At 66.3% G+C, this 57,130-nt stretch carries 50 protein-coding genes (1 of these 50 only partly in view); 19 read left to right on the top strand and 31 right to left on the bottom strand.

The features are described 5' to 3' along the window. Positions 1-670: 670 nt before the first annotated feature. The 9 genes from brxL to E0H75_RS37780 all read right to left on the bottom strand — a co-directional run bounded on the left by brxL (position 671) and on the right by E0H75_RS37780 (position 17,052). Positions 671-2,803 carry a BREX system Lon protease-like protein BrxL gene (brxL, locus tag E0H75_RS37820; RefSeq protein ID WP_131518516.1) on the bottom strand — a complete coding sequence of 711 codons (2,133 nt, stop codon included), beginning with the start codon at positions 2,801-2,803 and terminating at the stop codon, positions 671-673. A gap of 17 nt (positions 2,804-2,820) precedes the next feature. Continuing rightward, entirely contained in the window at positions 2,821-5,316 is a 2,496-nt protein-coding gene (pglZ, locus tag E0H75_RS37815) for a BREX-1 system phosphatase PglZ type A (protein ID WP_131518515.1), read from the bottom strand. Beyond that, positions 5,309-8,767 (bottom strand): BREX-1 system adenine-specific DNA-methyltransferase PglX, encoded by a 3,459-nt coding sequence (pglX, locus tag E0H75_RS37810; RefSeq protein ID WP_131518514.1) that lies wholly within the window; start codon positions 8,765-8,767, stop codon positions 5,309-5,311. The genes pglZ and pglX overlap by 8 nt, the downstream gene beginning before the upstream one ends. Further along, positions 8,767-12,255, bottom strand: coding sequence for a BREX system P-loop protein BrxC (brxC, locus tag E0H75_RS37805; protein WP_238163516.1), 3,489 nt, complete (start codon positions 12,253-12,255; stop codon positions 8,767-8,769). Before brxC ends, pglX begins: the two co-directional genes overlap by 1 nt. Beyond that, positions 12,252-12,854 carry a DUF1788 domain-containing protein gene (locus E0H75_RS37800; protein WP_131518513.1) on the bottom strand — a complete coding sequence of 201 codons (603 nt, stop codon included), beginning with the start codon at positions 12,852-12,854 and terminating at the stop codon, positions 12,252-12,254. Before E0H75_RS37800 ends, brxC begins: the two co-directional genes overlap by 4 nt. Further along, complete coding sequence (locus E0H75_RS37795; RefSeq protein WP_131518512.1) at positions 12,848-13,480, bottom strand: DUF1819 family protein; 633 nt, start codon at positions 13,478-13,480, stop codon at positions 12,848-12,850. The genes E0H75_RS37800 and E0H75_RS37795 overlap by 7 nt, the downstream gene beginning before the upstream one ends. A 68-nt stretch (positions 13,481-13,548) precedes the next feature. Beyond that, positions 13,549-13,758: a helix-turn-helix domain-containing protein gene (locus tag E0H75_RS37790; protein ID WP_131518511.1), complete on the bottom strand. Its 210-nt coding sequence runs from the start codon at positions 13,756-13,758 to the stop codon at positions 13,549-13,551. 1,440 nt (positions 13,759-15,198) lie between these two features. Further along, the gene (locus E0H75_RS37785) at positions 15,199-15,822 is read right to left on the bottom strand and encodes a GNAT family N-acetyltransferase (protein ID WP_131518510.1); all 624 of its coding nucleotides are present in this window, start codon (positions 15,820-15,822) and stop codon (positions 15,199-15,201) included. Positions 15,823-16,215: 393 nt separating this feature from the next. Then, positions 16,216-17,052 carry an alpha/beta fold hydrolase gene (locus E0H75_RS37780; protein WP_131518509.1) on the bottom strand — a complete coding sequence of 279 codons (837 nt, stop codon included), beginning with the start codon at positions 17,050-17,052 and terminating at the stop codon, positions 16,216-16,218. Between the two features lie 576 nt (positions 17,053-17,628). Here E0H75_RS37780 and E0H75_RS45150 point away from each other — a divergent pair. Both E0H75_RS45150 and E0H75_RS37770 read left to right on the top strand, forming a co-directional pair. Beyond that, positions 17,629-18,264: a cyclase family protein gene (locus tag E0H75_RS45150; RefSeq protein WP_238163515.1), complete on the top strand. Its 636-nt coding sequence runs from the start codon at positions 17,629-17,631 to the stop codon at positions 18,262-18,264. Positions 18,265-18,349: 85 nt separating this feature from the next. Beyond that, positions 18,350-19,543 carry an aminotransferase-like domain-containing protein gene (locus E0H75_RS37770; protein ID WP_238163514.1) on the top strand — a complete coding sequence of 398 codons (1,194 nt, stop codon included), beginning with the start codon at positions 18,350-18,352 and terminating at the stop codon, positions 19,541-19,543. Here E0H75_RS37770 and E0H75_RS37765 read toward each other — a convergent pair. Together E0H75_RS37765 and E0H75_RS37760 are read right to left on the bottom strand one after the other, a co-directional pair. Then, on the bottom strand, positions 19,540-19,944 hold the full coding sequence (locus tag E0H75_RS37765) for an arsenate reductase ArsC (RefSeq protein ID WP_420323315.1): 405 nt from the start codon (positions 19,942-19,944) through the stop codon (positions 19,540-19,542). The two genes, E0H75_RS37770 and E0H75_RS37765, sit on opposite strands and share 4 nt — an antisense overlap. 8 nt (positions 19,945-19,952) lie before the next feature. After that, the gene (locus E0H75_RS37760) at positions 19,953-20,321 is read right to left on the bottom strand and encodes an ArsR/SmtB family transcription factor (RefSeq protein WP_131518508.1); all 369 of its coding nucleotides are present in this window, start codon (positions 20,319-20,321) and stop codon (positions 19,953-19,955) included. A gap of 81 nt (positions 20,322-20,402) precedes the next feature. Between E0H75_RS37760 and E0H75_RS37755 the strand changes: the two genes are divergently transcribed. Next, positions 20,403-21,803 (top strand): FAD-dependent oxidoreductase, encoded by a 1,401-nt coding sequence (locus E0H75_RS37755; protein WP_131518507.1) that lies wholly within the window; start codon positions 20,403-20,405, stop codon positions 21,801-21,803. 27 nt (positions 21,804-21,830) lie between these two features. Here the strand turns inward: E0H75_RS37755 and E0H75_RS37750 are convergent, their stop codons facing one another. Genes E0H75_RS37750 through E0H75_RS37725 form a run of 6 tightly spaced genes read right to left on the bottom strand, consistent with a single transcriptional unit; the run spans position 21,831 to position 28,475 of the window. Further along, positions 21,831-22,583 carry an SDR family NAD(P)-dependent oxidoreductase gene (locus tag E0H75_RS37750; RefSeq protein WP_131518506.1) on the bottom strand — a complete coding sequence of 251 codons (753 nt, stop codon included), beginning with the start codon at positions 22,581-22,583 and terminating at the stop codon, positions 21,831-21,833. Continuing rightward, positions 22,580-24,025 (bottom strand): ABC transporter substrate-binding protein, encoded by a 1,446-nt coding sequence (locus E0H75_RS37745; RefSeq protein ID WP_131518505.1) that lies wholly within the window; start codon positions 24,023-24,025, stop codon positions 22,580-22,582. The genes E0H75_RS37750 and E0H75_RS37745 overlap by 4 nt, the downstream gene beginning before the upstream one ends. A gap of 25 nt (positions 24,026-24,050) precedes the next feature. Further along, positions 24,051-24,923, bottom strand: coding sequence for a carbohydrate ABC transporter permease (locus tag E0H75_RS37740; RefSeq protein ID WP_131518504.1), 873 nt, complete (start codon positions 24,921-24,923; stop codon positions 24,051-24,053). Beyond that, a complete protein-coding gene (locus tag E0H75_RS37735) occupies positions 24,920-25,894 on the bottom strand; it encodes a carbohydrate ABC transporter permease (RefSeq protein ID WP_131518503.1) in 975 nt (324 codons plus the stop codon). The genes E0H75_RS37740 and E0H75_RS37735 overlap by 4 nt, the downstream gene beginning before the upstream one ends. 7 nt (positions 25,895-25,901) lie before the next feature. Beyond that, positions 25,902-26,738, bottom strand: a complete 837-nt coding sequence (locus E0H75_RS37730) for an aldo/keto reductase (protein ID WP_131518502.1) — start codon at positions 26,736-26,738, stop codon at positions 25,902-25,904. Between the two features lie 18 nt (positions 26,739-26,756). Continuing rightward, positions 26,757-28,475: a GH39 family glycosyl hydrolase gene (locus tag E0H75_RS37725; RefSeq protein WP_131518501.1), complete on the bottom strand. Its 1,719-nt coding sequence runs from the start codon at positions 28,473-28,475 to the stop codon at positions 26,757-26,759. Positions 28,476-28,688: 213 nt separating this feature from the next. On the opposite strand from E0H75_RS37725, the gene E0H75_RS37720 reads away from it, so the two are divergent. Continuing rightward, entirely contained in the window at positions 28,689-29,369 is a 681-nt protein-coding gene (locus tag E0H75_RS37720; protein ID WP_202873371.1) for a GntR family transcriptional regulator, read from the top strand. 345 nt (positions 29,370-29,714) lie between these two features. Next, a complete protein-coding gene (locus E0H75_RS37715; RefSeq protein WP_131518500.1) occupies positions 29,715-30,635 on the top strand; it encodes a DUF4394 domain-containing protein in 921 nt (306 codons plus the stop codon). Between the two features lie 189 nt (positions 30,636-30,824). Here the strand turns inward: E0H75_RS37715 and E0H75_RS37710 are convergent, their stop codons facing one another. The 3 genes from E0H75_RS37710 to E0H75_RS37700 all read right to left on the bottom strand — a co-directional run bounded on the left by E0H75_RS37710 (position 30,825) and on the right by E0H75_RS37700 (position 34,142). Then, the gene (locus tag E0H75_RS37710; protein WP_131518499.1) at positions 30,825-31,502 is read right to left on the bottom strand and encodes a cytidylate kinase family protein; all 678 of its coding nucleotides are present in this window, start codon (positions 31,500-31,502) and stop codon (positions 30,825-30,827) included. A 465-nt stretch (positions 31,503-31,967) separates the two neighbouring features. Then, entirely contained in the window at positions 31,968-32,333 is a 366-nt protein-coding gene (locus tag E0H75_RS37705; RefSeq protein WP_131518498.1) for a hypothetical protein, read from the bottom strand. A 120-nt stretch (positions 32,334-32,453) separates the two neighbouring features. Beyond that, entirely contained in the window at positions 32,454-34,142 is a 1,689-nt protein-coding gene (locus E0H75_RS37700) for a lytic transglycosylase domain-containing protein (RefSeq protein ID WP_131518497.1), read from the bottom strand. Positions 34,143-34,294: 152 nt separating this feature from the next. Between E0H75_RS37700 and E0H75_RS37695 the strand changes: the two genes are divergently transcribed. From E0H75_RS37695 to E0H75_RS37670, 6 genes are all read left to right on the top strand, one after another. After that, positions 34,295-35,725, top strand: a complete 1,431-nt coding sequence (locus E0H75_RS37695) for an alpha-amylase (RefSeq protein WP_131518496.1) — start codon at positions 34,295-34,297, stop codon at positions 35,723-35,725. 50 nt (positions 35,726-35,775) lie between these two features. Continuing rightward, positions 35,776-36,606, top strand: a complete 831-nt coding sequence (locus E0H75_RS37690; RefSeq protein ID WP_131518495.1) for a DUF1028 domain-containing protein — start codon at positions 35,776-35,778, stop codon at positions 36,604-36,606. Next, entirely contained in the window at positions 36,603-36,980 is a 378-nt protein-coding gene (locus E0H75_RS37685; RefSeq protein WP_131518494.1) for a serine hydrolase, read from the top strand. Before E0H75_RS37690 ends, E0H75_RS37685 begins: the two co-directional genes overlap by 4 nt. Positions 36,981-36,990: 10 nt before the next feature. Beyond that, positions 36,991-37,185, top strand: coding sequence for a hypothetical protein (locus E0H75_RS37680; RefSeq protein WP_131518493.1), 195 nt, complete (start codon positions 36,991-36,993; stop codon positions 37,183-37,185). Between the two features lie 135 nt (positions 37,186-37,320). Then, positions 37,321-38,619, top strand: coding sequence for a serine/threonine-protein kinase (locus E0H75_RS37675; protein ID WP_131518492.1), 1,299 nt, complete (start codon positions 37,321-37,323; stop codon positions 38,617-38,619). A gap of 62 nt (positions 38,620-38,681) precedes the next feature. After that, positions 38,682-38,984 (top strand): hypothetical protein, encoded by a 303-nt coding sequence (locus tag E0H75_RS37670; protein WP_131518491.1) that lies wholly within the window; start codon positions 38,682-38,684, stop codon positions 38,982-38,984. Between the two features lie 6 nt (positions 38,985-38,990). On the opposite strand, the gene E0H75_RS37665 is transcribed toward E0H75_RS37670, so the two are convergent. The 4 genes from E0H75_RS37665 to E0H75_RS37650 all read right to left on the bottom strand — a co-directional run bounded on the left by E0H75_RS37665 (position 38,991) and on the right by E0H75_RS37650 (position 43,120). Further along, entirely contained in the window at positions 38,991-39,821 is an 831-nt protein-coding gene (locus E0H75_RS37665; protein ID WP_238163513.1) for a sigma-70 family RNA polymerase sigma factor, read from the bottom strand. A gap of 209 nt (positions 39,822-40,030) precedes the next feature. Then, positions 40,031-41,188, bottom strand: coding sequence for a serine/threonine-protein kinase (locus E0H75_RS37660; RefSeq protein ID WP_238163512.1), 1,158 nt, complete (start codon positions 41,186-41,188; stop codon positions 40,031-40,033). A gap of 209 nt (positions 41,189-41,397) precedes the next feature. Then, positions 41,398-42,063, bottom strand: coding sequence for a GAF and ANTAR domain-containing protein (locus E0H75_RS37655; protein WP_131518490.1), 666 nt, complete (start codon positions 42,061-42,063; stop codon positions 41,398-41,400). A 40-nt stretch (positions 42,064-42,103) separates the two neighbouring features. Continuing rightward, entirely contained in the window at positions 42,104-43,120 is a 1,017-nt protein-coding gene (locus tag E0H75_RS37650) for a DNA topoisomerase IB (protein ID WP_131518489.1), read from the bottom strand. Positions 43,121-43,329: 209 nt separating this feature from the next. Here E0H75_RS37650 and E0H75_RS37645 point away from each other — a divergent pair, with 209 nt between their 5' ends. From E0H75_RS37645 to E0H75_RS37630, 4 genes are all read left to right on the top strand, one after another. Beyond that, positions 43,330-46,350, top strand: a complete 3,021-nt coding sequence (locus E0H75_RS37645; RefSeq protein ID WP_131518488.1) for a ricin-type beta-trefoil lectin domain protein — start codon at positions 43,330-43,332, stop codon at positions 46,348-46,350. 41 nt (positions 46,351-46,391) lie between these two features. Continuing rightward, positions 46,392-47,519, top strand: coding sequence for a serine hydrolase domain-containing protein (locus E0H75_RS37640; protein ID WP_131518487.1), 1,128 nt, complete (start codon positions 46,392-46,394; stop codon positions 47,517-47,519). Positions 47,520-47,608: 89 nt separating this feature from the next. Beyond that, on the top strand, positions 47,609-48,004 hold the full coding sequence (locus E0H75_RS37635) for an esterase-like activity of phytase family protein (protein ID WP_202873370.1): 396 nt from the start codon (positions 47,609-47,611) through the stop codon (positions 48,002-48,004). Between the two features lie 49 nt (positions 48,005-48,053). Beyond that, positions 48,054-49,016 carry an alpha/beta fold hydrolase gene (locus E0H75_RS37630; RefSeq protein WP_131518485.1) on the top strand — a complete coding sequence of 321 codons (963 nt, stop codon included), beginning with the start codon at positions 48,054-48,056 and terminating at the stop codon, positions 49,014-49,016. Here the strand turns inward: E0H75_RS37630 and E0H75_RS37625 are convergent. Continuing rightward, entirely contained in the window at positions 49,010-49,672 is a 663-nt protein-coding gene (locus tag E0H75_RS37625; protein ID WP_131518484.1) for a DUF998 domain-containing protein, read from the bottom strand. The two genes, E0H75_RS37630 and E0H75_RS37625, sit on opposite strands and share 7 nt — an antisense overlap. A 103-nt stretch (positions 49,673-49,775) precedes the next feature. Between E0H75_RS37625 and E0H75_RS43365 the strand changes: the two genes are divergently transcribed. Together E0H75_RS43365 and E0H75_RS37615 are read left to right on the top strand one after the other, a co-directional pair. Continuing rightward, positions 49,776-50,144, top strand: coding sequence for a nuclear transport factor 2 family protein (locus E0H75_RS43365; RefSeq protein ID WP_165554325.1), 369 nt, complete (start codon positions 49,776-49,778; stop codon positions 50,142-50,144). A gap of 93 nt (positions 50,145-50,237) precedes the next feature. Continuing rightward, entirely contained in the window at positions 50,238-50,837 is a 600-nt protein-coding gene (locus E0H75_RS37615) for a dihydrofolate reductase family protein (RefSeq protein WP_131518482.1), read from the top strand. A gap of 279 nt (positions 50,838-51,116) precedes the next feature. Here the strand turns inward: E0H75_RS37615 and E0H75_RS37610 are convergent, their stop codons facing one another. After that, a complete protein-coding gene (locus E0H75_RS37610; RefSeq protein ID WP_131518481.1) occupies positions 51,117-51,587 on the bottom strand; it encodes a GNAT family N-acetyltransferase in 471 nt (156 codons plus the stop codon). Then, complete coding sequence (locus E0H75_RS37605; protein WP_131518480.1) at positions 51,574-52,965, bottom strand: MFS transporter; 1,392 nt, start codon at positions 52,963-52,965, stop codon at positions 51,574-51,576. The genes E0H75_RS37610 and E0H75_RS37605 overlap by 14 nt, the downstream gene beginning before the upstream one ends. A 92-nt stretch (positions 52,966-53,057) precedes the next feature. On the opposite strand from E0H75_RS37605, the gene E0H75_RS37600 reads away from it, so the two are divergent. After that, entirely contained in the window at positions 53,058-53,660 is a 603-nt protein-coding gene (locus tag E0H75_RS37600) for a TetR/AcrR family transcriptional regulator (protein WP_131518479.1), read from the top strand. A 21-nt stretch (positions 53,661-53,681) separates the two neighbouring features. Further along, complete coding sequence (locus E0H75_RS37595; protein ID WP_131518478.1) at positions 53,682-54,800, top strand: MalY/PatB family protein; 1,119 nt, start codon at positions 53,682-53,684, stop codon at positions 54,798-54,800. Here the strand turns inward: E0H75_RS37595 and E0H75_RS37590 are convergent, their stop codons facing one another. The 4 genes from E0H75_RS37590 to E0H75_RS37575 all read right to left on the bottom strand — a co-directional run. Next, positions 54,801-55,163 (bottom strand): cupin domain-containing protein, encoded by a 363-nt coding sequence (locus tag E0H75_RS37590; RefSeq protein ID WP_131518477.1) that lies wholly within the window; start codon positions 55,161-55,163, stop codon positions 54,801-54,803. 120 nt (positions 55,164-55,283) lie between these two features. After that, complete coding sequence (locus E0H75_RS37585; RefSeq protein WP_238163511.1) at positions 55,284-55,769, bottom strand: gamma carbonic anhydrase family protein; 486 nt, start codon at positions 55,767-55,769, stop codon at positions 55,284-55,286. 46 nt (positions 55,770-55,815) lie between these two features. Then, on the bottom strand, positions 55,816-56,481 hold the full coding sequence (locus E0H75_RS37580) for a response regulator (RefSeq protein WP_131518475.1): 666 nt from the start codon (positions 56,479-56,481) through the stop codon (positions 55,816-55,818). Next, on the bottom strand, positions 56,478-57,130 hold the final stretch of the coding sequence (locus E0H75_RS37575; RefSeq protein ID WP_131518474.1) for a sensor histidine kinase. The gene runs 1,009 nt beyond the window's last position; only the last 653 of its 1,662 coding nucleotides appear in the window; its start codon lies beyond the right edge, outside the window — the gene reads right to left on this strand; the stop codon is at positions 56,478-56,480. Before E0H75_RS37575 ends, E0H75_RS37580 begins: the two co-directional genes overlap by 4 nt.

Genomic DNA, 57,130 nt, shown 5'->3' with positions numbered 1-57,130 from the left:
CGACGCCCCCACGGAGAACGTCAAACCCAGACTGGCCGAACCAGCCACTGTCGCAGATCACCTGGCGGACGGGTGTCGCACATCAGTCGACGGAGGACATTGTCCTGGTTGAGCTGCCCTGACAAGTTTCCCTACGTCTTCAAGACGGCCCCCCGGAGGGGCCGAATGCGCGCCGCCACCAGAGGGCGGGACGCCTGCCCGCCACTCCGCTTCGCTGCGTTCTGGGCGCGTCCCTTGGCTTGGCGCGCAGCTGCCAACAGGGTGCCGGGTCGAAGACAGTAGAACTCACCGTCAACGATCGACACCCTGTCGATGCACCACCTACCGAAACGGCCGACTAGCCGCCTCACCTCGTTGCCCGCACTGACCGTCTGCCTGTGGGATCCCGCATCGCCCCGCTAGCAATCATGGAAGGGACGGTCCGGCACGGCACGCGTCAAGGGCGCCTACGGCGTCCCTCCGGGATCTTCGACCCTTGACCCGCACCGCACCGAACCTAAGGTCGGCAGCTATCGGGGCAATGCGGGAGGACTGCCCGCGCGCTTGACACGTAGCCGTCAAGTCGCCTCAAACGGATCTAGAATGTCGCGCTCTTACCGCGATGTTATCCAGCAGGCTTTGTTTGCGCCGCTCCAAATCACTGCGACTTTCGTCGCTCAAAAACCTGGCCCTACTCGTCAAAGTCGCGCAGATACGTGATACCGAAGGCCTTGAGCTCGCGGTACTTCTGGTACTTCGTGGCGAGGTCGAACGGGCTGTCGGACATGCGCTGGAAGATGTCGAGGCCGCGACCGAGCAGGATCCTCCAGCCGGTGTCTGTCGTTATCGACCGATCGTGGATCGTATGGGGCTCGGCGAACTCGACATCGAAGACGATACCGAGCACGGCCGCGCTCTTCTTGATCTGGAGGAGGTACTCGTACTGCTTCTGCAGCTTCTCCGGGCCGTCCTGGTTCTCGACCGTGACGAGCTTCAGCGCCACCTCGTCGGCGGGGTCCTTGCGACGAGCTATCCCCTCGATGAGCTCCATCAGGTTCCTGGCCTGGTGGAACATGCGCACGTAGGGGTCGACGATCGTGATCTGCGAGGCGCCACGCAAGTATGGAACGAGCAGAGCGTCGTACGAGACACCGCGTTGGCCGCCTTGGTACTCCAGGTGTCCGTGGAGCAGCTCGGGCTCAGGCTCCGGCCCTGCGACCTCGTCGGAACCTGCCGCGTCCCCCGACGGTGCACGGCCACCAAGCGGATCGGCATCTGCCGGCGCCTCCTCTGGTTCGGCATCCTCGTGCACGCGGTGGTAGTACGCGGGGTACTCGTCCTCTTCGAGCGTGGCGACGGGGTGCCAGGTGCCTTCGTTGTCGAGGTAGCCGAACTTGACCTCGGCCATAGTCGAGTCGATGCGCAGGATCTGGTCCTTGACGCGCTTCCGGCCCTCGATCGCGAACCGCAGGATCTCCTCAAGCTCCTCGCGGGTGGCCTCGCCGCCTGGGTAGAGAATCTTCATCAGACCGGAGAAGGTCTTGTGGACTCCGTCGCGATCGCGCGTTGAGATGTCGGGCGACAGTGTGAAGTACTGCAGGTAGCGGTCAGAATAGTCCTTCGATCGCATCGACTTGAGGACTTCGGCGATGTAGTCGACGACGAAGCCGTAGCCAGCGGAGAACATCTCGCCACGGATGATGTCGACTTCCCAACCGGGGATGTAGTGATGCAGACGGTCGAGGTAGGCCGGGTCGTGGTAAGCCTCTGGAAGCTCGTCGAACAGGTCTGAGTTCTTGAGCATGTACGGCACGGTGTGTGAGGTGTTGCCGACGAAGACCATCGAGGCTTCGGCGCCGATCGTCTCAACGCCGCGGGAGAACGACTTGTTCGCCATGTAGTTCTTCATGATGTCCACGAGCGCCTTGTCGGTGCGCTTCTTCTTGCCGGCAAACTCGTCAAACGCGACGACGTCCCAGTAGCCGACCAGACCAAGGCGGCCGTTGGAGTTGTTGACGAAAAGCTTGGGAACGGTGACCTCGCCACCGGAGATCAGCATCCCGTGGGGCGAGAACTCCGAGAAGATGTGGGACTTGCCGGTGCCCTTCGGGCCGAGCTCGACCAGGTTGTAGTTGCGCTCGACGAACGGGATGAGGCGCACGAGCTGGAACAACTTGCCTCGCCTACTGAACATCTCCGGGTTGAACCCGATCGACTGCATAAGCAGGTCAATCCACTCCTCGGTGTTGAACCCGCGCCGGGCTTCGAGGTACTGGTCGGCGTCGAACTTGGACAGCTGGATGGGCTTGATCGAGCCGAGGATCCAGGGCACAAGGCGCTGGTCGTCGGTATGGAAGTACTCGATGTCGCAGATGCACCACACTCCGCCGACCAGCAGCTTGGGGTGGGCCTTGATGACCGGCGAGTCCACGATCACGCCCTTGATGCCGAGGTTGGCGAACTCGGCCTCGTAGACGTCGGCCTTCTCGTTCAGGGTGACGGTGACCTTGTCGATGATCCGGTGCCGACCGCGCTCCTTGATGGTCGACTTGACCAGCTCGGATTCGCTGCGGTGGACGTAGTGCTCGGCCAGGATTTTGCGGACGGTGTCGATACCGGCCTGGATGGTGGCCTCGTCGTCCGAGGCGGCGTACTGCCCGAGCAAGTACTCCAGGACGTATGACGGCACGATGGCGTTGCCCTTGACGGCCTTGACCAGGTCCTTGCGGACGACGACTCCAGGGAACAGCAGGTTGATCTTGAAGTCGAGATCGCTCTGCTGCGGTGCGCCGGCGTCGGCTTCCTCGTTCTCGGTCTCGCTCATCTCAGCTCCCTTCCCTGCTAGAAGTCGAAGTCCGACGCGAACGAACGCTTCAGCGTGTAAACGGCCTTGGCGAAGACCCGCCACTGGTTGGTGTTGGGGATGCGCTCCTCCAGGCGGAACTCCACCGCCCGGTTGTTGTAATCGCTCGACTCCTGGCTGAGCAGCATCCGGGCCCCCTGGTAGCGGTCGCGCTTGTCACTCGAGGTCTGGTCGAAGGTCAGGTCGACGAGGTTCGAGATCAGGGTCTCGCCGACGTACAGCCCGGCGCGCAGTGTGCGGGGCTGGACCTTGTCGTTGACCGGATCGGTCTGGAACAGCCGGACGACGACCTGCCCGGTCGTGATCTTGTCCGACTCCGGCCAGACCTCGACGTTGACCAGCCGGATGTCGCTCTTGCGCTTCTTGTTGACCGCCAGCACCGGCACGACGATCTCCTGAAGCGTTGCCCCGCCATGGACGAAGCGTGAGCCGCCGCCGGCCAGCCGCAGGCGGTGGATCGACTTGGGGATCTGGACTTCCAGCTCGCTGTCCAGCCCGAGCTGGGCTGCCTCGAAGGTGGCGAAGGCGGGATCGATCTTGAGGCCGTTGCCGAGCACGAAGCGTCGGTTGACGACCTTGATGTCGTCGCCCTGAGGCTGGGTCGACAGGAAGAAGGTGTCGGCCAGAGCCTCGTCCTGAAACAGGAAGCCGTGGTCGGCGGTGATGAAGATGTTGGTGGCGTTGGCGCTGGCCAGCTTCTTCACCAGGTCGACGATGTCGCGCAGCGTGTCGTCCACGGCCTCGAGCACCTGGCGTTCGGTGCCGGGCTTGTCGCCTGTGGCGTCGATCCGGTTGTGGTAGACGTACAAGACCCGGTTGGCCTTGTACAGCTCGCGCCGCTCGTCGGCGTTGAGGGCCTTGAAGTCCTCGGCCTGGATCGCCGAGCCACCGACCGCCTCCAGGATCATGCCCCGGAAGGTGGTGTTGTTGGTCGGCTGGTTGTCGGCCAGCACGGTCTTGGCATCCGCCGAGTGCTTGAGGGTCGAGTGCGGCAGCAGCGCCGCCATGCCGAGCTGGGTGTAGCTCGGCAGCACACCTAGGACGGCCTCCAGGTTGGCGTCGAAGCGGTCCTCCTGCCGGATGAGCGAGCCGAGCTCGTCGGCCACCTCGTAGCGCATGGCGTCGGAGATGATGACCACGGCCTTCTTATCTCCGTCGCGCACCAGCGGTTCGACGTAGCGGGCGTAGAAGGCGGTCTGCGCGCGAAGTGCGGTCGAGCGCCACTTCTCGGCCTGGTCGACCTGCTGCTGCCAGGCATTGCCGAGTTCGTAGACGAACTTGTTCGTGTAGCGCTTCTCGACCTGGTCGCGCAGTGCTTCGAGGGGCCTGGGGTACTCGGCGGTGCGCGCGGCGTAGACGAACTGGCGGTAGAGCTGGTCGATGTGGAACCACTCGCGCCGGTAGCGCTCCAGGCCGTCGTCGAACGACTGCATGGTCAGGTTAAGCGAGGCCAGCTCGCCCAGCAGCTCCGAGGCGCTGGCGACGGCCGAATAGAGCCGCCTGTAGTTGTCGATCCACACGCTGCTCTGCCGTGCCCGCACCACCTCGGCCACCTCGCGCGGGGTGACGGTCTGCTCGGCCACCGCCCGTGCCAGGTCGCTGATGATCTTCTGGTCGGTCTCCTCGAACAGATCGACACCGACTAGGTCACGGAAGCTGGCGTCCTCGATCTTCGACTTGTAGTCCAGGTCGCCGGCCACGCGCTTGGCGAGAGTGGCCATGGCGTCCTGGCTGCGCCGGTCGTTGCGCAGGCTGGCGAAGTCGAGCTGGATGTTCTGCAGCCCACCTGGGCGGTCCGACTTGAAGCCCTCGATGGCCCGCTGGAAGATCCACAGCACTAGGTCATCGATGCTCGGCGTAGACGACTCGTAGCCGTAGATGCGGGCCACGCCCTGCCAGTAGAAGCCGTCGAGACCGTAGTCGATCAGAGCGTCGTACTTGGCGTGAGACCCCTTCGCGTTCTCGGTCAGGAGCGCGCGCGTGATCTCCAGCAGGCTGTGTTCCCGCTGACCGAGGACCACGGCACTGATCTTGGCTCGCAGCCGGGCAGCGTCGTCCTCCGGACTCAGCACTGCCTTGAGGCTCTGCACGCGCTTCGCCGCGTTGAAGAACTTCTCGTGCGCCTGGACGACCTCGTCGATGCCCTTACCCGCGAGGCCAAGATCCTGAGCCACCAGTGCGGCGCGGTCGGCCGTAAAGACCCCATAGGCCAGCTCCAGATCGAGCAGCCAGTCCCCGATGCCACTCGGCACCTGACCGGAGCGGTAGACGAGGAACTTGCCCTCCGGCTCATCGTGCAACAGCCGGTTCTTGACCGCGAACTCGTCGTTGGCAACACAGATGGCCTGGATACCAGGCAGATCGAGGCTGTCGAGATCCGCGGCGTACTGACCCTCCGGGTCGTGCCAGAAGACGACTCGACGGCTATCGAACCAGCGCAGCAGGTGCGGGCGAACAGCGGTGGCGTCACTCATCGCTGGCCTCAAGCCCGGGGATCTTCTTCAGGGCCGCACCGAACTTCGGGTAGTTCGCCTTCACTCCGTCGTCCAGGTCGATCGCGAGCTGACGAGACGCCAGCGGGTACAGCACATCGTGTTCGTACTCCTCGAGCTCCAGCAGCACCTTGCGCAGCCGGTCGGCCTCCTTCTGGGCGGCTGCCTGCTGGCGCGGCGTACCTCCGCCGGCGGCCAGGCGGTCCTGCTGCTGCAGGCTCGACGAGAGCTTGGCGCGGAACTCGCGCAGATACTCATTGAGCACCGTCGAGACCGTGGACGGCGTGTAACGGTGCATGTAGATCAGGGCGTTGAACGATCCCTTGGGGCTGGAGAACAACCAGTAGATCGGACGCTTCTTGTAACGCTGGACGTGGTCCTTGTAGAACGACTTCACGAAGTAGTCGCGGATGTCCTTCACCCCGAGCGACTCCGTGACGAAGCGCAGGTTCTCCTCGAAGTGCTGCTCACCGAAGGACACGCGGAGGAACTGACGGAATCGCGCAACGATGTCGTCCTCGAACCAGTCACCATCCACGATGGGGACGACGTTGTCCTTGTCCGGAGCGAACGTCGGGCTCGGCGCCTTGGCACGGTAGTCCTGCACCGTGGCGCCCTGGTCGGCCAAGATGAGTCCCGGCTCATCCAAGCTGTACCGCCCGAACATGCAGCCGACGGCGTAGGAGACGAGATCGTTCGCCAGGTCCGCCGTCGGTCGCACTCGGGATTCTGCAGACACTTCGTGCTTGGGGATCTGACCGGCAGCACCGGCCAGACCGAAAGCCTCGGCAACCTGCCGATCGATCCGACACTCAATGTCGTCGAGGTCGGCCACATTACGTCGTTGGCCTTCCTGGATCTCGCTAGCCCGCGCCCTCAACTCAACGGGACTCCTGCCCTTCGATACGAACGGGCTGGCAGCGAACTCCCACGAGGTCTCTGTCGCTACCCACTCGTCGCGCGCAATCGATACGGCTCTACGAGCGAGTTCCACAATCTCACTTCTCGCCGGCATGGGGATCGGCAGATCGGCGACTGTCCCGGCATTCAGGTTCAGTGTGGGCGCAAGCGCAGCGACGATCTCACTTATTACGCTTGAGTTGAGGCACCCTAAGAGGTACATCGCCTCGTCATCGGAGGGCGTGATCACCGACATTCCAGCGTTGTCGAAGATGAAGCCCCGCGGGTAATAACGAAATGCATCACTGGCACCGACTGCCGACCACGAAACGGACGGCTTGAAGTAGTGTTGAGGATTCCGGATCACCGACTTCGGGCGCAGGGCGAACAATTCGGCTCCGTCGTTCAGCCAGTCGATCACATGCCATTGGTTGCCATACCAACGGCGTGATGGCCCGCCCTTGTTCTCGGGGAACCACCGTCGGCCAGTCGCCTGGGCCTCCTCCCTGCTGGACATGCTGAAGCCGATGGAGGATGCGGCGACCTCGACCCAGGCCCTGACGAAACGCGAACTGTCAGCGGTCGCCAGACCCTGGCACACGGGCGCGATGTCGCCGAGCGCCTTGTTTGAGCTGAAGGCCTCGATCAATGGCGCGCCGAGCCAATAGCAGATCGGTGCGCCCGGGATGCCCTCGATCGACTGAAGATCGACGTCGTATCTTGTCGACGAATTCGCCTGGAGGCTATCGAGGAAAAGCTGCCGCTTGGTTGCCTCGTCCACGCCGCCGGTGAGCCGAATGAACGTTGCGCGACCGCGACGCGCGGCGGACAACACGAAGGCACAAGTTGAGACCACGTCTCCGCCTATTGTGTCGAAGGCCCCAGATCCCAAGTGAGCGAGATTGCAGATTTCCCGGTGGTGGACGATCTCCTTGCGCAGGTTCTTGAAGCTTTGCAGGAACATCCACGATTGCATCGTGATCATCCCGACGAGCCCGTGATTTCCCGCAAGGGTTCGACATCGCGTGATGAACATGGCAAAGAGATCCGCCTTGGAATCCCGGTACTGCTCCATTGCGAAGTTGGCAAGGAGAGCCCCCATGTTCTTGCTTCCCATGTACGGCGGGTTCGCGACCACCACCGAGTAATCTCCCGAGAGGTACCCGGCTTGCTGCACGACACGTTTCGCCCAACTGAGCACGTCAGCGAGCAGCATGTCTCCGCCGTCGTCGAGCTGCGCAACGTGCAGCTCGAGGCGAGCGACCAACTCAGGGTTGGGCTGGATTAGCGAGCCGAGCGTGTCGGCGTGCTCGAATTGGTTCCAGAACTCGGACTCAGCGTGCTTGTCGCCGCCGCGCGTCAGCAGCAAGTCGATCTCGCCCGGAGCGAAGCGGATCGGGTCGAGGATGCAAACGTTGGGCTCGACCTTCTTGTTGAAGAAGGTCCTCTGCCTGGCGCGAGCCTTCATGGTCAGGGCGAAGGCAGCGAGCGCTCCGGCTCGCGGATCGATCTCGACGCCGTAGAGGTTGTTGGTGAGGATGAGACTGGGGATCTCGGCCGGGGTGTAGCCCTCTTCCTCGTAGATGGCGTACAGCAGGTCGAAGGCGTAGGTCAGCATATGCCCCGAACCGCAGGCCGGGTCGACGACTTTGAGCTCCTCAGGGCTGCCGATCTTGAGGAAGTCTGTCTCCTCATCGACCGGTGCGATGTAGTACTGCATCTGGTCGACCAGGCGCGAGGACGGGCGGTTGAGCATCCACAGCCGACCGAGGGAGTTCTCGATGAGGTAGCAGACGATCCAGTGCGGCGTGAAGAGCTGGGTGGCTGCGGGGATCTCGTCGGCGCCGGCCTTCTTGTTCTTCTTGAAGCCCGCGAAGATCTCATCCTTCCGCTCCGAGATGTAGAACTGGTACAGCCAGCCGATCACCTCGATGTCCTGGCAGGCGTCGCTGGTCAGCACGTTGACCGCACGGCTCGGCACCGAGTCGTCTGCCAGGAGGTTGGCCGGGATGAGCAGCTCGGTGAAGTCGCCTTCCCGCTCGAACATGAACGGCATGGCGCGGTTCCAGTAGCGGCAGTAGTCCGCGAGCAGGAGTGCGTAGGCCTCGCCTTGGGCGTCGTCGCTGCGTCGGGTGCCGTTGAGCAGTGCCGTCACGGTCTCGCGGGTCTTGCCGCCGACTACCGCAGTGTCGATGGTGCCGCGCTTGGCCGCGGCCAGGATCTCGGGCTGACCGGTCTCGATGCCGGCCTGTGGCGAGACGACGCCGAAGCCGGTGTAGCCGTTGGCGTCCATGAAGCGCAGGGCGATGATCCGGTTGAACCAGGTGTAGGCGACCCGGTCAGCGACCGCCGCCTTACCCATGTCGCCCCCACCGGCCGCGCGGACGGCCTTCTCCAGGGCTTCGACGGCCTTGCGCTGCTCCACCCGCTCCGGCGACGCCGGAGCCAGCACAACGGCAATCCGGGCGGTCACCTCGCGGATGAGCGAGGTGCGCGCCCAGGTGGCGAACGACTTCAGCGGTGCAGTTTCCATCAGAGAGAGATTCGCTTTCCGTCGTTCAGGGTCTTCACGAGGGCAGAGCGCAGGGCGTCGAGGTAGCGGTCGACGTCTGCCTCCGTCTCCAGAACTCCGGAGACGCCGGTAGCGGAGATGGTCTTGACCGACACGGTCTGCTTCGGCGGCGGTGGCGCACCACCATCTCCATCGCCGTCTCCCTGCTGCGAGGCTGCCAGCTGGTCAAGCAGACCCGGGTAGACGGTCTCCTCGAAGCTCGAGCCGGTCTCACGGATGAGGGCGATCTGGTTCTGAGTGCGGACGCGGGAGATCGTCTGGTCGACCCGGCGCAGCACACTCTCCTGGGCGTCTGGGGTTGCCTTGGCGTAGAAGGCGCTCTGCTCGATCTCGGCCTTGCGTCCCTCGATTGCCTCGACGACGCCGGCGCGGTTGGTGGCGACGACCTGGTCAATCTGGGCACGCAGCTGGTCGGTGGCCTGCTTGAGCTGGGCCATCTTGTTGCCGCGGAAGGCGTTCGGGTCGTCCAGAGCAGCACGCACCGTGGCGTCACTGCCGGACGGCACGTAGCCGAGGTTGCTGCTGTGGGCGGTCAGCAGAGCGACGGCGTCGTCGTAGATGACCTTCTGCCCACCGCTGAGGAACGCCTGGATCGGGTCGATCGTGGACTCCTTGGCGTCGAGCAGATCGTCGCCCAGGTTGAAGTCGGACAGATACCAGTCGTCGGGCTTGCCAACCACCTGGTCGAGCAGATCGACCGGAGCGGAGAGCTGGGCCACGAACGGGTACTTCGAGCCGGTGATCGTGGCCTTAAGCTCGTCGCGCTTGGCCTTCAGCTTGTCGGCGCCGTGCCGAGCCAGCTCCAGCGGGTCCTTAGGGGTGTTGCCCTCGTCGAAGAAGTCGGTGCAGAACTTGCGGAAGGCCGCGACCTTGCGCTCGTCGAAGGTCTTCTGCGGCGACACCACAACGTGGGCGTGCTTCTGGGTGTTGCGTAGCGCCGTGGCGACCTCGGAGCGCTTGAGGAGGTTGCCGTCGACGGTGAGCGTGACCTTGGAGGTGCCGATCAGGTAGGCGATCAGGACTTCGATCGAGGCCAGGTCCCAGCCGTACGGCTTGGCCGTGAAGCTGTCGACGATGGTCTTCACAGCGACCTGCTCACCGAGAGCCTCTTTGCGCAGGACGAACGACAGCACCTCCTCCGACGGCGCGAAGAGCTTGCTGGCGTCAGCAGCGTCGAACAGGCCACTGTCGGGGTTGGCTGCTCCAGCGACCTGCTGCTCGCTGTACGTTCTGCCATCGAGCAGCTTGAGCTGGGTGTAGGTGCGGCTGATCAGGTCCTGGAAGCCATCGGTCACCCGAACCAGGGCGTCCTGTGAGCTGGAGGTGATGTCGGCGGCGTTGATGACCAGGGTGGACTTGCCTACCGAGGCCTTGACCCGCTCGATCAGCTCCTTCTCGCGGTCGATGTTCTGCGCACCCTTGGTCTGCAGGATCTGGCCCTCGATAGCCGAGAGCGAGGTGCCCTGCTTGCGCTTGATGTACTTCTCGGTCTTGATCAGCAGCCGCAGGTCCGACGGTACCCGGGCGTCCGCCTCGAGGATGACGCGCAGCTCGTCCTTGCCCGCGCTGTGCATGCGGATCTCTTCGGGCGAATACGGGTACTCCGGGGAGATGAAGTGGACCGCCAGCTCCTTCTGGGAGCCGTGGGCCTGGTCGTCGAGCTTGAAGCCGAACGGGAAGTCCTGCCCGTTCTTGGCGTAGCGGATCTTGCTGGTCTTGATGACGTCGCCGGACAGGATCTTGAACAGCCGACCGCTCACCTCGGAGGCATCGATGTCGACGTTCTTGATCTCCTCCTCGATGACCTGCTCTTCGTTGGTCAGGTACTCGTAGGCGTTGCCGTTTCGCTGGACGTAGGTCTGGGTCTCCAGGACGGTCAGCGCCTCCTTGACCTGCTCCGACAGCGCCGGAAGGTCGAGGCCGAAGCGGTCGTAGACCAGCACCGTGAGGTTGCGTGGCGTGGCCTGGAAGCTCTCGATGTACTTGACCAGGAACAGTACTTTAAGCAGCCGGATCGCCAGGTCGTTGTCGAGGTTGCGCTCGGCGACGTCGATCGAGCGCTGGGCGGCCGACTTCAGCGAGGCGCGGATGCCGGCGAACATGCTATCGAAGGTGGCGAGCTGGCCGACCTGGACGTTGCCGATGTCCTTGGCGACCTGCTGGACGACGCCGAGCATTGAGCGTTCGCCGACTGAGCTGTTGCGCCCCTCGAAGACGTTGTGGTCCGAGATGCCCTCGATCGCGGCCTGGAAGAGCGGGAACTGGTAGCTGACGAACGGATAGGTCCCGACGAAGTGGGTCTCGTCAGTGTAGTTGCGGTAGGTCTTGGCGCCGTCGACGAAGTCGAACAGGGTCTTGAAGTTGGCGTGCTGCTCGGCGTAGATCACCGACAGTGCACCGACACCGGCGTCGTTCTTCTCCAGCAGGCGCTTGCGGATGACTTCCTCGACGTCGGCGCTGGTCAGCTTGAGGCGAGTCTTGAAGCGGGCCTGGATCTTGGAGAAGTCGTTGCCTTGCTGGCGGGTGCGGTCACCGATGACCTTCTCCATGTCCTCCTGGCTCGTGACGAACACCCACGCCCGTCCACCGCACTTGGTGTTGAGCGACTCGGCGATGGTCTGAAGGTTGAGCATCAGCTTGGTGTCGCTGCCGATGAACTGGCCGACCTCGTCAACGAAGAAGTTGAGCCGGAAGGCCGGGTCGCCCTGCCTATCCAGCCAGGCCTTGACCTCGTCGGCGAAGTCCTCGATCGAGACTGAGTACGAGGCGCTGTACTGCCGGATGATGCCGTCGGCACTCCCGCCGTTGACCTCGGCGAAAGCCCGGTCGATGCTCGGTCCTTCCAGGGCGCTCTGCTCGCGTCCCTGGGTCCATGGGATGCCAGCAGTGCGTTCGAACGCCTCCTGGAATGCCTGGTACTGGCCACGGTTGTCGAGGTCGCGCTCGAAGCGGGCGACGTGTCCCTGGTTGCCGTAGTATCCGCGGGACTCGTCGAGAACCTTGACGAACACCTTCAGCAAGGCGTCTGTCTGGTCCTTGGAGATCAGGGTTGCCTTCTGGTCGATGTTGAACAGCAAACTCTTGGCCGGAATAAGGTCCGCCTTGTTCAGCAGGCCGGGCAGGAAGGCGTCGGGGGTCTTGGCTCGGAAGCTGTCCGAGACGTTCTGGCGTGGGTAATCCTGGCCTTCGACGTCGCCCAGCAGGTGGGCGAGCATCTTGAGCATGTGCGATTTACCGGAGCCGAAGAAGCCGGAGATCCACACGCCGTTGGCGTTGGTGTAGGAGGTGTACTCCTCCAGCAGGATCTCGAGCCCCTTGGCGGCCTCGTTGGTTAGGACGTACTCCTCGACCTCGGTACCCAGATGCGTAGTGTCATCGGCTTTGATGACGCCCTCGATCGGACGCTGGATGTCTTTGGCGAAGATCTGGTCGAGCTGCATCGAGGTCATGCCTCCTGTTCGAGGATGTTCTTGGCTCGGTAGTACTGGTCGTCCTTGAGCCGGCCGAACAGCACGAGCGAGGAGCCCAACGTGTCGGACTGCTCGTAGCGGCCCGGGAAGAACATGAGCATCGGCTTGCCCTTGACGACCGACTGCAGGTTGTTCAGCACGTTGTGTGAGCGGATGTACGGGAAGACCTCACCGATGCCGGTGAGGAAGAAGATGTCGAGGTCCGCCTGCGCAAGCCGGTCGCGGATCGCCGGGGCGATGTGCAGCTGGGGGTCGAGCATCCCCTGGAGCATCTCGCGGAAGTCGCCCTTGTCCTGGTCCGGCTCGATTGCCATCACCCGGTCCCAGACGTTCCGTTCTTTGAGCAGCTCGACCGACAGGTCGTAGAGGTCGATCTCGAAGACCGTCACCCCGGCGCCGGCCAGCCGGTTCTTTACCCGCTTCTTGGCCGCGGCGACAGTGAGAGCGTCCTCCGGCGGGTACGGATAGATGAAGAACGGAACCTCGTTGCTCAGGCCCTCCATCTGCAGGAAGCGCCGGCCACTGAGCACCGCGAACAGGTGCTCCTCCTGCTCGGGTAGGGTCTTCGGGATCACCATGCAGCCCCCTGCTCCGTATCGGTCTGGGTAGGGAAGAAGCGCAGGTCACTCGGCGTGCGGGCGCTCAGCCGCGCCGCTACTCGCTCGGACAGCACAGCAGGCATGATGTAGCCCGCATCCGACAGGAGCTCGGCCTGCTGCAGCATCTTGAACACGTTTGACCTCAGCTTCTGCAGCGTCGACTCCTTGATGGCCGCCAGCTCCTCGTGCCAGAACGCCTTGGTCCGGACGAAGCTGTCGAAGTCCTCATAGGCCAGCGTCGAGGCGAGAGTGAGGTACCGCTCGCGCAGCACCTCCTCGGCGAACTCCCCGATGAGCTCGTAGCGGCGGCAGGCGGCAGCCCACATGAGGTGTGCCCGCTCCGACGCCGTGGCCTCGATCAGCATCCCAACCTCGTCGTCGGTCAGAGCTGACAGCCGCTTGACCGTCTCGCGCACCAGCCGGACACCAGTGCTGTGGGTCCGGGCCTGCAAGAGGTTGTCCTCAACCGCATCGTCGCGGACCTGCTCCCAGTCGCGTCGCCCGACGTAGACAGGAGCCAGCAGCGCGCCCTCACGTGCCAGGAGGGCGCCCGTCGTGAACGACAGGGCGTAGCGCCGAGGTGATGTTGCCAGTGCGTCGTTCACGTGGTCCCTCCCCTCTGGTCTCAGCAAAGTCGTTCAGGCTATCGGCAGCTACCGACAGTTTCGGCTGGTCACATGGTGGCACCCGGGCTTTTGTCCTCGGCCGAGGCGGCAGGGCTACCACTCCGAACCCACTCGTCGACCTCGCTGGCTTGGAACTTCCACAGCCGACCAACCTTGTGGGCAGGCATCGCCTTCTCGGCGATCCAGGCGTAGACCGTGTCCTTCGTGACGCCAAGGTGGGTCGCGATGTCGTCAGCAGACAGCCAGGGGTCAGACACCAGATGAACCTCCAGCCGACTAGTGGTACCGAGCGAAGGCGCCCCCAACACTACCGAATGAGACCGCGATTCACCTGGTTTCACCGAGTATTGCAGGTAACAACCGTGTCCCAGGCGGTCTGGTCCGCTCGCCGCCAAGAACGGGAATGTCGACGGGTCGAAGTGAAGAGATCGTCGGGGGCCACAGCCAAGGTGGGGCTCACAGCTGGGAGTTGCGCAACGCGCGAGATTTCAAGCCGACGGATTTGATAGTCGTGGACCGCGTCGAGTGGAATCTCGGCGGCGGACGGGTCGGTTGAAGACATACGGTGGGGAAGTTCGCCGCTGGCTGACTGGACACCCGAGGCAGCCGCCCGTGAAAGAAACCAGGTTTCACTATGAGCTGCCAGCAGGCGGACTCGGAACAGTTGTACGGGCGCCGAGGGGCCCCATGGTTTAGCCCATGGTTTTCAAGGCGAGACGATGCCCAACGACGCCAGCCTGCCCGATGCTCAATATGCCAGAACCCCAAGCCAGTAAGAGATCTGAGCATCAACGAACACCAACGGCGGGTGAGTGCGTAGAAAGCGGTGGTTAGGGGTTCGAGTCCCCTCACCGGCTCTTTAGGCCTGCTTCGTAGCACGTACTGGGGGTCTACCCCACGCGTGCTACGCAGCCCCTCCTCGTCGCTCCGCTCCTCGTCGAGCCCGCTACGCCGCTCCCACCCACCCATACCTCCCTTGCGCGCTGCCGCGCGCGACCGACTACCCCGCCGACGCCCCCTTGAAGACACCTGTCCGCCGCGCGCCGGCGCCGATCCTCTGGACAAGCTGTCCACATGACGACCGCCTGACGCTGCCCAGCGACCATCTCGTCGGGTTCCAGCCTCACTGACGCGCCGCCGAGTCCACCCGTCGACGTCCTCCAGAATGAGCTCCGATCCCAGACAGGCGGAGGCAAGCTCACGTCCGAGATCAAGCACAACCGCACCCGCAACCGCCGACGACGGATGAAGGGAACCGCATCGTCAGCCACCGGTACGCGAAGATGTGCGCGGACCTAGGCATCAGGAGCCATCTCCAAAGACTGCGCCACTACTCAGCACGGAGCTGATCAGCTCTGGCGTAGACATTCGTACTGTGGCCGGCCGACTCGGTCACGGCGGCACAATCACACTTCGGATGTACGCCTCATGGTTGGCGGAGTCAGACAAGCAGGCAGCCAACGCGCCTGGAAGCCGAATGCCGCGGCCTGATGGCAGTCGGCGAGGAAGCCGGCGGCCGGACGAAGGTGGCGCAAGCCGCCTATGTCTGCGCTCCGGAGGTCGTCGACCAGGTGCTCATCGTCGCTCGCCGGTGCAGGTCGCCGGGGTCAGGCAGTGCCTTCGGGCCATGGCGTACATCACCGACTCGTTGCCCTCGCCCGAAGGACTCGACAGACCGGCTGCGATCGCGTTGCACATCACGCTGGTTCGTCCGGCTCGCGCATCGGCCATTCGAGCGGCAGCGCCGCGAACCACATCACGTCGATGCGCTCGCCCTGCCACACGCTGTGTGCGCGCATCGTTCCCTCGTGCACGAACCCCGCTCGGCGGGCCACCGCAGCGGACGCTTCATTGTCAGCCTCGACCGTCAGGAAGGCGCGAGCTGCGCCGAGTTCGAACAACCACCGTGTGAGCAGAACCACCGCCCGAGTGGCGTACCCGCGTCCTCGCGCGCTCGGCCCGATCCAGTAGCCGAACTGCGCTACGTCTGCATTCGACCAGTCATCGACGCCGCAGCAGCCGACCAGGCCACCAGAGGCCGCGTCCGTGATCGCGAATGCAACACCAGTTGGTGGCTCCGCCGCGACGAGCGCCCGCCAGCTCGACGCGAACTCGTCGATGATCGCTGCAGCGTCCTCGATCGACATTGGCGGAGCCGGTCGTCCGAGTCGGTCATGGGCCCCGTTGTAGCGCCGGATCGCTGGATCGGCGAATGCTTCCGCCATGAACCCGGCGTCATCTCTCGACCAAGGTCGAAGAGTGACCACGCCATCCGAGAGCGATATGAACGGAATGTCGACATCCGCTGCACGCACGTCCATCGGATCCTTTCGCTCCAGTCTGCCGGCTGGTCACACGTCGAGCTTGAACTGACGACCTTGTCTTTACGAGGAGGAACGACAGCACCTCATCTCGCCTCTACCGCGACTTTAGTTGCGGTAGCACTCGCACCACACCTCGCGAACCACGCTGAGTTGACACCACTTCGCACCACGACCCGCACCACGAGCCCGCCCACGATGCCGTCCGGCCGTCGCGGGATGCGTCCGCCCGGGCTGACGCGTTCGCACTCGGAGACTTCCTCCCCCGCCGGCCGCGTGGCAGTCCTCGCCGCAGCCACGCGCTTCCTTCGCTTGACCGACACCGGCGAACCGACCGAGCTAGCCCCTTCCAGCCCGCCGCTCACCCTCGAGACCACCGCCGAATGTGAGCGATCAAGAACGTGCGCCCGCAAGCCAACCGATCAAGCGCTCTTCGGCCCCCGAGTGGTCCGCGATGTGGCCGCCTGGCGACCAGATCGGCTCGGCGTCAGGAATCCCCGCGACGAGCCATTCGGTGTGCTGGCGGGGAATGCCTTCGTCTTCGGTTCCGGCCATCACTCTGGTCGGAGCTTTCACCTCGTCGAGCGTGAAGCCCCAGGGGGCCGACAGCGAGATGAGGTCGTCGATGTAGCCACCCGGCCCGTTGACGACGCCCTCTCGAAGCGCCTGCAGGAGCATGTCGTGCAGCTCCCCGGACAGCTCGGGCACCGGGTCAGGCCCGTCGAGCCACGCAGCCAGATCGCGAAAGTCATGTTCGGCGAGCCAGGCCGCGTCGTGGGCTGCGGGCCGCTCCCATTCGCCCACCTCGGCGTCGGGCATACCGGCGAAGAAATCCAGGTCGGACGCGGCGTACTCGGCGGGGCTGAGTTCGGTTACACATCGCGTGACTCGCTCAGGCAGCCGGGCGGCCACGGCGAGCGCCCGCGGGCCGCCCGCCGAGATTCCGAGTACGGCGAACTCGTCGATCCCGAGCTCGTCCGCGATCAGCGCGACGTCCTCGGCGGCGTCTACGACCCGATGGCCCGGACGACGCGTCGATAGTCCGTATCCGGGCAGGTCATAGGTGATCACGCGAACTCGATGCCGCTCGTAGACACCGCCGATGTGCCGCAAGTACCGACTGCCGGGGCAGCCGTGCAACACGAACAATGGCCACCCATCACGCACACCCCATTCCGCGTACGCAATGCTTCTTCCGTCCGGTGCTGTCACAAAGGCCGTGTCCACCATCTGCCCTACCCCCAAGTCTCACAATACGACGAGATCGTCGCTCAGAGTTCTCGAGATCCAATGCCGTCAGGACTGTCAGCGGTTGGATCGCGTGTGGGGGGATCGCCAGCGGCGGCGCGGCATTGCCGGATCCGCGGGTGTTGGTGGTGCAGGTGCGCCCTCGCGTGCCGGCTGGGGTGGTGGGGCGGTGGGCTGGTGTTGTGGCAGGTTGGGTGGGGTTGGTGCGTTGGAGTGTGTGGTGGAGGAGGCGGTGGTGTGGTGATGGCGGGGCGTGGGGTGCCTGGGCAGGATGAGGTGTTGGGGTATTTCAGGGGGTTGTCTAATTGGGGGCGGTGGGGGGAGAACGACGAGCTTGGGACTTTGAACTTCGTCACTGATGCGGTTCGGCTGGCGGGTGTGAGGGCGGTGCGGCATGGGCGGAGTGTGTCGTGTGGGTGGGAGGTTGGCGTTCCGGAGGAGATGGAGCGGGCGACTACGGCTTGTCCGTGTGCGGCGGAGATGCCGGGGGCGGAGCATATGCCGGCCGCGTTTCACAAGGATCGGCGGTGGGGGTTTTCGAACGAGCGGCTCGGGATCATGTTTCACGGGAACACGATCACTCACCTGGATTCGCCGTGCCATATTTTCTGGGACGGCATGATGTACAACGGGCGGTCGCATTCGCTGGTCGATGCCGCGGCGGGATCGGGGTGGGCGGCCGTCACGGCGGCGGCGAACGGGATTGTCACGCGGGGAGTCCTGCTGGACGTTGCGGCGGTCCGCGATGTGCCGTGGCTGGAGCCGGGTGAGGGTGTGTTTCCCGACGATCTCGAGGAGGCCGAGCGTCGCCAGGGTGTGCAGGTGCAATCCGGCGACGCGGTGCTGCTGCGGACCGGCTATGGCCGCGCTCGCCACGAGGCCGGTGCGGCCGGCGGTATCACGCAGGCCGGCTGGCATGCGTCCTGCCTACCGTGGCTGCATGAACGGGAGGTCGCGCTGATCGGCGCTGACACGCCCCAGGACGTTCAGCCGTCGGGGTACGACGACGTACTGATGCCGGTGCACGCCGTGAGCCTCGTCGCGATGGGTCTGTGGATGCTCGACAACTGCGACCTGGAGGAGTGTGCGACGACGGCTGCCGAGCTCGGCCAGTGGGACTTCCAGCTCGCGGTCGCGCCGGTCCGCTTCGCCGGTACGTCGGGCAGCCCCGTCAACCCGATCGCCACCTTCTGAACGCGGCCTCCGTTCAACGCCCGGACGGTCTCGACACTGACGCCATCCTGTCCGCGATACTCGACATGACTGACAGGAGGCGATCGTGGCCATCCCCTACGCGAACCGGATGAGCGGCATCCGGCCGTCCGCCATCCGCGAACTCCTGCGGCTCGGTGACGACCCGGACCTCATCTCCTTCGGCGGCGGGTACCCCGACCCAGCGTTGTTCCCGATGAACGAATTGAGCGAGATCTTCCACGAGCTCCTCACCACCGCGAACGCCAGGACCCTGCAGTACACGGAGTCCCGCGGGCTGCCGGAACTGCGCGCACGCATCGCTGACCGGCTCACCCGTGGCGGCACCACCTGCGGCGCCGACGACGTACTCGTCATCCAAGGCGGCCAGCAAGGCCTCGACCTCACGGCCAAACTCGTCCTCAACGCCGGCGACACCGTCGTCACCGAGAATCCCACGTTCCTCGGCGCACTCATCGCCTTCGCGCCGTACGAACCGCGCTACGCGCCCGTACGCATCGACGAGGACGGGATGGACATGGACCATCTCGAGGAAACACTCGCTCGCCACCCGGGAGCAAGGCTCCTCTACACCGTGCCCGACTTTCAGAACCCGACCGGTGTCACGCTCAGCCTGGACCGTCGCCGGCGCCTGATCGAGCTGGCCAACCGCCATGAACTCCTGGTGCTGGAAGACACTCCGTACCGCGACCTCCGCTACGAGGGCACCCACATCCCGACGCTGAAGAGCCTGGACACCGAGGGCCGCGTCGTTCATGTCGGAAGCTTCTCCAAGATCCTTGCTCCCGGAGTACGACTCGGCTGGGCGGTGGCAGCACCCGACGTACTCGAGAAGCTCGGCCTGCTCAAGCTCGCCGCCGATACCCAGAGCAGCACACTCAACATGGCGGCGACGGCGACGTACCTCGGCCAGTACGACATCGACAGCCACATCGCCGACGCCTGCGCGGTCTACCGGCACAAGCGCGATCTTGCCCTGAAGACACTCGACGAGGTCATGCCGCCGGAGGTCCGCTTCACCCGACCCGACGGCGGTCTGTTCACCTGGCTCACGTTCCCCGACACCTTCGACACCGCGGACTTCATGCGACAAACGCTGCTCCCTCACGCCAAGGTCGCCTATGTCCCCGGCACCACCTTCTTCCCGACCCAGCAGGAACCCAACCACGCTCGCCTCAGCTTCTCCGGCATCGCCGACGAGCGCCTCGTCGACGGCCTCCATCGCATGGGCGACCTGGTACGCCGCGAACTCGCCCACTAACTGGGTCGCGTGATCAGCGTGATGAGGTTCTCGACACGGCCGCGGATGTCATCGCGGACCTGGCGTACGACGTCGACGGGTTGGCCGGCGGGGTCGGTGAGGTCCCAGTCTTCGTAGCGTTTTCCCGGATAGATCGGGCAGGTGTCGCCGCAGCCCATCGTGATGACGACATCGCTGGCTCGGACGTCTTCGGTATCGAGGAGTTGGGGTGTGTTGCCGGTGATGTCGATGCCGACTTCACGCATCGCTTCGACGGCGACGGGGTTGATCTGGTCGGCGGGTTCGGATCCAGCGGAGCGGATGTCGACGCTGTCTCCGGCAAGGTGACGTAGCCACCCGGCGGCCATCTGGGAGCGGCCGGCGTTGTGGACGCAGACGAACAGTACGGCGGGTTTGCTCACGAGGATGCTCAGCGGGCCGGGATGGGCTCGGGGACGGCGAGGAGGGACGAGATCCACTGCAGTCGTTCAGGCACCGGCCAGTAGTAGACCCAGGTTCCGCGGCGCTCGCAGTCGACCAGACCGGCCTCGCGGAGCACCTTCAGGTGATGCGAGATCGTCGGGCCGCTGACGTCGAACTGGGGCGTCAGGTCACAGACGCAGATCTCGTCTCCCGCCGACGTGATCATCGACAGCAGTCGCAGCCGGATCGGGTCGGCCAGCGCCTTGAACACCGTCGCCCCCTCGGCCGCACCGGCCGCATCGAGTGCGGCGTCGGAGATCGGCGCACAGCAACCACTGCTCGACACCGGCATCAGCACGATCTCCTGTTTCGACATATATCTATCTTGACTCTTGTCTAATCACGAGGCAAGGTGGGCATGGCTGATTAGATGATCTTCTAGACAGGGAGTGGGATCGTGAGCGAGCAGACAGCGGCGCCGGTCGTCGTCATCGGGGCAGGTCCGATCGGGCTGGCCGCGGCCGCGCATCTGGCCGAGCGCGGGCTGGACTTCGTCGTACTGGAAGCGGGATCGAGTGCCGCAGCGGCGATCGAGGAATGGCGGCACGTCAAGCTGTTCAGCCCGTGGCGCTACGACATCGACTCCGCGGCCCGGCGGCTGCTCGAACAGGCGGGCTGGACCGAACCGGACCTCGGCATCCTGCCGACCGGCGGCGACCTCATTGACGCCTACCTGGAGCCGTTGACCAAGACCCCGGAGATCAACGACCGCATCCGCTACAACTCCCGGGTTGCCGCGGTGACCCGGGTCGGCTTCGACCGGATTCGGACCGCGGGTCGCGAGGCTGCGCCGTTCCTGATCCGTCTGTCCGACGGCAGCGAGCTGCTCGCCTCAGCGGTGATCGACGCAGCCGGTACTTGGAGCAGGCCGAACGTGCTCGGTGGTTCCGGCATTCCGGCGCGGGGCGAGACCGACAGCGCGGACGGCATCGCCCACGCGTTGCCCGATGTGCTCGGCGTCGAGCGGGACCGCTACGCGGGACGCCGTACCGCCGTCGTCGGCGCAGGTCACTCGGCCTCGACGACTCTCCTCGACCTCGGGCAGCTCGCGCAGGAGGTCCCCGGCACCGAGGTCGTGTGGGTCGTGCGCGGAACCGACCAAGCCCGCACCTATGGCGGCGGCGAAGCCGACGAACTCCCCGCCCGCGGCGCGCTCGGGACCCGGCTGAGGAAGCTGGTGCAGTCCGGCCACGTCCAACTCGTCAGCGCGTTCCGCACCGAGACGATCGCCAGTACGCCGGATGGCCGGGTCGAACTGACCTCCGGCGATCGTCACGTGGTCGCAGACACGGTGGTGAACTCCACCGGATTCCGTCCCGACCACGAGTTCGTCTCCGAACTGCGGCTCGACCTCGACCCGATCATGGGATCGACCCGTGCGCTCGCACCGCTCATCGACCCGAACAGGCACTCCTGTGGCACCGTCCCGCCGCACGGCGTCGACGAGCTCGCGCATCCCGAACCCGGGTACTACGCGATCGGCGCGAAGTCCTACGGCCGCGCACCGACGTTCCTCCTCGCGACCGGCTACGAACAGGCCCGCTCCGTAGTCGCCGCGCTCGCCGGAGACTGGGAGGCCGCCCGCAACGTCCAGCTCGACCTCCCCGAAACCGGCGTGTGCTCCTCCAACCTCGCCTACGGCGGCACCGACAACGAGGCCGGCGGCTGCTGCGGCCCCGCACCCCAAGCAGTCGAGCTCTCCGCACCGACGGGTCGCGGTCTGGCCACCGGCATCAGCGGCGGCCTCCTCACCGTCATCGACGACACCCCAACCCAACAGTCCAGCTGCTGCGGCTGACGACAGTCACCAGGTCAGACGCCGACGTCAGTGCATGTAGAGGCCTCCGTCTACGTTGAGGGTGTGGCCGGAGATGTAGCCGGAGGCTTCGGAGGTCAGGAAGGCTATGGCCGTGGCTACGTCGTTCGGGGTGCCTACTCGGTTGACCAGGAGGTCGTTGATCATGGCTTCTCGGCGGTCGGGGGTCAGGGGGCCGCCCATGATGTCGGTGTCGATGGGGCCGGGGGCGATGGCGTTGACGGTGATGTTGTGGGGGCCTAGCTCCCGGGCGAGGGCTCGAGTGAGGCCGATGACGCCGGCTTTGGCTACGGAGTACGGCGTTTTGCTGTACGTGCCGCCGCCTCGTTGGGCCGACGTCGAGGAGACGCTGACGATTCGGCCGTAGTTGTGGCGGACCATGGATTCGGCGACTCTCCGGGTGACGTAGTGGACGCCGTTCAGGTTGATGTTGATGACGCGGTGCCACTCGTCGGACGTCAGTTCGAGGTACGGGACGGGTGAGCTGACGCCGGCGATGTTGGCCAGCGCTGCCAGTGGTGGCAGCGCGGCTTCCAGTTCGTCGATCGCCGTACGGACCTGGGTTTCGTCGGACACGTCGGCTGCTACGGCGTGGGTCGTGACGTTGTGCTTCTCGGTGATCTCATCGGCCAGAGCGCGGCTGCCCTCCACGTCGATGTCGAGGATGCCGATGTTCCAGCCTTGTTCGGCGAGGACCATGGCCGTCGCGCGTCCGATGCCCCGCGGTGATGCTGCCCCGGTGACGACTGCAGTAAGACTCATTTGGCTCCCTCGTAGTCCTGTCCGGGCTTCCAGTCGGTGAAGACGTAGTCGTCCTCCGAGACCTTGGCTCCGGCGGCCTTCGCCTTCTGCAGCGCCTGGGCCCGGTCGGCGGTCGTGGCGTCGCTCAGCTTCTTCAGCTCGGCCTTGAGGTCGCTGATCGATCCGCCCAGGTAGCCCTGGACGATGTTGCCGACGTGCGGGGTGACCGGCTTGCGGTACGCATCCACCTTCGCCTGAGCCGGGTTCTTCACGATCGCCTGCGGCATCAGGAACACGTTGGCCTTGCAGAAATCGACGCCCTTCTTGTACGCGTCGATCGCCTTCGACGACGCGACCAGGTCGAGATTGAGCGGCGGCTGGTCCATCGCCTCGATCATCCCGTTCTGGTACTCGTCGGACATGAACGACGCGAGCAGCTTCCCGGCCGCGTCCGGATTCTTGCTGTCCGCGGAAACGAAGTACCCCGAGGACGGCCGGCCGCGGTAGCAGAAGGGCTGCACGTCGGCCGTCGGCGCCAGCACCCACCCGGAGGCGAGTTTGTCGACGATCGGCGGGGCGAGCGCCTTCGATCCACCAGCACACCAGATGCCGTCGATGAAGGTCCCGACCGCACCGGAGGCGAAGCGGGTACGGGCGTCGACGACTCCGAAGTTGTTCGACCCCGGCATGATCAGCTTGGCGTCGTTCAGTTCCTTGAGGAACTCGATCACCGTGACGTAGGCGTCGTGGTGGTAGGCGTACTCACCGGTGGTGAACTGCAGACCCTGGTAGCCGGGGAAGCCGGCCGTCTGCGCCATGTCGTCGATCTGGTCGCGGATGCGCCCGCCGTCGGCACCGATCGCCAGCGTCAGCGGCTGGAGCCCGGCCCCCTTCAGCTTCCCCAGGGCGTCCTTGAAGCCCGGGTAGTCCTTGGGCACGTTGTTCGGGTCGAGCCCGGCCTTGCCCCAGTGATCCTTGTTCACCCACACCAGCGTCGAGCTCTGCCGGAGGCTGAACATCGGGAACCCGTAGAGCTTGCCGTCCAACTGGGTGATGCCCTCGGTGAACGCGTCCTTGGGCAGCTTCGACTTGACGTCGGCCGGCAGCGTGATCTCGTGCACCCACTTGCCACTGACCAGGGCCGACAACGGCAACCCGACCACGTTGGAGTAGATGTCGGGCATCTTGTTCGCCTGATGCGCCAACTGGAACGCCTGCGGTGCTTTGGACGCGTCGTAATAGGTGTGCGCGACGTTGGCCTTCAGCGCCGACGACTGGTTCTTCGCCCAGTCGTCGTTGAGACGTTTGAACGAACTGAAGTGATCCCACCAGGCCAGCGTTCCGGTGGCGCCGCCGCCACTCGTACTGCCGGACTCGTCGGTCGAGCTGCTGCATCCCACCGCGGCGCCGGCGACGGCAAGTACCGATGCGCCGAGCAGACTGCGACGTGTCATTCCGGTCATGATCGTTCCACTCCTTCGGGTGTTGCTAAGACTTGACTGCGCCGGAGATTCCCTCGACGAAGTAGCGCTGCAGGAAGATGAAGAGCACCACGACCGGGACGATCGAGATCACGCCGGCCGCGGCCATTCCGGACCAGTCGGTCGCGGTCTCCCCGACGAACGCCTGCATGCCCACGCTCACCGTCCGCAGATCGGGCCGGCTGAAGGTGAACACCAAGGGCAGGAAGAAGGCGTTCCAGGTGGCGATGAAGGTGAGTACTGCGACAGTCGCCGTGACCGGCATCGCCAGCGGCAGCATCACCGAGAAGAACGTCCGGACGAAGCCGGCCCCGTCGACGAGCGCGGCCTCCTCCAGCTCCCGGGGGATCTGCCGGAAATAGCCGTAGTACAGCAAGATCGCGGACACGTACGCCCCACCGCTGAGCGCCAGGATCATGCCGCTCAGTGAGTCGATCAGGTGCAACTGCATCGAGATCTTGACCACCGGGATGATCGTGTAGCCGGTGGGTACGAAGAGCGTCGCGACCAGGATCCCCAGGAAGAGCTTCGATCCGCGGAATCGGTAGCGGGCCAGGACGTAGCCGGCCAGGGCGCAGCGGACGGTGACGATCACGACCGTGATCACGGTGACCAGGATTGTGTTGATCAGGTACCGGCCGAAGTGCGCGTCGTTCCAGGCCCGCGCGTAGTTGTCCCAGACGAACTTGTCCGGCCACAGCCGCAGGCCGCCGGAGAACATCTCCATGCTGTCCTTCAGCGATGCCGACAGCATCCACAGGAACGGGAAGATCCAGACCAGCGCGATGCCGACCAGGACCAGCGCGGCGATCCACCACGGCAGTCGAGACAGAATGCGTCGTTGCCGGTCCGAGCGTTCGACGGTCAGTTCAGCGGTCATCGCTGTTCACCTCTCAGCCGACGGCCGGTGTACAGGGCCCACAGCTGGAGGGCGCCGACGATCGCGACCAGCAGCCCGAAGACCACGGCGGCCGCGGACGCGTGCCCCAGTTGCGGGATCGGGGCGGCGAACGCCCACCGGTAGATGTAGATCTCGATGATCTCGGTGTGGAAGTACGGCCCACCCGCGGTCAGCGTGTACATCAGATCGAAGTTGTGGAACGTCTCCTCGATCGTCAGCACGGTGATGATGATCAGGAACGGCTTAAGCATCGGCAGCGTGATGTGCCGGAAGAGCTGCCAGGTGCCTGCGCCGTCGATCCGCGCCGCCTCGTACAACTCGTACGGGATCGTCTGCAGCGCCGCAAGCCAGTAGATCATCGTCACGCCGAAGAACTTCCAGATGTACAGGACAGCCGCGGCCGGCAGCGCCAGGTGCTGGTCGCCCAGGAAGTCGACGCCGCCGAAGCCGAGCTTGGCCAGTACGGAACTGACCGGGCCACTGGCCGGGTCCAGGACGAAGCGCATCACCACGCCGATGATCGCCGTCGTGGTCACCACCGGAATGAAGAACGCCGATCGCAGTACGCCGATCAGCGGCAGCTTCGGCGAGTTGAGGATCATTGCCATCAGCAACGTGAGCAGAACCCGGGCCGGCACCACCAGCAGCATGAAGAGCAGCGTGACCTTGAACGAGTTCCAGAACAGCGGATCGGCGAAGACCTCGCGGTAGTTGCTCAGACCAACGAACTTCTGGCCGGAGTCGAATCCGTTCCACTCGACCAGCGAGTACCAGTAGCTCGCGATGATCGGGTAGATCGTGTAGAGGCCGTACAGGACCACGGTCGGCAGCAGGAAGACCCAGATCCAGGTGGTCTTCTGCCAGCCGTGACGCGGTCGGTCGACGGCCGCCGTGGCGGACCTCGATCGGCGGTCCTGCCGCCGGCTGAGTTGCACAGATCTGCTCGTCATCGTCGGGCTACCTGATCTGGCTGATCGCGAACGTGCGCGGGTCGTTGCCGAGCCGGTTGCCGTTCTCCAGCGCGGTGACGGACGCGACCTCGGCGTCGGTCAGCTCGAAGCCGCCGAGTTCGAAGTTGGCGCGGATCCGCTCGGGAGTGACGGACTTCGGGATGACGATGTGCCCGAGGTGCAGATGCCAACGCAGTACGACCTGGGCCGGCGTCACATCGTGATTGCTCGCGATCGACGCCAGGACAGGATCATCGAGGTCGCCACCTTGGCCGAGCGGCGAGTACGCCTCGACCGCGATCGACCGCTCGCGGCACAACTCGGTCAGTTCGCCCTGCTGGTACGTGGGGTGGAGCTCGATCTGGTTGACCGCCGGAACGACCTCGCCCTCCTTGGCCAATCGGTCCAGGTGCTCGGCAAGGAAGTTCGACGTACCAATTGCCCGTACGCGCCCCTCGGTGTGGATCCGCTCCAGGGCACGCCAGCTGTCGACATAGAGATCGGCCGTCGGATTGGGCCAATGCAGGAGATACAGGTCGGCGTAGTCCAGTCCGAGGCGCTGCAGCGTTTCGTCGTACGCCGTCAACGCCGATTCGTACCCGTGCTCGCCGTTGCGGAGCTTGGTGGTGACGAACAGCTCCTCGCGAGGCAGCCCGCTCGCCCGCATGGCCGCGCCGACACCGGCCTCGTTGTTGTACGCCGCCGCCGTGTCGATGTGCCGGTAGCCGATCTCGATCGCCTGCTCGACCGCGCGTTGTGTGTCGCTCAGCGGGACCTGGAAGACGCCGAAGCCGCGCTGGGGAATCCGTACGCCGTTGTTCAGCGTGATCACATTCTGGTCCATCGTCAGCCCTCTCGCCCGTCAGCTGCTCGGCTCGAGGATCAGCAACGATGCCGAGGGCAACGGAAGTGTGACGTCCAGAGACACGTCGCCGTCCACCCTGAGGCTGCGTTCGGCTTCGAACTCCTCGAGACCCTGCCGGCCGGTGATCGTGGCCAGCTGTTCGGCGGTTGGGTCCTGGGGCGAGCCGAGCTGCTGCCAGACGGTGAAGGAATTGCTGTGGTCGGCGTCGATGCGCAGATGCCGCAACCGGTAGGACCCAGCCGGCAGGTTGCGTACGGTCACGCTCACCGGTGTCAGGTCCTCGCTGGTCTGATACTGGTCATCGATGTGCCGCCAGAGCAGTACGGCGACGCTCCCGTCCTCCGCCCGCGAGGCGAGGGCGTCGACCTCCTCGGGCATGCTGCTGCCGTCGGTGTGCTCGAGTTCGCCGACCTGCCAGGCCGCGTCCGAGGTTGTGCGCAGCCGGTTGGGACCGAGCAGCGACAACATCCGATAGGCGTTGAGGAACGGCTTTTCGACACCGCCCGCGGTGAGGAAGGACCGGGTGCCTTCGAAGTAGCGTTCGGCCTCGAAGTAGAAGCTCCACGAGGTGGCGTAGGCGACCTTGGCCGGCTCGGTGGCGTTCAGGTCCAGGATCTTCTTCATCAGCTTCGCCTGGAAGACCGGGTAGTACTCGGTGTTCTGGAAGCTGTAGTTGCGGTTGTCGTAGCGTCCGAAGTGCGCCGGCACCGCCGCGTCGCACTCGTCGACGATCACCGGCAGGTCGGCGTACGCCTCGTACGAACCGATCAGCCGGTTGAACTCGCGCAGGTCGTACAACATCTTGGTCGACGACGGGCTGAGCTGCTCGGCCGCGGGCTCGGCGAACGGCCGGTAGTCGCGGGTCGGGAAGCGGGAGCCCTTGGTGTGATAGGCGATGAAGTCCAGCGGTTCGTCACGGCGCGACGTGTAGTCGAGGAAGCCCCGCAGGAACTCCAGTCCGCCGCTGGTGACGGCCGGACCGCCGACCTTCGCCTCGGGCAGCACGGTCCGGATCGCTTCGACGGTTGCGGTGTACAGCTCGTTGTACTGCTCGAGAGTGCCGCGCCAATAGCTGATGTCCGGCTCGTTCCACAGCTCCCAGAGCCAGGTCTTCACCTCCGCCTCGCCATACCGATCGATGCAGTGACGAACCGTGGCGCTGATCAGACCCGCCCACTTGGCGTAGTCCTTGGGCGGATACCCCCAAGCCCCCGCCTCGTAGTTGGTGTACGCCGTGGGGCTCGGTACGACGGTCAGCTCAGCGGCCTCGGGTGGCAGCAGATCGCGCGGGGTGAAGCCGAGTTCCACCAGCAGGTGGTGTCCGGCACCGACGATCGCGTCGTACGCCTGGTCCAGCAGGGTGAAGTCGTAGTACGGATTGCCGTCGGCGTCTTCGTGGTACACGTTGCCGTTGCTCCAGTGCGGGATCCCGAAGCCGCTGCCGGAGCAGTACATGTAGTGCGGCCGGACGAAGTACCCGCCGCCGGAGAAGTCGGTGAAGGTCTTCAGCAGCCGCTTGCCGGTCGGCGTGTACGTCCAGTTGAACTCGTCGTAGCCGAAGCTCTCCCAGATGCGCGTCAGCGGACCCTCGATCTCCGCGGCGTCGACGTCGACCGTCGCCGTGGTGACGTGCGGCGCATCGGGATTCCGGGGAGCGGCCGGCGGAAACGGGCCGAGTGACTTGCGTCCGGTGTGAACCGCTGTGTCGGTGGTCATCGTCGTCGTGACCTCTCTGCCCTGGGGGTCGGGCTGCCTCACGGTCGGCCGGCTGCGGCGCCGGCCCTGTGCCTGAGTGGAGGTTCCGAGTCTGCTCTTGCGATTGATTTACTGTCAATGACTTACTGTTTACAATCTACAGATAGCCCTGACAGGGGTTAGAGTCGTCCTACTTCGGATACTGGCGGTAACTGCTTCGAGGAGGTGGTCGGCATGATGTCCGACGACGTCGTGCCCTCGCTGCCTTCGCAGCGCGCTCTTGGTGACCTGGTCACCGACGTACTCCGGGAGATGATCACCGGCGCCAGGTTCCAGCCGGGGCAGCACCTCAAGGAGACCGAGCTGGCCGAGGCGCTGAAGGTCAGCCGCGGGCCGATTCGGCAGGCGCTGGCACGGCTCGAGGAAGAGGGCCACGTCGAGCTGCGGCGGCACCGCGGCGCGTTCGTCAGCACCTTGACGAAGACCGACGTCGAGGAAGTGCACACCCTCCGCGGCGCCATCGAGAGACTGGCCGTCAGCCGCGCGTGTACACGGATGCAGGGTCGGGGATTCGCCGAGATGGACGCGGTCCTGGAGCAGATGAAGAGCGTCGACACCAAGATCGTCCCGGAGGACGCCGTACGACTGGACCTCCAGTTCCACGACATCATCTACGCCTACTGCGACCACGCCCGCGTGCAACGCGTTTGGGAGTCGATCCGCGGCCAAGTGACGGTCTTCCTCCGCGCCCGCAACGCGAGCTTCCCCGACTTCCTCGACGTCGGCTACAGCGAACACAAAGAACTACGAGACGCTCTCGCCCTAGGCGATCCCCAAGCCGCCCAAGACGGCATAGACAAACACATCCTCGGCGCCTACGAACGCCTGAAACGCCTCAACCTCCCCGACCGCTGACACCCACCGATCCCACCACGGATGGGTTGAGTCGACCCGCCTGTATAGCAGGGGGCCGCTCCCCCGTCGAGGTCGCTTCGCGCTCCCGACCTGCCCTTCACCTGCGCCTTCTCATCCCCTGCACGGCCGGGGTGCGCACTCCTTGAACGGTTGAGCTAGGCGGAGAACTGCGGTGGGGTCAGGCGGCTGGGGCGGGCGTTTGTCGGACGTGGTTGGGGTTGCGCACATCCGGTTCGTTGGCGGCGGCGAAGTGGGGATGACACTTCCGGAGTTGGGCCCGCCGGTGGTGTTGCCGGCGACCGGACGCGTGGGGTGGACGGCGCCGCTACTGAGAGGTGAATCGGCATGTATCAACCACGACGACGTGTTCGTATCGTCGCCGCGACGCTGGCGGCGATCGCGTTGCCTGCTACGGCTTTGGCGCTCAGCGGTGCGACGCAGGCGACGGCCGGCGACAGCGTGGCCACGACTGTGGCGGGTCCGGCAGCCAAGAGTCCGTCCCAGAGTTCTGATGTGGTCGGGCTGACTGACAAGGGGCGGCTGGTGAAGTTTCGGTCGGCTGACAGGATTCGTAGCGCGGCGCGGGTGCTGGGGTTGAAGGATGATCGGCGGCTGGTGGGGATCGACTTCCGGGTTCAGGACGGGAAGTTGTACGGCGTTGGCGATCGCGGAGGGATCTACACGATCAACACTGGGGCGTACTTCGGGCGTGCCTCGAAGGTGTCGCAGCTCAGCGTGGCGCTGGCCGGGCAGAACTTCGGCGTCGACTTCAACCCGGCGGCGAACCGGCTGCGCGTGATCAGTGATACCGGCCAGAACCTACGCCACAACATCGACGATCCCGCTGGTGCGCCGGCGGCGGGCGTGACTGCTGTCGACGGCACGCTGGCGTACCCGGGCGTACCGCCTGCTCCGGCGACGACGGCGACCGGGGTAACGGCGGCGGCGTACACGAACAACGACCTCGATCCGAACACCGCGACGACCCTGTTCGACATCGACACCATGCTCGACCAGGTCGTGATTCAGTCGCCCGCGAACGCCGGACTGCTCGCGCCGACCGGCAAGCTGACGGTCGATGCCGGTCCGTGGGCCGGGTTCGACATCTCCACGCAGAACGGCGGCAACCGCGGGCTCGCAGTACTGAGCACCGGCGACCGGATGCGGCTGTACGACATCGAGCTGACCACCGGTAAGGCGACACGGCTCGGATCGTTCCCGCGTGACTTCCAGGTTGTCGACCTGGCCATTCCGCTCGGTCGATAGCTCGCACGCGAAGGGCTCCGGTGGTGCTCTACCGGAGCCCTTCATTGACCTCGGTCGACGTTCGCGCCGAGGTGCTCGAGGGTGCCGTAGCCGCCGATGCGGATCATGACCAGATTCACGGTGCTCCAGCAGAGCGCTTCGCAGATCTGCGCTTCGGGCCGGCCGAGCTGTCGGAAGGTGCAAGAAGGGTCAGTGTGGTTGAGCTTCCCAGGCTGGGTGGTGGGGGTCGTCGTTGTGGACGACGATGTCGGCCTGGTCGGTCGGGCGGACCGTGTCGAAGTAGAACTGCTGGGACGGGATGTAGCGGCTGCGATAGCGGCGTTCGACCTCTGTCGCGGATCTGGACGGGGTCTGGTCTCGGGTCCGGGCACGGTCCAGCGTGTTCTCGAACGGGGCGGAGACGAAGATGCGCAGGTCCCACCGGTCGATCAGTTCCGGGCGCATCAGGAAGACGCCGTCGAAGAGCAGTACGGCGTCAGCGGGTGCTGTCACGATCGGCTCGGACCGCGGAGTGTCCGTGACCTTGTCGTACACAGCCTGCCGAAACCTTCGGTCTCCACCTGGGCCGAGCGGATCGAGCAGTGCCTTGTGCATCGCATCGAAGTCGAAGCTGTCGTGATAGCAGCCCTCGGCGGAGTCCTCGCCGCGCCGATACCGTTGTGACCGCGGCGTCAGGAAGTCCTCGATCGTCGCGCGGATGACGTCCCGGCCCTGCGCGCGCAGTACGAGGGCAAGCTCATCAGCCAACGTGGTCTTGCCCGCAGCCGGCGGCCCATCCACGGCAACCCGCGTCGGATGCGCGTTCGCAACGGATCCGACCGCCGCAGCCAGACGGCCAAGGAGCTCACTTCGAGTTCCGTTCTCCATGTACTGCCGCCGATCCTCCGTCGTGATTCCCGCGTCGCGCTCACCCTATGTGGGTCGCGGCACGCAGCTTCGCGGACCGGCTGTCACCCGCGGCGGATGAGGCGCGTATCGGTCAGGCCGTAGAGAATCGGCCGGGATCGGGAGGGGTCGGGATGTGGTACTTGTTCATGTTTGCTGGGCTGGCGATTCTTTGTGTGGTTGTGGTTCTGATTCGGAATGCCCGGGTCAAGGCTCGGGAGGGGACCGCGGCAGCGGCCGGCAACGCTCCTAGTCATGCTGAGGAGGATCGGGCTCGGCGCGAGCGGAAGCGGCGGCGTCAGCAGTCGAAGGCGGACCGCCGGAAGCGTCACTGACCGGCTTGCCAGGCCCCCGTCCTGACCGACGAGTACGGCGCCAAGACCGCCGCGGAACTGTGAGGCCCGGGCTTCGGCGGAGTCGTCGGTCAGGGGCGGGGCTCTCGGCGTACTAGACGCGGATCCAGTCGGTGCAGGTGTCTGGGCCGGTGCCGTGGTTGGTGTTCTCGCACAGCATCATGTAGATGGCGCCGACCGGGAACTGCGCTGTGTCGCACCCACGGTCGCCGCCGTCCCACTCGACTACCGGCTTGCGGTTGGGACCCTGCGTCCAGATGGCGTACACGGCATTGCCGTCGACCTCTCGGTCGCAGACGCTGCCACTGGTGTGCGTCTCGCTCACGGAGATGAAGTCCTTGCCCTGATACGCGTAGTTGTAGTGGGCAGACGCCATCGGAGCCGTTGCCGTGAGCAACGCCGGTACGGCGAGCAGTGCGGTGGCACCGATGGTCAGCCGGCGGATGTTTCCCGTGTTCATGACTCTCCCGAGACGGTTGTCGGAACTGATGTCGGCAAGTCTCGTCAACCGGCCCGGTCGAGTCTTTGGCGTAGCGTGCACAGCTCTTGTACGACGGTGCAGTCCGGAGCGCGTGATCGGTCAGCGGGTGGATCCGCCCGGCGTGTGTTGGGATCCCGGGGCCTTGCACACGTTCTGCGGTGTGCACCGGTCCCGCTTCTTGTCGTCCTGATCGTTGCCGGTCCGGGTCTTGCCGCTCCGGTCGTCACGGTTCTTCTTGGCACGGTTCTTGTTGTCAGGAGCTGCGGAGTCGTCGGGGCAGGTCTCGGAGGGCTGCGCCGGTTTGGTGGATTGGGGTGTGGTGGTTTCGGGGCAGGTGGGTCGGGTCAGGGCTCGGCCGACCACCTGGCGCATCGCTGGCGCCCAGCCGACTGCGGCCGTGGTCGGCTCATGCGTCGGGGTGGGTTTGGTGGATGGTGCCGGGGTTGGAGAGTCGGTCTCCGAGGGCTTCGGCTCGGACGGCTTCGGCGCGGATGGCGCCGGGTCGGACGGGTCGGGCTCGGATGATTGAGTCGGCTTGGGCTCGGATGACCCGGGCTCAGTCGGCTTCGGCTCGGACGGTCGCCTCGTGTCCGGCGCGGACGGGCTGAGGCTGGTTGACGGCGTGGGCTCGGAGGGGCGAGTCTGCGTCGGCTGAGGGTCGGCCGGGGTCGGGCGGGTTGTCGGTCGCGGTGGTTGCGCGACGGGCGGCTTGGCTGACGGTGGTGCAACTGGCTTCGGCCGGTTCGGCGATGGAACCGTCGTCCGTGGTGGAGCCGAGGGCTCGATTGGCTGCGATGGGGCTGGGTTGGCGAGCACGGTTCCGTCGGGCGACGGGCCGGCTGGCCAAGGCAGGAGCGCCGGCGGGTCGGCGGCGGGCTCGTTCGGGAGCAGTTCGCCGGTTGAGGGCAGACCGACTACGCGGCCGGACTGGTACATCCGGGCCAGCCCAAGCACCACTCGGACGTACGAGTCGGCGTTGTTGTAGCGCCGTACCGCCTGCGCCGCCCCGGCTGGGGTGCGGAGGTTCGACGTACCTGTGCAGAGGTACTGCGCAGCGCCCAGTGTGGCGTCGAACATGTTGTTCGGGTCGCCGATGCCGTCGCCGTTGCCGTCCGCGTTCACGGAGCGCCAGGTCGACGGGATGAACTGCATCGGCCCGACCGCACGGTCGTACACGGTGTCGCCGTCGAGCGCGCCGCCGTCGCTGTCGCGGATCACCGCGACGTTCGGCCGGCCGTCCAACGGGATCCCGCGGATCCGCCGAGTCGCCGAGCCGTCGTCGCGCAGCTGGGCGCCGCCGAACCGGCCGTGGTTGGACTCCACTCGTCCGATCGCGGCGAGCAGCGTCCACGGCACTCCGCAGCCCGGGTCACTGGCTGCCAACCGCGCTTCGGCCTGCTTGTACGCCCGTACGGCGACCTCCGGGATCCCGCTCTCGCCGAGCGTCTTGATCACCGGTGCGCCCGAGAGGACCATCGCCACAGGATTCGCCACCCGACCGGGCCCGACGGGGACCGCGGCCAACTGCTCGGGAGCGACGAACTCGGCCAGCGTCTCGTCCTCAATGAACGGATCGGCCGCTGGTGACTCCACAATCCCGGCGGAGGCGTCGTCGTGCCCGCCTGTCACTGGACTGTCCGGGAACGACGACGCCGCCAACGCAGCGAGAGTGATCACCGCGGCGCCCGCGCCCGCCAACTGCCAGCGGCCCTGAGCCGCCGGCCGACCGCGGCGATGCCGTCCGTGGCGTCGTCGTTGGCGTGCCTTGATGAGCTTGGGCACTCGCATGATCCCGATCCCTCCGCCGTCGCAGTCCACTCCCCCAGGCCTCCCGGGGTGTTCGGGGTGGGCCGCGTCGCGGATCGGTCCGACACGCTGCGCGTCCGGACTTTGTCGGAGGGGGATGGTTCGATGGGCCTCAGCCGGTGAAAGGACTCGGGATGATCCGGAAAGCGCTGATCCTCGCCATCTGCCTGTGCCTGCTGCCTTTTAGTACGCGGACCGCCGAGGGCGCCCCGCCCGGGCAACGCGACGTCATCGTCCAACTGTTCGAGTGGAACTGGAAGTCAGTCGGGCAGGAGTGCGGTCAAGTGCTCGGCCCGAAGGGGTATGGCGCCGTCCAGGTCTCCCCGCCGCAGGAGCACGTCGTACTCCCGAGCGCCGGATATCCGTGGTGGCAGGACTATCAACCGGTGAGCTACAAGATCGACAGCACGCGACGTGGCACGCGCAGTGAGTTCATCGCGATGGTGAACAGTTGTCACGCGGCCGGAGTCAAGGTGTACGTCGATGCCGTGATCAACCATATGACCGGGGGCTCGTCAGGTGGGGTGGGCAGCGCGGGATCGTCGTACAGCCACTACGACTACCCGGGCACGTACCAGACCCAGGACTTCCATCATTGCGGGCGGAACGGGAACGACGACATCGTCGATTACGGCGACCGCTACGAGGTGCAGAACTGCGAGCTCGTCGATCTGGCTGACCTGGCGACCGATACCGGCTACGTGCGCGGGCGGATCGCGGCGTACCTGAACGATCTGCTCGCGATCGGTGTCGATGGTTTCCGGCTGGATGCTTCCAAGCACATGGCGGCCGGTGACATCGCCGCGATCCAGGCTCGGCTGTCGCGATCGGCGTACTTGTATCAAGAGGTCATTTACGGGGCGGGTGAACCGATCACGCCGGACGAGTACGTCGGCAACGGGGACGTGCTCGAGTTCCGCTATGGCAAGGATCTGGCGAAGATCTTCAACACCGAGAAGCTCGCGTACCTGCGAACGTTCGCCTCGCCGCTGCCGTCGGATCAGGCGGTGGTGTTCACCGACAACCACGACACTCAGCGCGGCAGCGGAGTGCTGACGTTCCGGGACAACGGGCGTTATGCGATGGCGAACGCGTTCATGCTGGCCTGGACGTACGGGACGCCGAAGGTGATGTCGAGCTACGAGTACAGCTCCAACGACCAGGGACCGCCGTCGGCCGGCGACGGGCGTACGAGCGACACCACCTGCTTCAGCAACGGCTGGCGGTGCGAACACGAATGGCGGGTGATCGCCAACATGGTTGCCTTCCACAACAACACGCGCGGTGCGCCGGTGACCGATTGGTGGGACAACGGCAACGACGCGATCGCGTTCGGGCGCGGCGACAAGGGCTACCTGATCCTGAACGACGAAGGCTCCGCGCTCACAGGCCGCAGCTTCCACACCAGTCTGCCCGCCGGCGTGTACTGTGACGTCTTCCACGGCGACTATTCCGCCGGCCAATGCACAGGACCGTCCTACACAGTCGACGCAGCAGGCTGGTTCAAAGCCGACATCGCCCCCCAAGACGGCCTAGCCCTCCACTCCACCGCCAAACTCTCATGACAGGCCGCGTAGGTTAAGCCGAAGGCTGCGCTGGCGAGTGGAGGAGCGGGATGACGTTTTCGGTTGTGGGGTTTGATTCGGGGTCTGGGTCTTGGGGGGTTGCGGTTGCGTCCAAGTTTTTGGCGGTGGGGGCGGTGGTGCCTTGGGGGCGGGCTCGGGCCGGGGCGGTTGCTACGCAGGCCATGGCTCAGCTTTCGTTTGGGCCGGATGGGCTGGATCTGCTTGCCGAGGGCATCGAGGCTGAGCAGGTGATCGCGCGACTGACCGGTGGGGACGACGAGCGTGAGCACCGGCAGGTTGGGATGGTCGACCGTCAGGGGCGGGGAGCTACGTTCACCGGTGGCTCGTGCATGGATTGGGCGGGTGGGATCGCGGGCGAGGGCTTTGCGGTTCAGGGCAACATCCTCGTGGGTCCACAGGTGGTGGCTGCCATGGCCGAGACCTGGCTGGGAGCCGCTGGAGATCCGTTCGAGCGGCGGTTGCTCGCAACGCTGACGGCCGGCGACCAGGCCGGCGGTGACCGGCGCGGCCGTCAAAGTGCGGCACTGCGGGTGTGGCGCGAGGGAGCGGCGTACGGCGGTGTGCTCGACATCGCCATCGACCTGCGCGTCGACGACCACCAAGCCCCGGTCGACGAACTGGCCCGCCTGCTGGACCTCCACGACCTGTACTTCGGCAAGCCAGACCCGGCAAGCCTCCTCCCACTCGAAGGCGAGCTGGCCACCGAGGTAGCCGCCCTCCTCGAGAAACTCGGCTACACCATGACTAACGCCCTCGAAACCTGGGCCGGCGTGGAGAACTACGAAGAACGGCTGGTGCCCGGCAAGCTCGACCCGGTCGTGCTGGACAAACTCCGCCAAGCCGCAAACACGACCCCGTGACCGCCGACGACCTGCCGGCTGGGGTCGACTGGATCATTCACGGCACTCGGCACATCAGCACTGCGGCTGCGGACGAGTTCACACGCCACGGATTGCCCGCAGACGTTGACGTCCTGAAGATGCGATCCCGGCTCGCCTCTGTCACCAAGCCCATCGTCGCCACAGCCGTCGTACTGGCCTGCCGCCAGTCCCCCGGCGCCTGGGAAACGCCCATCCGCGAGCACTTTCCTGAGCTTCACGCGGTATGGCGGCTGGACCCTGCGATCACGCTCCAAGACCTCCTGAGCCACACCTCCGGTATCGCGGAGCCGTTCGACGAAGCCGCGCAGGCGGACCTCGGCGACGCAGCTCTCCGCACCGGTCGCGCGCACTGAAGACGACGGGGTGAGCTACGGCCTCGGGTTGTTCACCGATGACAAGCGCCGCTTCTTCCTGCACACGGGCGACTGGCACGGCTTCCACACCTGCGCACTGTGGACCGAAGAGACGCAGGAGGCGACGATCGCCTTCTCCCACGGTCCCCAGGCCGGAGCGGCCATCGAACGCCTCCTGCTCACTCGTCTTCAATCGACCGGCTGAGACAGCACCAGTGCGCAGGACCATCGGTTGATGGCGGAGCCGGACCGGCTGATCCGGTTTTGTGTCTGTGGTGGCTGGTTAGGCTGGGCGGTGCGTAGTGGTTCGGTGACGGTAGGGGTGGGTACGGGTGTCAGGATGTTGGTAGCGGAGCGGTACAGGTTGGGCGCCTCGATCGGCCGGGGTGGGATGGGCGAGGTGTTCCGCGGCACGGATGAGCAGTTGGGGCGTCCGGTCGCGGTCAAACTGCTGCTGCCGTCCGACAAGGATCCGCGGGCTGCCGAGCGCTTCCACCGGGAGGCGCGAGCCGCTGCGAGGCTGAACGATCCGCACGTGGTCGCGGTGTACGACTTCGGCAACCACGACGACGGCTTCTTCCTGGCGATGGAACTGGTCGAGGGCGGGTCGGTGGCGGACGAGCTCGCCGAGAAGGGCCCGCTGCCCAAGGATCGGGCAATCGATCTCATCGAGCAAAGCGCCGCAGGGCTGGCGGCGGCGCATCAGCAGGACGTCGTACACCGTGATGTCAAGCCGAGCAACCTGTTGCTGACGACCGACGGGACCGTCAAGGTCGCCGACTTCGGTATCGCTCACGTCCCCGAGGAAGGCGCGACCACGCTGACGGGGACCGGCCAGATCATCGGCAGCGTCCACTACCTCGCGCCGGAACGGGCGCGCGGCGAGCGGTCCGGTAAGCCGGCGGACGTCTACGCGCTGGGTTGCGTGCTCTACCAACTCGTCACCGGCCGGCCGCCGTTCACGGCGGACCATCCGACCGCGATCCTCTACCAGCACGTCGACGCTTCTCCAGGTCAGCCGAGTCTGATTCGCCCCGAGCTCGGCGGCTCCTTCGAGATCGGCCTGCTCGGGATGCTCTCCAAGGATCCCGCTGACCGTCCGTCCGCCGAGGAGGTCGCCACCGGCTATCTCCGTACGGCGAGCGTTGGCGCACCCGTAGGGCCAGAGACAACCAGCCCACTCGAGCCTCTGCAACCGCCGCCGCCCACCCAGAGACGGCGGAACGCCCTGCTGATCGGACTGATCGCGGCCCTCGCGACGGCTGCCGCGGTCATGGCCGGCTTCATCCTCAACGGCAACGACACGCCGCCCCCGACGACTGACGTCGGACCACAAACGACGCCCAGTACGGCGAGGCCGAAGCCAACCACGACCGACCCGTCTCGGTCCGCAACTGGGAATCAGCAGAACGAGACCACGAAGACTCAGCCCACGCAGAGCCCGTCAGTGTCACCCACCCCGTCCGAGACTCCCTCGACCACGCCGTCGGAAACGCCGACCCCGACCGAGCCCACTGAGACCAGCACCACCAGCGAACCCACTGAGTCGACACCGACCTCCCCCTCGAACACACCGCCACCCGAGACCAACTCACCGAGCGGGCAACCGACAGACACGCCACCACCTGGCGCAGAGTAGGAGGCGTAGAAATCCTTGCGGGGGGCACCGAAGATCTGTCCGCGTTTTCGGGGAAGAGGACCGTGAACGAATCCGTCGTTGAGATCAACGGCCATCGGGTCGTGGCTGTGTCGCGGGTGACGACCCTGGCGCGTCTCAGCGCGGGATCGGTCTGCATCCGCTGCGGCGCCCACTTCGTCGACCGGCTGGAGATCGAGAACACCTCCTGCCCGGTCGCGGGGAACACGCACGGTCACGAGCTGTTCACCAATCCCGACGACGGACTCCTGTACTGCCGGCGCTGCCCGCTGGTGGCGTACGACCTCGACGACGTCGCCACCGAACCGCAGTGCCCGATGCCACTGCACGCCTGGCGCGTGCCCTGACCTCGCTCACGCGGCCGTCGGCAACGGGTCGAGCTTCCCGCGGAGATCCCTGAGGATCCTGTTCAGCAACCGGGAGATCTGCATCTGGCTGACGCCGATGTCGTCGCCGATGTCCGACTGCGTCCACCCCTCCACGAACCGCAGCTCCAGGATCCGCCGGTCGCGCGGGTCCAGGTCGTCGACGACCGGGCCGAGCATGTCGACGGCTTCGAGCTGGTCGAAGTACCGGCGGTCACTGTCGTCGGCGACGGTCTCTCCCAACGGGGACTCCGACTCGGTGGCGGGCCGATCGAGCGACAGGACGTTGAAGCATCCTCGCGCCGCCTCGGCACCGTTGACCTCGGTGACCTCGACGCCGATCCGGTCCGCGATCTCCGCGAGCGTGGGTTCACGGTTGAGTTCCTGCTCGAGAATCGGCACCGCGGCGGCGATCATGCCCTGGAGTTCCTGCATCCGCCGTGGGATTCGTACCGTCCAGGAACAGTCACGGAAGTACCGCTTCACCTCGCCGCGGATCGTCGGGATGGCGAACCCGATGAACGGCGTACCGTGGTCGAGCCGGAAGTTGTGCACCGCCTTCAGCAGACCGAGGTACGCGACCTGTTCGAGGTCCTCGTCCTCGGCACCGCGGCCGCGGAACCGCCGCCCGATCCCGCGGGCGATCTCGATGTTCAACTCGACGATCTCTTGGAGCAGCCGCTGCCGCTCGTCCTCGTCCGTACTGCGCTCTCTGACCTCGAACAACGCCCAGGTTGCCGCCTCGCGGCGGGCTCTGTCCTCGGGAGTCAGGCAGTCCTTGCGGACCGGGCTGACCATGGCGGATTCGGTGGGAACCATGAAGCTGACCTCGCGACGTGAGTCACGGCGCAGCCCACCTCCGGACCACGGTCATTACCTACGTCAATCCAGTACCCCATCGCATGCATGGACGCCCGGAACGCGGGTACCCGATGCGCCCAAGGCACGGTCGGTGGAGTGCGGCCAGAACTGCGGGCTGGGTCTCCACCACCGTGCCATCGGAGTACGTACGTCCATGGGCCGCCTCATCAGGGCTTTGGCTTCTTCGGCTTGTCCTGGCCCGGCTTGTCGTCCTTCGGGCGACCAGTGGATCCGGGGTCCGGCGGCTTCGGCTTGCTCGGACCTGACCGCGGCACTGGCCGGAGCGTGGTCGTCTGGGTGACCGTCTGGGTCGGGGCCGGGCTCGGTGGTCGAGACGTCGTCGTGGGTACGGCGGATGGTGGGGTGGTGCGACTGTCGGTCGGGGACAGGTCGTTGGTCGTCGGAAGCTTCACATCCCTGGTAGCGAAGACGATTCCGACAGTTGCCGACAGCATTAACGCCAGTCCTGCGACAACCCCGGCGCGAACCGGCCGCGCGACTGCCCGACGTACGGGCAAAACTCCGGGAACCGGCGGCCGCGCGCCGTCTGTGACCTGGGCCGCGGTCGGTCGCTCAGCCGGGTCCTTCGTGAGCATCCAGAGAAGGAGCGCTTCGACATCGCCGGCCAGTTCAGGCCGGAGTTCGCTCGGCGGCACCGGTTCTCGCCGTACGTGCTGGAACATGATCGACGCCGGCTCGTCGGCGAGGAACGGCGGATGGCCGGTGACCAACTGGTAGAGCACACAGCCGAGCGCGTACACATCGGACGGCGGCTCCGCAGGACGACCCAGCGCGCGTTCCGGCGCGAGAAAGTGACTCGTGCCGACGATCTGCCCGGTCGAGGTCAGCGTGGTGGTGTAGTCCTCGAGAAATCGGACGATGCCGAAGTCGGCGACCTTCACCGTCCCGTCGTCGGCCAGCAACAGATTGCCTGGCTTGATGTCGCGATGCACGATGCCCAGCCGGTGAGCCGCCGCCAACCCAGCCGCAGCCTGCCTGACAATGTGTACGGCGCGATCCGGTGCGAACGGACCCTCGCGCCGGAGCTCGTCGCCGACGCTACGACCGCTGACCAGCTCCATCGCCAGGTAGCAGCAGCCGTCATGGTCGCCGAAGTCGTACGCCGCGACGACGTGTGGATCATGGATCCGCGCGGTAGCACGCGCCTCCCGCAGGAATCGCTCCGACGCCGCGAGCGTCCCCGGAACCGGCAGCATCAGCTTGACCGCCACGTCCCGCCCCAGCACCTGATCCGTCGCCCGGTAGACCTCCCCCATCCCACCGCGACCGATCACCCCCACGATCCGGTACCGGCCTGCAATCACTTCCCCTGCTCGCCTCACCGCCCATCGGTACCCCCGCCACACCGACGTATGTACGCCGGACATCCGCGTTTGGCCGCGGGTACCGGGCGGCCGTACCGCTTCGCGTCGAGCAGCGTCGGCCAGGGCCGAGTGCAGCCAAGCTCGAGAGCCGGGTCTCGTCCTGGCACTGGGGTTCGGCGCTCGGCGCGGAGCACTACCTCGCCCCGCCGTCAGTCGTTGGCGATCAGGCGTCTGGCGACTTCTCGCAGTTTCACGTTGCCGTCCTGGGACAGGCGGGCCAGGAAGGCGAAGGCGCGCTCGTCGGTGAGGTGGTAGCGCTCCATCACGATGCCGACCGCGGTGCCGATGGTGCTGCGGGTCCGGACGGCTTCCTGCAGGTTGTGGATCTCGCGGGCGTAGTCGATGGCCATCGCCGCCTGGTGCCGGAACAGTTCACCCAGGCCACCAAGATCGCTGAAGGCACCGACCTGACGGGCATACAGGTTCAGCGCACCACGCGACTTGGGTGCGTCGAACAGCTGAATGCCGGCCTGGGCATAGAGACCGGCTGCCACCGCGCTCGCGGCGTACCGCGGGAATCGCTCGTCGTGCGCCAGATCGGGTGACGTGATGTGCACGGAATCTGCGGCTGCCTGGTAGCAGGGGCCTTCACGGAGTTCGTACTGCGCGGCGTCGACGCCCCAGAGCAGATCGTCGGTCGGAGCGACCGTCTCCAGCCGGCCGTCGACGTGCAGGATCGTGATGCTCGCGTAGTCTGTGTCCGGCAGGGCTTCGACCGCCGCGGCCGTGATCTGACTCAGCGTGTGGTCGAGGTCGCCGGGAGTCAGCGTCCTCGCCAGTCGCTGGGCCAGGTCCAGGAGCCGGTCGTCAGTCACGACACAGCCAGTACCCGACCGGGTCGACCTGAAGCCCTGTCTACGCGCGAGTGTCCTGGTCCAGGAGGCGGTTGACGGAGCGTTCGAGGGTGGCGCGGGTCTTGTCGTCGTCGAGGTCGGTGCCGGCGTGGTCGACGGCGTCGGTGATGGTGCGGCCGTGCTCGTACTGCTCGACGACGCGCGGATCGACGTACGACGTACGCGCGACCGTCGGGGTGTTGCCGAGATGGTCGGACACCTCCTCGAGCATCTCCTTGACCGCGGTGTTCAGGGCCTTCTTCGTCGTCGGCGGGTCCGCCTCGGCCAGGTCCACCGCGGCGTGCACGGTGGCGGTCCAGGTCCGGAGATCCTTGACCGTGTAGTCCTCTCCGACCAGTTCCTGAAAACGCTCGTTGATCGTGCCCGCGTCGATCTCGTGATAGCCGTCGTCGTCGCGGTACATCAGCAGCCGCGGATTCTTGTGCCGGCCTCGCTTCAGCGACCGTACGGCGGTCACCAGCCGATCGTCGTCCAACTCGATCGTGCGCTGCTGCCCGCCCTTCGCGACGAAGTCGAACACGACCTTGCCCTTGCTGACGCGGACGTCGTCGCGCAGCAACGTCGCCGCACCACGACTGCCGTGTTCCTCCGCGTACTCCGTGTTGCCGGTCCGGAAGACGCCGTAGTCCAGCATTCGCAGGGCCACGGCAAGTACTCGGCTCCGATCGAGACCGCGCTTGCACAGGTCCGCGTCGACCGCCTCCCGGAAGGCCGGCAGTTTGCGCGCGAGCCGCCGTACCCGGTCGTGCTTGTCCTCGTCCTGGGCCGAGCGCCAGTCGTCGTGGTACAGGTACTGCCGCCTGCCCGCCTGGTCCGTGCCCATCGCCTGGATGTGACCATTCGGGTACGGGCAGATCCACACATCGGTCCAGGCCGGCGGGATCGCCAGCGTCCGGATCCGCTCGACCACGTCGGTGTCCTTGAGAACCTTGCCGTCGGCATCCACATAGCTGAACCCACGCCCGCGCCGCCGGCGCGCGAAACCCGGCTCGTCAGGATGGCTCCGCCGAAGTCGCATACGGCCCCGGTACCCGACTCCATGCCCCAGCGATGGGATCGAGCATCGTCGGATGCTCGATGTCGCGGGAGTGACCGGTCACTGACGCCAAGTAGGCGTTTGAAACGGGGTATTGCGCGGGCCGTGTTCTTGGCTTCATGCTGGCGGTCACTTGGGTGCTCACGGGGGGCTGTGAGGGCTGGTGAGGACAGGTGAGCCTGGGGGGCTTCATGAGGCGTTACGCCGGACTGCGCCGGTGGGTGGCTGCGGCCTGTGTGCTGTTGTTGGTGCCGTTGGCAACGACCGTGTCCGCGAGCGCCGCCGCGCCGGTGCCGGGTGGTTTCAGTGAGCAGGTGGTGTTCACCGGACTGAGCAACCCGACGAACGTCGCGTTCTCGCCGGACGGGCGGGTGTTCGTCGCGGAGAAGAGCGGCTGGATCAAGGTGTTCGACTCGCTCGACGACCCGACGCCGTCGATCTTCGCCGACCTGCGCACCCAGGTCTACAACTACTGGGACCGCGGCCTGCTCGGAATGGCGCTGCACCCTGACTTCCCCGCCGATCCGCGCATCTACGTCCTGTACACGCACGACGGCCTGATCGGCGGACCGACACCGAAATGGGGCACCGCCGGCGCCACCGACGATCCGTGCCCGTCACCGCCGGGACCGACGAGCGACGGCTGCCAGGCGAGCGCTCGATTGTCGGCCGTCACCCCGGGCGGCGCCGAGCAGGTGCTCGTCGAGGACTGGTGCCAGGTGTTCCCCAGCCACTCGATCGGCTCGATCGAGTTCGGCCCCGACGGCATGATCTACGCCGGCGGCGGAGACGGCGGCAGCTTCGGGTACGCCGACTACGGCCAGGACGGCTTCCCGGCATCGGACGAGACCCCCGACAACCCCTGTGGCGACGGCCAGGCACCCGTCGGCGCGAAGCTCACCTCGCCAACCGCTGAAGGCGGCGCGCTGCGCGCCCAGGACGTACGGACCGGCGGCGATCCCGCAAGCCTCGACGGCTCGATCATCCGGATCGATCCGGACACCGGCCTCGCCGCACCGGGCAACCCGGCTGCGGGTAGCTCCGATCCGAACACTCGCCGCATCGTCGCGCACGGCCTGCGCAACCCGATGCGCTTCGACTTCCGCCCAGGAACCAACGAACTCTGGATCGGCGACGTCGGCTGGACCAAGTGGGAAGAGATCGACCGCATCGTCAACCCGACCGCACGGGTCACGAACTTCGGTTGGCCCTGCTACGAAGGCCCGGGCCGCACGGCCGCGTTCGACGCCCTCAACCTCAACATCTGCGAGAACCTGTACGCCGCCGGCGCGAGCGCGGTCGCCACGCCGTACTACACCTACGATCACACCTCACACATCGTCACCGGCGAGACCTGCAGCACGGGCAGTTCATCGCTGTCCGGCATGTCCTTCTACGAGAACGGCAACTACCCACCGGAGTACGACGGCGCCCTGTTCTTCTCCGACTACAGCCGCCAGTGCATCTGGGCGATGCTCCCCGGCACCAACGGCCTCCCGGACCCCGCCAAGATCGTCAACTTCGCCTCGGGCTACGGAACGACCAGGCTGCAGAACGGTCCGGGCGGCGACCTGTTCGCCGTCGACTACGACAACGGCAGGGTCCTGCGCTACGTCTACAGCGCGACCAACAACCCGCCGACCGCGGTGATCGACGCGGATCCGTCCAGCGGACCGACACCGCTGACCGTCACCTTCGACGGGACCGCCTCGAACGACGCCGACGGCGACGCCCTCGCGTACGCATGGGACCTGGACAACGACGGCCAGTACGACGATTCGACGGCGCCAACTGTCCAGCACACCTACACCACCAGCGGCGCCGCCATCGCCCGGCTGAAAGTGACCGACAGCCACGGCGGGACCGGTACGGCGACCACCCAGATCAACGTCGCCAACACCGCACCGACGGCATTGATCACGTCACCCGGTCCGGCGACGACGTGGAAGGTTGGCGACACCATCAGTTTCGCCGGCACTGCCACGGACCCGGAGCAGGGCACGCTGCCCGGCCCGGCGCTGACGTGGGCGCTGATCATGCACCACTGCCCAAGTGATTGCCATGCGCACCAAATCACGACGATGACCGGAGCGAGCGGCACGTTCACCGCCCCCGATCACGAATACCCGTCGTACCTGGAACTGCGGCTGACCGCGAAGGACTCCGGCGGGCTGACCGACGTCAAGAGCGTGCAACTGGAGCCGAAGACTGTGAAGCTCACATTCGGCACGCAACCGTCGGGTCTGCAGTTGACGTACCTGAACAAGACCGCGGCCGCTCCGTCGACCGGTACGGCGATCGTCGGCTCGAGCGGATCGTTGTCCGCGGGCCTCCTGCAGTCATCGGCGAACAACCTCTACCGGTTCGCATCCTGGTCGGACAACGGTGCGCGCAACCACAACTTCGTCGCCCCGGCGGCGCCCGCGACGTACACGGCGACGTACACGCCGAAGCGCAATCTCGCCCGCGGGCGGGCAGTCGCGGTGTCCAGCATCTATGCGGCCGGCCGCGAGGGATCGAAGGCGGTCGACGGTTCGATGACGACGGCCTGGACGAGCAAGCGCAGCGATCCGCAATGGCTGCGGGTCGATCTCGGCTCGGTTCAGGTGGTCAACCAAGTGCTGCTCAACTGGTCGTCGGCGTACGCGAAGGCGTACCAGATCCAGGTGTCCGGCAACGCGCAGTCCTGGAAGACCGTCTACTCGACCACCGGCGGGAACGGCGGCACCGACAACGTCGTGTTCGGGGCGATCTACGCGCGGTACGTGCGGATCAACGCGACCGCTCGCGTTGCGGCCGGCAACTACTACGCGCTGTGGGAGTTCGGGGCGTACGGCGACCGCGGCCCGATCACCGGGATCGCCGGGAAGTGCATCGACATCTACCAGGCACGGACGAACAACGGCACGCCGACCGTCCTCTACACCTGCCACAGCGCCCTGAACCAGCAGTGGACGCAGTACGAGGACGGCACAGTGCGCTCGCTCGGCAAGTGCCTGGACGTGCGCGGTACGACGATCCGGTCCGCGGCGGTGCTGTGGACGTGTGACGGCAGCGCCGGGCAGAAGTGGTTGCCTCGCCCGGACGGCTCGCTGCTGAACATTCGCTCCGGCCAGTGCCTCGACGCCACCGGTGCGTCCAGCGCCAATGGCACGAAGCTGATCATCTACACCTGCCATGTCGCGGTGAACCAGAAGTGGGTGCTGCCGTAAATCACTCGAGTCGTCACCTGGCCGCCACCTAGGCTGGAGGCATGAACAGCGGCTGGGCAGACGAGGGATTCGGCGCGGTCGCCGATGTGTTCGCGGACAACTTCAGCGCGTTCCCTGAGCTCGGAGCCGCCACCACTCTTTATGTCGGTGGCCGAAAAGTGGTCGAGCTCTGGGACGGTGAAGCGGCTCCCGGGCGCCAATGGGATCGCGATACCGTCGTACCTGTTTTCTCTTGTGCCAAAGGGATCGTGAGCCTCTGCGTGCATCTGCTCGCGCAGTATGGACGGCTCGACCTCGATGCGCCGATCGGTCAGTACTGGCCGGAGTTCTTTGCAGAGGGCAAAGAGAAGATCACGTCCCGGATGGTGCTCGGGCATCGGGCCGGGATCCCGGTGCTGGACCAGACGCTGACCTTCGACGAGATCGCTGCCTGGACGCCGGTGATCGAGGCGATCGAGGCGCAGAAGCCGCTCTGGGAACCAGGGACGTCGTACGAGTATCACGGTCATGTGTTCGGCTTCGTCCTCGGCGAGGTGGTACGCCGGATCACCGGGCAAGGACCCAGTGCGTACTTCCGCCAGGTCGCCGGCGATCCGCTCGGGCTGCGGGCCTGGATCGGGCTGCCCGCCGCAGAACTGCCGACACTGGCCCGTCTCGCAGAAGCTGAGGGCCGCCCTCCGATGCCGGGGCCGGAGCATCTCCTCACCCGGATCGTCACGATGAACGGCGCGCTCGTCTTCCCAGGCCTCGACGTACCGCACGGCTGGAACGATCCGGCGCTTCTCGGGATGGAGCTTCCCGGGGCGGCCGCAGTCGCCTCCGCCACCGGTCTCGCCGGTCTGTACGCCGCGGCCGTGACGGGCATCGACGGCCACGACCGCATGCTCTCTGGCGCCACCGTGACCGATGCGGTGCGCGAGATCTCTTCAGGTCAAGGCTTCCTGGGCTTCGACGCCGGCGCGCGCTGGGGATCCGGCTATCTCCTCGACTCCACCGTCCGCCCGATGCTGGGTGCACGCAGCTTCGGCAACGACGGCGCCGGCGGCCAGTTCGCCTTCGGCGACGAGGAGTACGGCGTCGGTTTCGCGTACGTCGCCAACCGCATGGTCGGCCACGGCGACGCCCGAGCCAACCGCCTGATCACCGCCGTACGCGACTGCTTGGGCTAGCGGCCTGCCAGGGTTCACGACGGTGTCAGCCGGTGTTCACCTGCTCCGACGAACGTCGCGCTGACGTCTTGGTGGAGGCGAGCACGTACGTGTCTCGTGTCATCGGCCGGTTGGCTCTGGTGGGTACCTCGGTGCTGGTCACCGCGGCGCTGCTGGCTCGACTGCAGCGCGTCGTACTGCGACCGTCCGCCAACATCCTGGGTACGGCGTGGGACTCGACGACCACCACGCCGTCGTACGAAGCACTCGCCGACCCGGCGGCTGCCGGCGTACCGGTGCTGTCCAAGAAGCTCTTCCTCGACCTGAACACCGTTGCCGGTGCTCCGAAGAAGATCGAGGGGGTCGCACTCCTGCCGCAGGACACGCTCGTAGTCATCAACGACAACGACTTCGGCATGACCGACGGTCCCGGAGCCTTCGATGCCCACGGCAACCTGGTGGACAGCGACATCGAGACCACCCTGGTCACCATCAAGCTCCGTTGAGCGCGGAATCTTGGTACTGATCCGGCGGCTGATCGTGTAAACCAGATGGATGGTTCTTCCTGCTGAAGTTGTTGCGCCGGTGCGGATCGAGGTCGGCCAGGAGCATTACCTGGCGGTACGGCGGTGTGGGGACGGGGGTGTGCCGCTCCTGCTCATTCACGGGTTTCCGTGCACGAGCCGCATCTGGTCGCACAATCTCGGGCCGCTGGCCGAGGCGGGGTTCGACGTGGTCGCGCCGGATCTGCGTGGGTACGGCGAATCCGATTTCGCGCCGGACAACTTCTACGACTTCAACGCGTTCAACACCGACCTGACCGGCCTGTTCGACCGGCTCGGCTGGGACCGCGCAGTGGTCGCCGGGCACGATCTGGGTGCGATGATCGCCATCGACCTGGCCACCCGCCATCCGGATCGGGTGGACCGCCTGGTGATCCTGGACGACTCGATGCCGGATCTGGGTGAGGCGTTCACCGCGGCGGGTCTCCCGCCGATCGATCCCAAGCCCGCCGTCTACGACTACCAGCGGCGCCAGGGCAACGACGCCGACGCCTTGGTCGCCGAGCTGGCTACGCCTGAGCAGCGCCGGCGGTACATCGGTGAGTTCTATGGGCACCGCCTGTGGTGCCCGCCCGATGCCTTCGACGAGGACGACCTGGCGTTCTTGACCGAGCCGTACGGCGACGCGGCCCGGCTTCGAGCCTCCTTCGCCGACTACGAGGTCGCGATGGGCACCCGGCCGCTGTCGGCCCCGGAGATGATCGACCGGCCGGTCCAGCACCGCGCACTGCTGCTGATCGGCACCGACCAGGCGACGATGCGCAACCACATCGAGGAACGGTGTGCGCTCGCCTTCCCCGAAGCAGTCGGTCCGTTCTGGGTGAAGGGCGCCGGCCACTTCATGCCCTGGGAGCGGCCTGAGCTGGTCAACCGCGCAATCCGTTCCTTCTGCGGCGACCTCCTGGCAGCACTCACCCGTGAACTTCCCGAGGTGAGTGCTGACCCTGGTCAGTGATGGCCGCGGCGCTCATCGGTGCAGATCACGGTGAGCCAGATCCAAGCGAGGGTCACCGCGAGGTCGAAGGCGATGATGGTTGGGCGGCTGCCGGCGCCTGCGCTGAGGCCGGCGAACGCTCCGAAGAACAGGACGCCGGTGATGGCGGAGAAGCGGCTGAGTGCGCGGCGCCCGACGCTGCGGAAGTGCACCGCCAACACCAGACACGCGGCGATCAGTCCGGAGAACCCGATGCCCCCAGCGACGAAGTGTCCCACGCCGCGCGAGCTGATCTCGGCGTAGTCGGCCGGCGTACCCGCCGGGAAACCAGAGGCCGGATCCGCCTTGAAGATCGCGGCCAGCAACAGCCCAACGCCGTACGCGACGAGCAACCGCGGTCCCCAGGTGCTGCCGCGACCGGTGAGCGTACGGCGAAGTCCGACGGCGGCGCCGATCGACAGCAGACCGCTGACGACGAAGTTCAGTGTCTGGATCCAGCCTGGCCCACCGTTCGCGAGCAGACTGGCCGGGTGCCTCGTGATGTCGAACCCTTCGCGCGTGAACGCTTGGCCCAGCCACACGGCGACGTACAGCGGACCGGCGACGATCCCGCCGGTGAGCAGAGCCCGGGTCGAGATCCGGGTGGTGGTCGGGACGGTGAGATCGTTGGTGGTCATGGTCCGAGTTCCTTCCAGCAGACTGAGGGGTTTCCTACTCCCCTGCGTCGACCGACCTTCCTCATTTTCGACACCCCGGAGCGAGTTTCTTCAAGGAGGACAGATGCCAGTCGAGGATGAAGTCCGCGCCGTCTCAGCCGCCTTCGACGCCGCCCTGCTACACAACGACGCCGACGCGATCGGGCAGTTCATGACCGACGACTGGGTGTACGTCGGCCCGTCCGGAGCCACCCCGAGGTCGGACATCCTCGGATGGATCGCCTCAGGCAGGCTGGCGCACCACACCATGACGGTCATCGGAGACGAACGGCTCGCACGCGTCGGCGACGCCGTCGTATACACAGCCCGCAAGGCCAGCACGGGCTCCTGGGACGGAACGCCGTACACCGCCGAAGAGTGGATCACCGAGCTCTACGTACACGTGAACGGCCGCTGGCGCTGCGCCTTCAGTCAGAAGACCGACGCAACCTAGTACGAGACAGATGTCGGATCGGGTCGGTCGGGTTCGTAGAAGGAGTGACGCCGGCCCATCTGAGGCGGCGCAGAACAGGAAAGGGAGCACCACATGAGCACCACCTTCACCGTTGACTTCTTCTGCAGCGTGGACGGCTACGGCATGGCCGCGGGCTGGCCCGGATATTGGGGGAAGGAGGGCCCCGAGATCCGCGCGGACCGGGTGCGCACCTTCGCGCAGGACCAGGTACTCGTCTTCGGCGCGACGACGTTCCGGCAGTTCCGGAAGTTCGTGGTCGACTTTGACGAGCCCTACTACGACAGCCTGAACACGCTGCCGAAGATCGTGTTCTCCAGCACACTCGAAGAGCCGCTCGGGTGGCAGAACTCGACGGTTCTGAACGAGGATGCGGTGACGGCGATCGAGCGCCTGAAGCGCACCACGGACGTCCCGATGCGATCGCACGGCAGCATCGCGCTGAACCGCGCTCTGCTCGCCGCCGGCCTCGTCGACCGCCTCGAGATCATCATGTTCCCCGCCGTATCCGGCCGCGCCGGCGCAGCTGCCCTCCTCCACGACGGCGCCGAGCTCGACCTGGAACTCGTCGAGTCAACCGTACTCGACGGCCAGACCCAGAAGCTCGTCTACATCCCCCACCTCCACGGAGAAATCCCCAAGACCGCCGGCCCCCAACGCCGAACCACAACCTAGCCGGCACGCCGTGCCCAACAACCCAGCGCCATCACGCGACGCGGCCACCGCGGGACCTGACCGGCTCGTGCCGAGTCAGCCCCCTGTGGTGGCCGCAGGCCGGTAGCGGCGTGCGGCCACCACTCGAGATCGTGTCTGCTGAGGATGTACGTGCCGGCGACACCACCCGTAGTCAGCAAGCGGGCGACGTAGGAGCACGCGCGAGGCAAGGAACGGGGTGGGTGGGAGCGGCTGCGGGCAAGCGGTACCGAGCGGAGCGGACGCGTGGAGGCCTAACCATTAGTTGCCCACCAGCTTCTCGTAGATGTCGGGGCTCCAGCTGGCGGTGGTTTTGGTGGTGAGGGTGGCGCCTAAACGTTCGTAGAAGCGGTAGCCGGCCTTGTTTTCGAGGCGTAGGCCCCAGCCGATCGGGAGACGGTCGGGGAGTGCATGCCGGGCCAGCTCGAGCATGAGGGCCCGACCGACGCCGGCGTCGCGGAACTGTTCGCGGACGTTCAGGTCGTCCAGCGCGAGTTGATCGCCACCGACCCACAGATATGCCCGGCGCAGCGACGACACATAGCCGGCCACCTGCCCATCGACCGAAGCGATCAGCACGATCACGTCCGAGCGAGACAGGAAGCCCTGCCAGTCCGAAACGCTCGCGGTGACGTACGCCAGCTGATCCTGATACCCGGCGAGCTCCTGCAGCATGGTCAAGACGGTCTCGGCGTCCGCAGGGACCGCGCGGCGGATCTCAGTGTGCGGCATGGGCTTCTGCTCCTGTCGTGGGCCTGGCGGCCGGTACGACGGCCAGCGCGAGGACTGCTGCGACGGCCGCAACGACCGCGGCGAAGGTGAAACCATGGGTGAATCCGGTCGTCACGGTGCCGGCCAGGCTGGCCGCGGCGAGGCTGGACACCACCGCAACCCCGAGCGAACCACCGAACTCGTGGAACGTGCTCAGAATCCCGGACGCGACCCCAGCCTCGCGGTAGTCGATCTGGCTGAACGTCGTGGTCGACGCGGCGACGAACGCGGCACCGATCCCAGCGCCCCCGATCGTCGTCCCGATCACCACCATGAGAGCACCATCCCAGACCGCTGGGACAACGATGGCGATCGCAGCGACGGCCAGCCCGACCATCGCGACCGGACGAGCACCGACCTTGCCGACCAGCTGTCCGGACAGGTGTGCCCCGATGGTCGTGGCGACGGCGATCGGAAGGAAGGACAGTCCGGTGCGAAGGGCGCCGTACCCCTTGTAATGCTGGAGATAGAACGATCCGAGGAAGAAGATCGAGATCATCAGCGCGGTCGCGACCAGGATCAGGAAGGAGCCGGCGGCAACCGGTCGGCGGGTCAGGATCCGCAGGTCCATCAGCGGCGACCAGACGACCCGCTGCAGCCAGGCGAACGCGGCGTACAGGACAACCGCGCCGGCCAAGGTCAGCAGTGTCGCGGCGGACAACCAGCCCCGGTCTCCGGCCTTGATCAGCGCGTAGATCGCCGTACCGGTGCCGGCCGTGACCAGGATCGCGCCCGGCAGGTCCAACCCGCCCTGACGCTCGGCCGGCCGGTCGGCGGGCAGCATCCGGAGCAGGATCGCGAACACGACCAGACCGACCGGGACGTTGACGTAGAACACCCACTGCCAGCCCGGTCCGGCGGTCAGCAGTCCGCCGATCAGTACGCCGATCGCCGCGCCACCACCACCGATCGCGGACCAGATGCCGAGCGCCTTGTTCCGCTCCTCGCCGTCGAACGTTTTGGTCACCACGGACAGCGCACTCGGTGAGAGCAGCGCAGCGCCGACGCCCTGCGCGATCCGGCCGCCGATCAGCAGTTCGGCGCTGTTGGCCAGTCCGCTGGTCAGCGAGGCCGCGGTGAACACCAGCAGCCCGGTGAGCACCACGACGCGGGATCCGAACAGATCGGAGGCCCGGCCGCCGAGCAGCATCAGGCCGCCGAACATCAGGGTGTACGCGCTGACCACCCAGGTCAGCGTGCTGCGGTCCAGGCCGAGGTCGATGCCGATGTGCGGCAGCGCGATCGCTACCACGGTCACGTCCAGGATCAGCATGAACTGCGCGATGGCGAGTAGTCCGAGCAGTCGCCACCGACGCGGGTCCGCTCCGGTTTCTTCCATGATTCTCGTCCTCACTAGTCAAATCGAACACCATTGTTCGAGTTATTGCAGGTACAGTAACTCGTACAGCAGTGTTCGACAAGGGAGTTCCGATGCCGGCGAAGCAGGCGAGTACGACGGGCAAGCGGGCCGACGCGCAGCGCAACATCGCGGCGATCCTGGACGCGGCGACGGAGTGCCTGGGCCGCGATCCGGCGGCCAGTACGAGCGAGATCGCCAAAGCGGCCGGTGTCGGGCGGGTCACCCTGTACGGCCATTTCCCGTCCCGGGCCGAGCTGCTCGACGCGGTGTTCGTGCACGCGATCGAGGACGGCGAGGAGGCACTCGCCCAGGTCGACCTGACCGGGGATCCGCGCGACGCGCTGACCCAGCTGATCGAGTCCAGCTGGCGCCTGGTGGACCGGTATCGCTCGCTCCTGATCGCCGCTCAGAACACCCTCCCGCCGGGCCGGGTGCGGGAGCTGCACGCCGACCCGATGGCACGGGTGGAGAAGCTGATCGAGCGCGGCCGCAAGCAGGGCGCTTTCCGGAAGGACCTGCCGACGTCGTGGCTGGTCGGCGTCATGCACAACGTGATGCACGGGGCGGCCGACGAGATCACCGCCGGCCGCGTCACCCCCGACAAGGCCGCCGCCTACATCACCACGACCATCCTGGCCGCCTTCACCCCACCCGGCGACCGCGTCCCGGACTGACGAACTGGGTACATCCTCGGCATGCTGAAGGTTGCCGAGCTGGCGGAGTTACAGAAGCGACGCGGCGAGAAATGGTCCGGCCACGCGCCGGGAGTGATCTCGGCGACGGTGGCGGAGATGGACTTCGATCTCGCCGAGCCGATCGCGCGGGTCCTGCACGAGGCGGTGGACCGCAGCGATCTCGGGTACGCCTTCGAGGTGCCGAAGTCCTTGCGGGATGCCTTCACCGGCTTCGCCGACCGGCGGCTCGGGTGGACCGTGGATCCGGACCGCATCACGTTGGTACCGGACGTGATGGCCGGACTGATCGAGCTCTGTCTCGCCCTCGCACCGGGTGGTTCGGTCGGCTTCGCGACCGCCGCGTACCCGCCGTTCCTCAGTCAGATCCCACGAGCCGGCCTTCGCACCGTGCTGATCCCGTTGCGTGAGGACGGCTGGTTCGACCTCGATCGCCTCCGCGAGGCGCTGGCTGACGGGCTCGAAGTACTGGTCCTCGCCAACCCGCACAACCCGACCGGCCGGGTGTTGCCGCACGAGGAGCTCGCGGCGATCGCGGAGCTCTGCGCGGCGTACGACGCTTGGGTTCTGGCCGATGAGATCCATGCGCCGCTGGTGCTGCCCGGCGCGTCACATGTGCCGTGGCTCGAGGTGTCCGACGCGGCCCGCGAGCACGGGATCGTGCTGACGTCAGCGTCGAAGGCGTTCAACCTGGCAGGGCTGAAGGCGGCGATGGCCGTGACGGCATCCGACCGGGCGCAGAGGGTCGTCGATCGTCTGCCTTACACCGCCGAGCAGGCCGGACTGCTCGGAGTCCTTGCCGCAGAGGTCGCGTTCTCCGAGTGCGACGACTGGCTCGACGCCGTACTGCGACAGCTCGACGAGAACCGCGGGTACCTGCGCGACCACCTGCCTGGCGGCATCACCTGGACTCCGCCGGAGGCGACGTACCTGGCCTGGCTCGACTGCCGTGGGCTCGGGCTGGACGAGGAGCCGAGCGAGTTCTTCCTCCGCCGCGCGAAGGTTGCCTTGGGCCCGGGTCGCGACTACGACCCGGGCGCCACCGGCTTCGTCCGCCTCAACTTCGGCACCGGCCCCGAACTCCTCGAGCTGATCGTCGACCGAATGCGGACCGCCGGCTGACTACTCCAGCCAGGTGGTCTCGAACGTCGGGTTGGCGTGGATGTGGACGGCCTCGTAGCCGCCCGGTCCGGTACGGAACTTGTGCGGCGTGTTCGCCGGTACGACGAGGATCTGGCCGGCCTTGCCGACGATCTGCTCGTCGCCCACGGTGAAGGTCGCCGTACCGCGCCGGATGATGAACGTCTCGGCGTACGGATGCATGTGCAGCCGCGGGCCGGCGCCCTCCTTCGTGGTGGCTTCCAGGATCAGAGAGACACCGGCGCCACCAGGCAACTCGGTGTAGTTCTCGGTCCACTCCTCGCCGTCGTCCCGCCCGTCCGCACGGTTGATCACCACGGCGCCGGTGTTCGCGATATCGGTCATGAGCACCCTCCCTCGGTCTGCTGCCAAACCTAACCTCGCACCGGGTCCTTTCACTTTCCTTTCCGGCGTACGACGGGATCAGTCCGGCATCCGGCGGGATCGGTCCGGGACCCGAGAGACTCAGCCGACCTGCTCGATCGACGCGGCGTGACGTTCGGCGAGGTTGTGGTAGACGGCGGCGTTGTGGTCGACGAACAGCTTGGCGGTGCCGTCGAGCGGGACGATCTTCTTCGCCGGGCTGCCGAGCGCCACCGATTCCGGCGGGATCACCGCACCCGGCGTCACGGTCGACCCGGCCGCGACCAGCGTGCGTTCGCCGACGACCGCGCCGTCCAGGACGATCGCGCCGTTCCCGACCAGCGCCTGCTCGCCGATCGTGCAGTCGTGCACCAGGCACAGATGGCCGACGGTCGCGTTCGGCCCGATCTCGCAGCCGTTGCTGCCGGAGTGGATCACGGTGTTGTCCTGGATGTTCGCCCCGGCCCGGATGGTGATCGTGCCCAGGTCGGCCCGGATCACCGCGCCGTACCAGATCGACACGCCCGCCTCGACCACGACGTCGCCCACCAGGGTGGCGGTCGGCGCGATCCACGCGTCCGGATGCACGCTCGGGCTCTTTCCCTCAAATGAGAACAACGGCATACGCCGCACCCTACTGGCGCCAGTGGTAGCGGCGTTCGGGACGGCCGGTCGTGCCGTAACGGAGGGCGACCTCGACCTGGCCGCGGGTGCAGAAGAACTCGAGGTAGCGGCGGGCACTGACGCGGGAGATGCCGACCTTCTCGGCACACTCGGCGGCCGACAGGTTCTGCGCGGCGGCGCGGAGGGCCGCGGCGACCAGGGCCGCAGTCTCCTGGCTCAGACCCTTGGGCAGCCGATTGACCGTCGGTCGCACCGGTCCGAGCACCCGGTCGACGTCGGCCTGGCTCGTCACCTGGTCGGGTACGCTCGCCCGCCGTCGCGCGTACTCCTCGAGCCGCGACCGCAGATCCTCGAAACCGAAGGGTTTCAGCAGGTAGTTGACCACCCCTTGCCGCACCGCACCTCGTACGGCGTCCGCCTCACGCGCAGCGGTGATGACCAGGATGTCGCAGTCCGGCTGCGCGGCCCGCATCCGCCCGATCAGGTCGAGGCCGAAGATGTCGGGCAGGTACAGGTCGAGCAGCACGAGGTCCGGCTGCAGTTTCCCGATCGCCTCCAGCGCCTGCTCCCCGGAGTTCGCCGTACCGACGACCTCGAAACCGGGCACGCGGTCCACGAAACCGCGGTGGATGCGGGCGACCATGAAGTCGTCGTCGACGACCAGGACGGAGATCATCGGGCTCCCTCGGGCAGGCGCTGGACGGACATCCTCGCGATGAACGCGGCGCCGCCGTCCTCGGTGTTCGTGACCGCGACCTCGCCACCACGCCGCCGGCAGACCAGCCGGGTCATCGCCAGTCCGATCCCGCGCTCACCGCCGGCAGCGGCCTTGGTGGTGAAGCCATGCGCGAACACCTCCTGTGCGAGCTCGGGCGCCACCCCGGGACCGGAGTCGCGGACCACGATCTCCACGCTGGCGGCGTCCTGCCGCAACTCGACCTCGACCCACGCGGGCGACAGCGGCGTACCCGACTGGGCAGCGGCGTCGATCGCGTTGTCGACCAGGTTGCCGATCACGGTAGCCACGTCCGCCGACAGTTCCGGGTCGAGCCGGAGCAGCGTGGTGCGTTCGGACACGCGGAGCTCGACGCGGCGTTCGGCCGCGACGGAGGACTTCGCCATCAGCAGGGCGGCGACCGCGGTGTCCTGGACCCGCCGGGTCACGGTCAGGTCGAGCGACTCACGATAACGGTTGAGGGCCCCGACGTACGTGACGACCTCGTCGTACTCCCCGATCTGGATCAGCCCCGAGATCGTGTGCAACTGGTTCGCGAACTCGTGGGTCTGGGCCCGCAGCAACTCGGCCGAACTGCGGAACGAGCCGA

Source organism: Kribbella capetownensis, from assembly GCF_004331485.1.
In the GTDB taxonomy this organism is placed as follows: Bacteria; Actinomycetota; Actinomycetes; order Propionibacteriales; family Kribbellaceae; genus Kribbella; species Kribbella capetownensis.
The sequence above is the reverse complement of the archived record's forward strand: the minus strand, read 5'-3'. Positions and strand labels throughout refer to the sequence as shown.

Bases quoted from the DNA above. Each gene is read 5' to 3' on its own strand.
- brxL (WP_131518516.1), bottom strand. From the start codon at position 2,803: ATGAGCGAGACCGAGAACGAGGAAGCCGACGCCGGCGCACCGCAGCAG.
- pglZ (WP_131518515.1), bottom strand. From the start codon at position 5,316: ATGAGTGACGCCACCGCTGTTCGCCCGCACCTGCTGCGCTGGTTCGAT.
- pglX (WP_131518514.1), bottom strand. From the start codon at position 8,767: ATGGAAACTGCACCGCTGAAGTCGTTCGCCACCTGGGCGCGCACCTCG.
- brxC (WP_238163516.1), bottom strand. From the start codon at position 12,255: ATGACCTCGATGCAGCTCGACCAGATCTTCGCCAAAGACATCCAGCGT.
- E0H75_RS37800 (WP_131518513.1), bottom strand. From the start codon at position 12,854: ATGGTGATCCCGAAGACCCTACCCGAGCAGGAGGAGCACCTGTTCGCG.
- E0H75_RS37785 (WP_131518510.1), bottom strand. From the start codon at position 15,822: ATGGACGTGCGTGCAGCGGATGTCGACATTCCGTTCATATCGCTCTCG.
- E0H75_RS37780 (WP_131518509.1), bottom strand. From the start codon at position 17,052: ATGGTGGACACGGCCTTTGTGACAGCACCGGACGGAAGAAGCATTGCG.
- E0H75_RS45150 (WP_238163515.1), top strand. From the start codon at position 17,629: ATGTTTCACGGGAACACGATCACTCACCTGGATTCGCCGTGCCATATT.
- E0H75_RS37760 (WP_131518508.1), bottom strand. From the start codon at position 20,321: ATGTCGAAACAGGAGATCGTGCTGATGCCGGTGTCGAGCAGTGGTTGC.
- E0H75_RS37750 (WP_131518506.1), bottom strand. From the start codon at position 22,583: ATGAGTCTTACTGCAGTCGTCACCGGGGCAGCATCACCGCGGGGCATC.
- E0H75_RS37745 (WP_131518505.1), bottom strand. From the start codon at position 24,025: ATGACCGGAATGACACGTCGCAGTCTGCTCGGCGCATCGGTACTTGCC.
- E0H75_RS37740 (WP_131518504.1), bottom strand. From the start codon at position 24,923: ATGACCGCTGAACTGACCGTCGAACGCTCGGACCGGCAACGACGCATT.
- E0H75_RS37735 (WP_131518503.1), bottom strand. From the start codon at position 25,894: ATGACGAGCAGATCTGTGCAACTCAGCCGGCGGCAGGACCGCCGATCG.
- E0H75_RS37730 (WP_131518502.1), bottom strand. From the start codon at position 26,738: ATGGACCAGAATGTGATCACGCTGAACAACGGCGTACGGATTCCCCAG.
- E0H75_RS37725 (WP_131518501.1), bottom strand. From the start codon at position 28,475: ATGACCACCGACACAGCGGTTCACACCGGACGCAAGTCACTCGGCCCG.
- E0H75_RS37720 (WP_202873371.1), top strand. From the start codon at position 28,689: ATGATGTCCGACGACGTCGTGCCCTCGCTGCCTTCGCAGCGCGCTCTT.
- E0H75_RS37715 (WP_131518500.1), top strand. From the start codon at position 29,715: ATGTATCAACCACGACGACGTGTTCGTATCGTCGCCGCGACGCTGGCG.
- E0H75_RS37710 (WP_131518499.1), bottom strand. From the start codon at position 31,502: ATGGAGAACGGAACTCGAAGTGAGCTCCTTGGCCGTCTGGCTGCGGCG.
- E0H75_RS37705 (WP_131518498.1), bottom strand. From the start codon at position 32,333: ATGAACACGGGAAACATCCGCCGGCTGACCATCGGTGCCACCGCACTG.
- E0H75_RS37700 (WP_131518497.1), bottom strand. From the start codon at position 34,142: ATGCGAGTGCCCAAGCTCATCAAGGCACGCCAACGACGACGCCACGGA.
- E0H75_RS37695 (WP_131518496.1), top strand. From the start codon at position 34,295: ATGATCCGGAAAGCGCTGATCCTCGCCATCTGCCTGTGCCTGCTGCCT.
- E0H75_RS37690 (WP_131518495.1), top strand. From the start codon at position 35,776: ATGACGTTTTCGGTTGTGGGGTTTGATTCGGGGTCTGGGTCTTGGGGG.
- E0H75_RS37675 (WP_131518492.1), top strand. From the start codon at position 37,321: ATGTTGGTAGCGGAGCGGTACAGGTTGGGCGCCTCGATCGGCCGGGGT.
- E0H75_RS37665 (WP_238163513.1), bottom strand. From the start codon at position 39,821: ATGGTTCCCACCGAATCCGCCATGGTCAGCCCGGTCCGCAAGGACTGC.
- E0H75_RS37650 (WP_131518489.1), bottom strand. From the start codon at position 43,120: ATGCGACTTCGGCGGAGCCATCCTGACGAGCCGGGTTTCGCGCGCCGG.
- E0H75_RS37645 (WP_131518488.1), top strand. From the start codon at position 43,330: ATGAGGCGTTACGCCGGACTGCGCCGGTGGGTGGCTGCGGCCTGTGTG.
- E0H75_RS37640 (WP_131518487.1), top strand. From the start codon at position 46,392: ATGAACAGCGGCTGGGCAGACGAGGGATTCGGCGCGGTCGCCGATGTG.
- E0H75_RS37630 (WP_131518485.1), top strand. From the start codon at position 48,054: ATGGTTCTTCCTGCTGAAGTTGTTGCGCCGGTGCGGATCGAGGTCGGC.
- E0H75_RS37625 (WP_131518484.1), bottom strand. From the start codon at position 49,672: ATGACCACCAACGATCTCACCGTCCCGACCACCACCCGGATCTCGACC.
- E0H75_RS43365 (WP_165554325.1), top strand. From the start codon at position 49,776: ATGCCAGTCGAGGATGAAGTCCGCGCCGTCTCAGCCGCCTTCGACGCC.
- E0H75_RS37615 (WP_131518482.1), top strand. From the start codon at position 50,238: ATGAGCACCACCTTCACCGTTGACTTCTTCTGCAGCGTGGACGGCTAC.
- E0H75_RS37610 (WP_131518481.1), bottom strand. From the start codon at position 51,587: ATGCCGCACACTGAGATCCGCCGCGCGGTCCCTGCGGACGCCGAGACC.
- E0H75_RS37605 (WP_131518480.1), bottom strand. From the start codon at position 52,965: ATGGAAGAAACCGGAGCGGACCCGCGTCGGTGGCGACTGCTCGGACTA.
- E0H75_RS37600 (WP_131518479.1), top strand. From the start codon at position 53,058: ATGCCGGCGAAGCAGGCGAGTACGACGGGCAAGCGGGCCGACGCGCAG.
- E0H75_RS37595 (WP_131518478.1), top strand. From the start codon at position 53,682: ATGCTGAAGGTTGCCGAGCTGGCGGAGTTACAGAAGCGACGCGGCGAG.
- E0H75_RS37590 (WP_131518477.1), bottom strand. From the start codon at position 55,163: ATGACCGATATCGCGAACACCGGCGCCGTGGTGATCAACCGTGCGGAC.
- E0H75_RS37580 (WP_131518475.1), bottom strand. From the start codon at position 56,481: ATGATCTCCGTCCTGGTCGTCGACGACGACTTCATGGTCGCCCGCATC.